We start from the raw sequence: 57,671 nt of genomic DNA, 5'->3' as shown, positions 1-57,671 counted from the left end.
GCGATAATACCGACGGTGCCGTCAACACTTGAGCTACGCTCCATCTTAGCTGCAAGCATTTTTCCTAAATCATAGGCTCCTTGGAGATTGTTTGATTTTATGTAGGACAAGTAGTCGCCACTCTCTGCTCCAATATCGGCAATGACAACAGGGATCTGGGCTTGTTTTGCCAAATTAAGCAAGGTCACCGCAGCAGAAGAATTCGTAGGAGACATGATAATGGCATCAGCCTTCATATCGATGGCCACTACAAGGTTTTCTAATTCTTGTTTAGCATCATTGTTGGCAGAGAGGACAAGCACGTCGTAATCATAGACGTTTGCTTTCGAAGTAACTCCTCTACTCATAATTTCCCAAAAGGGTATTCTCAAATCTGAAACAAGATAAACCAGTTGCTTTTCAGACGTTTCTCCATCCATAGAGAGAAAGAGCAAGCATAACACGATCATCTTTTTCATAATGGTCTCCTACTAAACTCTAGTTAGCAACACATGTAACGCTGGACTTAGCAACATAGAACTAACATTATTATATTAGTATAAATCAATGTAATGTCTTTACTGCCTCCTTATCACGCAGAACATTTACAAAGAAGTACTATCTCCACTTTTCTAGCAAAAAGTCAGCCCACTCTTTCGAAATGAACTTAAAGTCTACTGCTTGTTCATCCCGAACTAGAAACACATAGTACTCAACTTCACGCTTCTATCTGGGAGTCATGAGCCAATAGGTGATGCTCTCTGCTCTTGAGGTGTTGCTGGAGGTTAAGATAAATCCACCTCTACTTGTTTTAATACATAGATGTAACTCCACACACTCTGGTTTGTCCATACATCAACGACTCCTACAGAACATACACTTTAATGGCCGATTGGTATTCAGAACCATCATCTATTTCCATCTGACACTCAACATTCGTCTCCATGTATATCCCAAAGCTCACCGTCCTCTACGATGCTAAACCATTCTTCATTAGAAAAAATAGTCATCCCCGTATAATAACCTTATGAATAATATTGAGTGTTTTATAGGTTAGATAATCAATCGCTTTTTACAATATGATTTTTCCTAAAAATTAGTCTTGATTGATATTCAGAATGACCTTTACTTAAACTAAGAATGGCAGTCAATGTGTGAGGGGCAGCATGCGACACATTATCGCAATACAAACGGTTCATTTGTCGTCATGCGCACTCGTTTACGCTTTTTGGGCAGATGGCATAGTCGAGAAAGCCATAACCAAAAACAAGCGCGTGGTTTTTTATGCCGCTAGAGGAAATCATTGGAGCGACTATGGAAAAAATGAAGGTGCCTTATATACAAGAGACAATTGAAATTGATGGGTGTTTTTATGTTTCAACAGAGGTGGAGTTCGAATGTTATAAGGGGGACGTGTTGTCACACTGCAATAAAACACCTTATGACATAGCTGACAACCCCTACGGGAGACCCGACTCAAACATCGACATATTTGTTTGATATGAAATTTAAGAACACTGCTCATATAATCAGAGTAATACGGATTGATTCTACTATAATGTCGCATTCATTAATCGTGTCGAAGCAACAAACTTTCGCCAAGGCTTGCAGCTACGTTCAGTCATTAAATGCCGCCGAAAAAGCTAACTATCTTTGTGGTAATCAATCGATGTTAGAATTTGCGGTAAATGCTGAGATATCAGCCTCAATAGTTGAACAGCACAAAGATATCATTGAAGCAATTTTGCTGGGTAGAGTCTTTTACTTTGATACTCCTTCAGAATGAAGTTGCCATTTATCTGTTAGCCATGGCAAGTCTGGTTATGTATTTAGTTGAATTGATTTCACCCTACTATAACATTCGGAAATAGTCAGTGTAAATAACTTGAAAATCAAAGTTCCCATACTAGTCTGTTGGACGTAACTTTAAGTTCCTTGTTGTCGTGTATCAAGCACCAAATCTATACTTATGGTGCTTTTTTTTGCCTATCGTACACTACATGTCGGCTTACAACACACAACGTTGCTCCATTTATGTCCGCATTGGTCTGGTGATACCATTTACCTTTACCATAAGTTTTTTTTCGGGGAAATTTCATTTATGGAATGACGCTCCCTACAACGGTAAGACTGATAATGGGACAGATGTGAGTTGTTGCAGAATCTGCAATCACTGAGCTTTCTCGTTACTCGGGCAACTATTGCAAAAATTGCAACAGTTCAACTACCGAGGGATCTTCGATAGTTGCTTGATAAGCAATGTGGGTATTTTGCACATTAGTTAGTTCTATTGCCGAAGCGACGAGATCAGAGCAGGGTTGGAGCAGAGGTGATTTACGAAACAACCTGTTTCGCAATTGTGCAAGACCCTCTTGCATAATTGGTTACTAGAGTTTGTCCAATAACCTGTTGGACAATTGGGAAACAGCTTGTTTCACAAATAAATCTCATGATGGTTTCTTGCGCTCTAAACACATCTTGGGGCAAACCTGAGCGAGCCACATCAACTAGCTCTAAGGTGGACAAGAACTTTGTTAGTGAGTCTCTTAAATTAGCATATGACGGATAGTTTTAGGTATTGCAATCCCTTTATCTAGTGATCTACTTCGCTTAGCAACTACAACTTCTGTCGGTGGACAACAAAGTTTGAAACTCGAACAATAAAGATTAGAACTATGACAATAAAGTGCGAAACTTTTCGGTGCCATTTGTCGTAGTTTGCCTTCTTCTCTGAGAAGATTTTGCCCCAAATCTTGTTAGGTGAAATGCTCTACACATTTTAATGGGCGTGCTTTTCCCCTACCAAATCTTATCCGATGAAAAAGGGTAAGAGCATGCTCATTCTGGGGAGTGAGCAAGTTGAAAATCTTATTGGTCAGAATGCGCCGGAATTATACCTAAACTTTCGGCAATTTCTTAAATTCACATCCTAGTCGCTAGGCAATACGGGCATTAGATTGAGCGTGTATATGATTAGCGTTATGATTGGTCATCTATAAATGCGGGATAAATCCGTCTAATAAGCGTTAATTGGCATGGAATATGATCGAAAATAGAGGTGATATCACTAATTCACTAGTTCATCTTACAAAGGAAAGAATAGGTCGAAGGCAGCAAGATGGAAAAGGGCAGGATAAACAGTATTCTGCTTTAGATGTTCTGTGTGAAATTTTGAATGATGGTGAGATATTGGGAAGTACAAAATCTGGTTTTATTAAAGGCGATAATCCAGCAGTTTGCTTTTCAGAAACTCCATTATCTGCACTTAAACACTTTGCTTCTAATGATCAAGAAAACAAAGAGTTTCGCTACAGGTATTACGGTGTTGCAGTTAGTAAGCATGCCGCTTTTGGTGAGGACGCTAGACCTGTTATCTATCTACCAGATAGCGAGGCTAAATGGATACCAAATTCACAGAAGTGGCGTCATGTTCGTTATGAATACGGTTCAATCGACTGGACATTTGAGCGAGAGTGGCGGAAAAAGGGAAACTTTAACCTTAAAAATTTACCTGGAATTTATGTTATTTGTTGGAACGCAACTGAAGTAGAGCGCTTGCAACATAGCCTACATAAAGATTTAGTTGGTAAAGTTCGTGGGTTTCTACCAATGCTTCACCTAAATCAGATGCTATAAGCCATTTAATAGATAAGTATTAAGCATTGCACAGCCAACGTTAAATCCCAAGTGTTGAACAAGCCCGTCTATACAAGTAAATGGTGTGTTCGACTTTAGAAGGGTACGTGACGGAGTTTTTTCTTCAGGTGAGAGTAATCATCGCCGATAAGGTGTACAGAACGTTCATGATTTCTATGATTCCCTGCAATCTCCGGACACAACTCGTTGTTTAGCTAATCGGCTAACCCTAATATCTGATAGGTGTCACTACCGTAGTGCTCTAAAAGCATTAGAGGAAAGCCACTGATTACTGCTACTTGGTTATGTGGGCGGTGCTTCTCCATTTGTCTCTCAAATAGCGTTACCATACAAATTGGCGATGTTGGCAGATCCAAAACGTCAGTAATCAAGCAGTTTGCTCTTGATAAGTGCTGTTTGGCAATACTACTCCAAGTATCTTGGGTATATAGCCCCCAGTTGAGAAACTGCTTGTCCATTTCGGGTGCCGCATTTACCCATCTCTTGTAATTGGCCAGATCTGTTGTTTCGTGAGTAAGATATTCGACTTGGTTACCTTTTTGGTGGCGAATAGCCTCTACCATAGGGTAGCTTACACAAAGCAAGCCTTTATCTTGAGCATCATTAAATAGTTCAACCATATGACGTATTTTATTGTCGTCAGCGTTAGAGCAATGACAGTCGTAGTCGAAGAATAGATATATTTCACTTATGTTTTCAGGATCTTCTATCTCCATGACCGCTAAGTCATCATCTGTTGGGTTTTCCCTATTTTCTAGCTGTTCGGAAATGAACTCGTAAGTATCAAAATACTCATCCTTTGTTATCTCGCGGAACAACTTATAGATATTCATTCCGTAAGTGGTTTGAACTACGATCTTGTTGTCTCTATCGAGTATCGTATTCCTTAGATTTCGCGCAATGTTAGGCTCAGCTCCTGCACCTTCAAAAACAAATAGGACGTTGCTACTCATCAAATGCCCCTGCACGATACATCTTTTCTAGATTGTGTGCTTTGCGTAACTCCCTATCGGTTAAATTATACAGAGGCTTCAAAGCATTCTGATCTAGGATGTAATAGCAGTCAGGTCGGAGCACATGGTTAGATAGTAGAGTGCTGTTGTGAGTAGTGATGATCGATTGGCACGATGTTTTAGACACTAGTTTTACTATGCGTTTGGATAGAGCAAAATGATAGTAGGCATCGAACTCGTCAATGTAAGCGAAGGTAATTTCTTCATTTAGCATTTTAAGGTACCAGTAGTAGAAATTACCAAGGGATACTGTACCAGTAGAAGCTATCTGTGAAAATTCGATACTTTTATTACCAAAATCGAACTCGATTTGCTCCTTACCTGCATCACCAGTCTGAATTAGCTTACATTCCACTCCTGACTCATTTAGGAAGGCTTCAAAATCTTCTAGTTTATCTTGTTCAATGATGCGCTGTGAAATTCGTTTAGTTTCTAGGGGTTTACCGTGAAACTCTGTCGTTTTAGTTAGAGTGCGGAAAAATACCATTCCTTCTACAAATTTGATGAATTGGAAAAAAGCTGCTGATTCTTTGGTTGGTTCCAGCAGTGCATTCGATTCAAGGTATTTAATAGGAGATATCTTACGACCCGTGAAATCATTCTTTAGGTGTTCAGCGCCAACAAAGTTATATGAAGCAAGCGCAGATTTTCTACGGTCAATACTAATGACTTTTTCTTCGTCGATATAGAGGTTCTCGAAGACTGTTTCAGCGCAGTTCTCTTTACCATAGTGATAGACAACTTCTACACCATCAAACTCAAACGTGTATGTGAACTCTGCTAGTGCACCTTCATCCATGCTAGCGTTTAAGTAGTTGAGATGCAGAGACGGTATGATGTTGGGGCTATCTAATAGATGACATGTAAGGTCAAGAATTGCCAATCCAAGGTTCGATTTACCCACACCGTTACCACCGTACATTACAGCACTGCCTACAATGCCATTTTCTACAGCGTGTGAGTTAAACTCATATGATTTATCGGTACGTAGGTTTATCTCAAACTCTTCACCGAAGTTACGAAAACCTTTAACCTTTAGATTACGTAGCATCTTTATTTGCTCAATATTTGGTTTGTTGACATAGAAATACCACATTATAGACCAACTGCCGTAGAAAAAATACGGCAGAGTCGATTGGCTCACAACACTATTGAGAGATTCCGAGATAAAAGTAATACTAAAAGTGAACTGTACCTGTGACTGCGGGCTCAGAACTAGGCTGTCAATCCATACCTAAAGTTATTAATGAGTTGCTAATGCTAGATTTTTCGAAACTCATTAATTAGATGGTACGCCCCACACCTACACTAAACTCAGCTATGTCGCTGAACTTCGGGAGGTGCCATCATGTCGGCTATTAAAACTATCGGTATTGATCTAGGTAAATCTACTTTCCATGTCGTTGGTCATGACTATGCTGGCCAACAACGTTATAGACACAAATTCTCTAGATCAAAGTTACTTCAGTTTATCTCGGTTCATGAGCCAGTATTAATAGCAATGGAAGCTTGTTGTGGAGCGCACTGGCTTGCTAGAAAATGCCAAGAGTATGGGCATCAAGTTAAACTGATCCCTCCACAATATGTTAAGCCCTATGTTAAGAGTCATAAAAACGACTTCATTGATGCTGATGCGATTGCTGAAGCTGCAACTCGACCTAGGATGAGGTTTGTCTCACCTAAAACTGAGCAAGCGCAGCTAGGAGTAGTAATCCGAAGAATCAGAACAGGCTATATTCGAGAGCGCACCGCAGTCATGAACCGTATAGGCTCAATCCTCACTGAATTTGGGTTCAGCTTTCCACGCGGACATGCAAATATGAAACGGCTTTTTCAGTGGTTGGCTGATACAGGCCAACAGGTTCCACCTTTGCTTATTTTTGAGTTGCGAAATCAGCTTGATCATTACAATGAGCTTAATAACAAAATCAAAGAACAAGACAAAAAGCTAGAGACTCTAAATAGTGGTAATGAGTTATTCACGATTTTACAAACAGTACCTGGAGTCGGGCCTATGACCGCTGTTTGCTGCATATCTTCGGTGTCCGATCCTGAAGATTTTTCTAATGGCCGCAACTTCGCTGCATGGCTGGGTCTCGTTCCATTTCAGTATTCAACAGGTGGGAAGCCGAGAATGCTTGGGATCTCTAAGCGTGGGAATAAAGAATTACGAGAACTCTTTATACACGCAGCCAGAGCAGTACTCTGGAGAGATGGAACGGCTGAAAAATATTTTGGTAAGTGGCTAATAGAGCTAAAGCATCGAAAGCCTTTCAATGTTGCTTTGGTAGCATTAGCGAATAAGCTAGCAAGGATTGCTTGGTCTGTTATGGCAACGAAAAAGCCTTTTGAAATAAGAAGATAAATCAAGTTTGCATATGAAAATGAAAGATGACAAAACGGTTAGACCACCAGATTGAAGACCTTGTGGACAGAACAGCAACTTAGAGTGCTTTCTCATTTTTGAGGACAATCTGGCGCGGATCTCATCGTAGAGCTGGGGCTAAAGTAAATTGGTCTCAATTAGACTCTGAATACATTAGCGCAAACCAACTCCGTTTTTTTGGATTTTCACTTGCAAAACGGGGCGTACCATACATTTTGTCCAATTCCGTGTCAGAGAATTTTGGCCGACAAATCTCGCTAGAATTTGCCCAACTTGTCCTAATATCCGGTCAGAATTAGTAAGAGAGTCCTATAGAATATCGAGTTCGCACATCTGGATATTTGGTTATTGATTTTTGGCGAAACCATTTGATCACATGAAAAGGTGTGATTCTACCTTAACTTTATGATTTTTATCAAAATAATTTTGGGATTCCTCTGCACTATGTGAGTATCAAGAAGTTGTTTGGTTTTAAATAAAAGCCCCTTAGCCAATTCGGTTAGAGGGTTTTTATTTCTGTCAGAAGCGGTACCCGCAACCAAGACAAGTTGGTTGGATATCAGGAGGGAGAGTTATTATCAATGAGCAGGAGGGACATAAGTCGCCTTGTGTGAGTTTCATTATCTGTATACTCTCACCTTCTTCAATCTCGGTTTACCATTTTTGTCATGGTAACGAATTGTTTCGGTATAGTTTTTGCCAGTATCTGCGATGTTGCATGTGTAATCCGCAGATAAAGTAAGGGGCGCAAATAGCACCCCAAGTAATATCAATTTCTTCATTACCCCCCTCTAGATGACTCTTTAATTTAAAAAAACAGTCAGTAGTTATTGCTCGCTCACCACTCAACTCTTTATCATACTTGTGGTATGTAATTCCATTACTCTCTTGGGTGTAATCCGCCCACTGTGTGGTTGGTTCAGGCGTAACCGAGTTATTGAAACTTCCATCACCACAGCCAGCTAGGATTGAAGTTGATAATATTGCTAGGATTAGTTTCTTCATGATTAGAACTCCACCACGTTGAAGCCGATTGTCATTTTACCTTCTGGCGTTACGCGTGAGTCGGTGATGCCATGAGCCTTCACAAATTTGCTGTACTCTAGATCAATTCTCTTACCTGTAGGATTACCGAAAATAACGATCCCTTTCTCACCATCAAAGTCTATTGAGCGAATCTCTGTGATTTCGAAACCATTGTGATCGTACCGTTCACATTGATGACGTAGATTGTGTCACCGATATCAGCGTTAGCTAGTTGTTGATAGTTGTGCTGTGACTCAGAAAGATCGAAAACAGGTCTGTCACCGTTCTTGTTCTTACCATAGATAGAAAAGTGGTTCAGGTTTTGCGTCTTATTGTTAGCTAGAAATGGCATATTTGAATCCTCAAATAAATACAGAACATGGAACGGTATTATTGTAAAAATACAGTGCACTGTTAAGAATAATTCACTTTAGAGAGGTTGGATTTGCGAATGGCTTTGTTGCACAAATCGAGTAAACTAAATCAGAATCTCAAGATCAGGGACGTTCATTCACTGGCTTTGATTTCATGCCGAAGCCTCGTTATAAAACTACCAACTGGCGTAGGTATAATAACTTCTTGAACGACAGAAGTTCACTCACGTTTTGGATTGACGAGGAGGCCATAATTGAGTGGAAAGAACCTAAACAGGACAGACGTGGTAAATCAAGGCTTTTTAATGATCTCGCTGTCACGACGGCTCTCATGGTAAAGCGCATTTTCTGGCCATTGATGCAACGGGGCTCAAAGTATACGGTGAGGGAGAATGGAAAGTGGAAAAGCATGGAACTGATGGTAAGCGTTCGAGTCTGGCGTAAATTCCATCTTGCGGTTGATACAGATACACATGAGCATGAAATAATCGTCGCAGAGCTGAGGTGTGACCGATGCGGAAGTACTCCCCTACCTACTCAAGCAAACAGGTCGAACCATCAAGGCAATCTCGGGAGATGGTGCATATGATACAAGAGAGCGTCATAGGGCGATTAGGGTTAAGAAAGCGATACCTCTAATCCCTCCGCGTGAGGGGGCAGCTTTCTGGGGAAAAGGGCATCCACGTTAACCTAGCAGTTGGCTGCCAAAAGCTCTATGGAGCGAACAAAAAGTGGAAACAGAAGTATGGTTACCATTAGGCGGTCATTGTCGGAGGCCGCTATGTATCGCGTAAAACAACTACTAGGTGCTTCACTTACACTTCGGAATTATAACGCACAAGTTGGTGAGAATTACGCCATGATTAAAGCACTCAACAAGCTAACTGGGATAGGCATGCCTAAAACCTACTATGTTGTTTAAGAACTGATCAACGTAGGGATAACAAGTATTTTCACCGAAATAAGCAACAAAGCTGGTTAGGCTCGTAAATTAATAAGTGAATAAGGCGATTCCGTACCAAACCTAAAGACGGCTTAGTTCGAAATCGCTCAAGTTGTTTATCTCCTATCTAATGCAGTGGTTTGACATGTGTTCTATTGCTTTGATCATGGCTGAATGATCCCAGTTACTTCCTTCTAGTGAAGCACAGGTATTAAAAAGCTCTTGAGCCGTTGCTGTATTTGGTAAATTAACATTAAGCACACGTGCACCTTCAAGGGCTAAGTTCAGGTCTTTTTGATGTAATCCGATTCTAAATCCCGGCTCGAATGTACCTTTAATCATGCGTTCTCCATGAACTTCCAAGATCTTTGAAGACGCGAAACCACCCATTAAAGCTTCACGAATCTTGGTAGGATTCGCGCCTGCTTTAGATGCAAATACAAGAGCTTCTGCTACGGCTTCGATGTTAAGTGCGACGATGATTTGGTTGGCAACCTTACAAGTCTGACCATCGCCATTGGTACCAACCAGAGTGATATTCTGTCCCATTAAGTCAAACAGTGGTTCTGCTCGTTTGAAGATCTCATCTTTACCGCCAACCATGATTGAAAGTGTTCCATTGACTGCACCAACTTCGCCTCCTGAAACTGGAGCATCTAGGTAGTGCGCGTCAAGTGCTTCAACTTTCGAGGCAAATTCTTTGGTGGCGATTGGTGATATCGAGCTCATGTCTATGACTATTTTGTCTTTTGATAGCCCTTTTGAAACCCCAATATCACTAAATAAAACATCTTCCACTTGGGGAGTGTCAGGAACCATAATAATAATAAACTCGCACGCTTCAGCCACGGCAGCAGGCGTTGGAGCAGCAAAACCATATTCACCCAATAATTCTTGGGGAGCAGGCTCAAAATGTTCAGAGAAGTACAGCGTGTGACCTGCATCTTGCAGGTTCTTTGCCATAGGTTTGCCCATAATACCTGTCCCAATAAAACCGATATTTGCCATTTTTAACTCCTTTAGTAATTTCTAGACCTAAACTAGGTTGTATTCTTTAATCCAACTAAGGCTTTCCTCAGTCGTTGTTTTTGGCACATACTCACAGCCGATCCAGCCTTCGTAGCCAATTTCATCGATATGTTTGAGTAGGAACGGGTAGTTAATTTCTCCTGTTCCTGGTTCATTTCGACCAGGGTTGTCTGCCAATTGAATGTGTTTGATAACAGCTTTGTGGTCGGTAAGTGTACGAGCAAGGTTACCTTCCATAATCTGCATGTGATAAATGTCGTATTGATATTGAAGGTTATCTTTGCCGACTTCGGAAATGATACGTATTGCTTTTTGGGTACTGTTTATAAAGAAATTAGGCATATCCTGTGTATTAATCGCTTCAACAATTAGCTGTATGCCTTCGGCACCTAACTTTTCAGAGGCGTATTTCAAATTGTTTACAGTCGTTTTAAAAGCGTCTTCTTCGGTTACGTTCTCTGGCTTAATTCCAACTAAGCAATTTAGTTGGTTGCAGTTCAGTACTTTTGCATATCGAATAGCTTGGCTAACGCCCTCACGAAACTCCTCAATTCGTTCAGGATGGCAGGCAATACCTCGCTCACCTTTATCCCAGTCGCCGGCTGGTAGGTTAAAAAGAACTTGAGTTAGTGAATATTCATTGAGTTTGTCGGCGATTTCTTTGGGTTCAAAATCGTAGGGGAATAGATATTCTACCCCTTGAAACCCTGACCTCGAGGCGGCCTCGAATCGGTCAATAAACTTGTACTCTGTGAAGAGCATAGATAGGTTCGCTGCAAGTTTAGGCATAATTACTCCAATTTGTTCTATTTCATTCTCCGCTTAATTGAAAGCGGAGAACAAATACATATTTCTAAACCAGATCGTTAATTTCTTCGAACTCAACGACTTTATCGATATCAGGTCCCATAGATATATTGGTCACTCGCTCGGTTATAACTTCTACAACAACTGGGACCTTATGTTCCCTAGTCCATTGTTGGGCCTTAAGCAGTGCAGGCTTTATCTCTTCTGGGTCAAACACTCGAATTGCTTTGCAACCCAAACCCTCTACAACTGAAACATGATCTACCCCGTATCCATTGACTTCAGGAGCGTTGATGTTTTCAAAATCTAGTTGAACGCAGTGATCAATTTCGAAAGCACGTTGAGATTGTCGAATCAAACCTAGATAAGCATTGTTAACAAGAACATGGATATATGGCAGTTTGAACTGTGCTCCAACTGCTAGCTCTTCTATAAGAAACTGGAAATCGTAGTCACCGGAAACTCCGACTACTGGGGTTGATGGGTCTGCTTTTACAACCCCTAATGCTGCTGGCATGGTCCATCCAAGTGGTCCAGCTTGGCATGAATTAATCCAGTGACGAGGACGGTGTACATTTAAAAATTGATTAGCTGCGATTTGAGCATTGCCGATAGTTGCAACGTAGCGGGTATTGGGGCCAAATACCGCATTCATCTCTTGATAAATACGTTGTGGCTTGATTGGTTTGTTGTCGAAGTTAGTACGACGAAGCATTGTACTTTTACGCTGAATACACTCACTTTGCCATTCTGTTCGTACTTTTAGTTCTCCCTTTTCCTTCATCTCTGTTGCCACGATAACAAACAGTTTTAACGCTTCTTCAGCATCGGAAACAATACCTAGATCCGGACCAAAAATCCGACCGATCTGTGTTGGTTCAATATCGACATGGACAAATTTTCTACCCTTTGTATAGGTTTCAATGTTGCCTGTGTGACGATTTGCCCAGCGGTTGCCTATGCCAAGTACAAAGTCTGATTCAAGATAGGAAGCGTTGCCATAACGGTGGCCAGCCTGACATCCCATTCTCCCAATCATTAATTCATGATCATCTGAAATCGCTCCCCATCCACGTAGAGTTTGAATGACTGGCACTCCTGTGATTTCTGCGAATCTTTGGAATAGGGGGCTAGCACCAGCATTAATGACACCACCTCCAGCTACCAGAATAGGTCTTTCCGCATCATTAAGCATTTGCAAGGCACGTTCGATTTGGTTGCGGCTGGCTTTAGGCTTGTTGGGTGTCATTGGTTCGTACAAATCGATATCAAACTCGATTTCCGTCATTTGAACATCCATAGGAAGGTCAATATGGACAGGCCCAGGGCGACCGGATCGCATTTTGTAGAAGGCCTTTTGGAAAGTTCCCGGAAGTTGTGCTGCTTCGCGAATCGTTATTGCCATTTTTGTGACTGGCTTAGCTATAGCTTCAATGTCGACACCTTGAAAGTCTTCTTTATGTAGCTTTGCCGTTGGAACCTGCCCAGTAATAGTTAAAATTGGAATGGAATCGGCTGAGGCTGAATAGAGACCTGTGATCATATCTGTTCCAGCGGGTCCAGATGTCCCTATACAAACACCAATATTACCATCTTTGGTACGAGTATAACCCTCAGCCATATGGGAGGCGCCTTCAACATGGCGTGCCAGAATATGTTCGATTCCTCCAATTGTCTTGAATGCTGCGTAAAGAGGATTAATAGCAGCTCCGGGTACACCGAATACTACATTTACCCCTTCCTTTTTCATAATCAGGACCGCAGCCTCAATTGCTTTCATTTGCGCCATAATATGCTCCGATAATGCAAAATAGTTCTTTGAAATTTGTGTAGATAAATTATTCGAAGAAGCGCTAAGTAACAAAAATCTGGAGATGTTTAAAAATGAGACCAAACTAATGGTTAAAATGGTTGCAAAATGAAACCATTTTGCTGACTGAACTACCTCTTTATGACGAACATTCAACTTTGGGACATTACTACTCTCTTCGAGGTTAATTAAATATTGAGATCAAAAAACTGAATGATGGAATATTTTAAGATAATTAGAATAAGACAGTAGATGTTACTTTAAATTGTTAGCAAGAGAAGCATTGTAGTATATGACGTTTGTTGAATAGTATCAGTGTGATATAGATAACGTTGACTACATAGTAAGACAAATATTGCTTACTGTAACAATTTGCTAAGTGTGTCTAGACGTTTAGATTGAACATCCATGAGGGCACTTATGCCGGCAATTGAAGACAAGAAAAAGAGATGGGTATTTTACCAGAAGCATCATTGGGTCTCTCCAGACTTCTCGTTGACGCCAATATTAGATTCATGGGAGCGTTGCAGTAAAAGGTGTAACCCTTATGATTGGTCCAAGCCTCATATAGCTTCTGGTTACACACTCCGTTCGCTTTTGAGTCGGAGCGATACGTTGATTACTTCTGCAATTACTGTTGTTGAGGACACATACGACTCGATGCAAAATATGCAGGTCGTTCTGTTAGTAACAGACGACAATGGTTGTATCCTATTGTCTTTAGGGAATAAGGAACTCAGCGAAGAGTTAGGCCAGTTAAGAATTAAAGATGGTAGTTTCCTCAACGAAGGTGTTATTGGGACCAATGCTGTCAGTGTAGTACTTGAAACACACATAGCGTCTGAGGTAATTGGAGCTGATCATTTTAATCAGCATTTACACAATTACAGTATGTCCGCTGCACCGATATTTGATACTTTCGGCCGTATTCGCGGAACCTTCAGTGTGCTCACCAAAGTAGAAGCGCACTCAGAGTTAATTAATGTTATTGTTAGTTCGTGTTCAAGGGAAATTGCTAGCCAACTTCATATTAATATGGAGCAGGAACAGTCTAACAAAATGAGTTGTACTTATAATGCAACACTAGAGTGTATGGACGATGGATTAGTTGCGTGGAACAAAGACCATCACATTCTAAAAACAAATAGACAGGCTGAAGAAATTCTCAATATCCGAGCAATAAGCGTTCTTGACTGTGACGTGTTCAATATAATTAACTTCCCACCAAGTTTGCGTGAAAGCATTTTAAATCATGAATTTATAAGAAGAAAGCAAACTACTGTTGAGGTTAATGACTCATTCATTGAGGTAATAGTTACAATCCGACCTTTAAGTGATGGAGGGAGCCTTCTCTTTATTCATCCCATTGATAAAATCAGAGAGCTTGCTCAACAGCAAGTTGGAAGCAGTGCTAGATACACTTTCTCGAACCTGATATCTGAGTCCAAAAAGATGAAGAATACAATTAGGTTAGCAAAACGTGCTGTTAATTCGAGATCTCCAATCCTTATTTCTGGTGAAGAAGGTGTTGGTAAAAGTGATCTCGCTATGGCTATGCATAACGAGAGCCCTAATCGCAATGGTCCCTTTATTACTATGAACTGTAGGACCTTAAACTCTGAACACGCTATACAAGAAATACTAGGGCATGATGATGAAGGGAGCGGAGGGCAGCCATCAAAGTTTGAGCTGGCTCATGGTGGCACCTTATTCTTGGAGAAGATAGAACAACTGGACCCTGAATTGCAAGGTAATTTGCTCAAACTGTTAAAGACCGGTCTGGTGAGTAGGTATAATAGCCAGCGGCTAATACCTGTAAAATTCCAGTTGATTTGCAGCACATATTCAGACGTTTTTGAATACGTTACTCAGGGGGCATTTGGTAAACAGTTGTATTACGAAATCTCTGCAAATGAAATCGAAATCTCTCCTCTTCGAAAACGCAAAGAAGATATTGAGTATGCTGTATTATCGCTCATTAATGCTTATAAGAAACGACATAATGTAGGCGTATCTATTAATAGGGCAGCTCTTGATGCTTTGATTAACTTTCGCTGGAATGGGAACAACTCTGAGTTAAAAAACAAAATGGAACGAATTCTGCTCAATCGAAAGGGCGACTTAATATCGATGTCTGATATTCCAGAAGACATCAAGCAAAACAATACAATTGATGATGTAAAGCAAGAAGTAGAGGTTTTATCTCTAGAAGAAATAGAAAAGGATGCGATATTGCATGCTTGGAAAATACATAATGGTAAGGTTATCAAAATTGCCAAAGTACTGAAGGTTAGTAGAGCTACGCTTTGGAGAAAAATGAAGAAGTACGGTCTGGATAGTTCCCTTTCATAAAAGGGAACTATCAATGAAGTATGTTTGTAGTAAAGGTTACAGAGCATTAAATTTAGTATTAAGTAATGCTATTTAAGGTCTGCTTTAAATAAAAATGGGGTTCAAGTAAGTAAGATTGGTCTTTCTTGCGCTTTAGTTATAGCAGGTTGCAATTTGTTCTGTGTTTGCAGAAAAAAGGTAGCAATTTGCAACCAAACTAGCGTTGAATGAAAAAAAACAATTCTTAATCACAGTTTTATCCCCCTTGATAACGTTGATATGAGTTAGTTGTGTATGAGGTCAAATATAGAACTACTAGTGATGTTAGTTTCTGAACTATCTGCAGTCGCGTTATGTACAGTAGTTATCAATTCCTAAACAAGAACGTGAAAGAGACGAAAATATGAGTACTCCTGAATATAAAACTAAGTCAGGGACAATTGATAAAGCTGTCTTTTGGCCCGCAACAATATTAACACTTATTATGGCCATTTTCTTTTTGCTTAATCCAAAAGCATCAAATGAAATGATGGGCAAACTCCATGCTTTTACCACTGGTGAGTTGGGGTGGTTTTTCCTAATCGCAACGGCAGCGGTCGTAATCTTCTGTATCTACCTTGCTGTATCGCGTTATGGTGGCATTGTCATGGGAGACAAGAATACGAAACCAGAATTTTCTACTGCTACCTGGCTTGGAATGATCTTTACGTCTGGCACTGGTGGCAGTGTCTTGTATCTTGGGGCGGTAGAATGGATTTGGATTATGCAAGCTCCGCCGTTTGGCGTTGAGCCTGGAAGTATAGATTCAGCACGTTGGGCTTCCGCTTACGGTATGTTCCACTGGGGGCCGTCGGCCTGGGCTTGGTACATTGCATGTGCAATTCCAATTGCCTATTTCTTTTTTGTGCGAAAGCAACCTACTTTAAAAATGAGTGAGTTTGCTCGGCCTGTAATTGGCAAAAATGCTGATGGTTTTGCTGGTCACTTTATCAATTTCCTATACATGTTTGGTATGGTCGGTGGCGTAATGACTTCTTTAGCGCTTGGCACACCGCTAATTTCTGGTGCGATTGTTTATGTTATGGGTTGGGAGTCTAGTAATGCGTTTCTCGATACATTCGTAATCTTTTTATGGACGTTTATCCCACTAGTTGCACTTGTGCTTGGTCTAAAGAAAGGTGTAGCGGCTCTTAGTGATTGGAATGTGCGTGCAGATGTACTCATGTTGTTAGGCATCCTGATTTGTGGACCGACATCATTCATTCTTAACCAGTCTGTTGATGGCTTAGGATTGATGTTGCAGAACTTTGTTTATATGAGCTTCGCAACAGATATGATTCGAGAAGGTGGGTTTCCTCAGGCATGGACAATTTTCTACTTTTCTTGGTGGGTTGTATATGCACTCCCGTTTGGTCTATTCATCGCAAAAATATCAAAGGGTCGAACCATTCGAGAGATTGTCATGGGTGGCTTAATTGCAGGCTCACTTGGCTGTATGGTTTTTTACATGGTTCTCCCTGGTATCGGCATAAATCTTCAAATGAACGGTACCGTGGATTTAATGACGATCATGAATGAGCAAGGTCGTGGTGGTGTTGTTTATGCGATGCTTGAGCAACTACCTATGAGCACTTTGTTTGTTGCAGCGTTTGGTTTGATAACTTTGATCTCATATATCACAGGCCATTGTGCAGTTGGTTATTCGTTGGCAGCTGCAACACAAAAAGAGATTGGAGAGAATGATGACCCTGCTCAATGGAATGTTGCATTTTGGCTAGTTCTTGCAGGCGTCGTGTCCTTAGCCCTGTACTTTATCAATCCAGAAAGTTTGAAGCCTCTACAAACCGTCTCAATATTAATGGGTTTCCCGCTTTGCTTTGTTATAGCTATCGTCGCACGTGGGTTTATTAAGCAAATCAATCAAGATTTCCCAGAGGGTTTTCCTGCCTCTGATTCTAAAGGCCGAATCTATCTTGATCCACCAGCTAACCCGGTTGGGCCACAAGAAGAAGTATCTACTGAGCCGTCAACAGTCTCATAATCCAAACACTATTCCTCCCCTTTTTAGTTGAAGGGGAGAAGGAGATATAAATGAATATCACTGAACCACAAAGAGAAATCCCTGTTATTGCAGAAACTGATGTTTTAGTTGTTGGTGGTGGTCCGGCAGGCCTCTGTGCAGCAATCGCATCCGGAAGACTTGGTACAAAGACAATGATTGTGGAAAGGTATGGGTGCTTGGGCGGAATGTTAACTCAAGCTGGAGTGGAAAGCTTTGCATGGTATAGACACGAAGGGACTATAGATTGTGAAGGTATCGGGCGTGAGTTTGAAACCCGAGCAAGTGAATTAGGCTTTACGCGTCCGGAGCCTCAATCAACCAGCCAAGCTATTGATACTGAGGGTTTCAAAGTCGTCGCTGACAAGATGATTAAAGAAGCTAGTGTTACTCCTCTTTATCACTCTTGGGTCGTTGAGGTGTTGAAAGAAGGCGATTGTCTTTATGGTGTGATTGTCGAAAGTAAATCTGGGCGTGGCGCCATTCTTTCCAAACGAGTAGTCGACTGCACAGGAGACGCTGACATTGCTTCTTTGAGTGGTGCGCCATTCAACCAGCGAGATAAAGATGAACTTATGGGTGTGACTGTAATGTTCCACTGTGCAGGCGTAGATGTTGAGCGATTCAACAAATTCGTCGACGAGGAGCTTAAGCCAACGTATGCGGACTGGGGCAAAAACTGGACAATAAAGACGACTGGTAAAGAGGATGACATGTTCAGTCCATATATGGAGGAAATCTTTACTAAAGCTCAGGAGGAAGGTGTCATTCCGGGTGATGCTTCTGCCATTGCAGGAACCTGGTCAACGTTCTCGGACGCGGGCGAAGCACATCAACTCAATATGGTTTACTCGTTCGGCTATGATTGCACCAATGCTTGGGATCTAACAAAAGCTGAGATTGAAGGACGTCAACAGGCATTATGGGCTATTGATGCATTGCGTCACTATATTCCGGGTTTTGAGAATGCGAAACTTCGGAATTTCGGCATGACGCTTGGTACTCGTGAATCTCGCTTGATTGATGGTGAAATCCATGTTGATGACCAATATGTTCTTGAACAAGGCCGTTGTAACGACTCTGTTGGTATTTTCCCTGAATTTATCGACGGGAGTGGTTACTTGATTTTGCCAACAACAGGTCGTTATTTTCAAATTCCTTTAGGGTGTTTGTTACCTAAGAAGGTCGAAAACCTAATTGTTGCAGGGCGTTGTATTTCAGCGGGTGTGGTTGCACATACTTCAATGCGAAACATGATGTGTTGTGCTGTCACAGGTGAAGCCGCTGGTACAGCCGCTTCAGAGTCTTTGACCCAAAATGTCAATGTTAGAAACGTAGACATAGATAAATTACAAAGAACTCTCCAAAAGCAAGGCGTAAGAATCGATTAATCACCAGACGTAACTAAATTACTTAATTTGATTATTGATGGGGAGATAAAAATGAAAACGATTAAGCAAACTGCCGATGTAGTTGTAGCTGGCGGAGGAACTGCAGGCCATATAGCAGCTATACAAGTGGCAAGGGCAGGAGTAAGCGTATCTTTAATTGAAGCTAGCTCAATGTTGGGGGGTACGATGACTGATGGTGGTGTCTTTATGCCAAACCATTGGCATTCACCTACGCAGCCTGTGGTACAAGGCATAGGATGGGAGCTCTTTAACCGCTCCAAGCAAATCGAAGGTCTTAGAGTTAAGTCGATGAAAGAGCGCTATGGTGTAGATACGCCAGGATATTATAGCAATATTAATGTCCCCATCTACGCTTCAGTTGCAGAGCAAGCTGCTGTAGAGGCTGGTGTTGAAATTCATTATCACGAGTTCATTGGAGAAATCGTACAAGAGGGCAATTTCTGGATTATTACCTCTTACGCACGTGGAATTAAAAGAATAACAAAATGTCGTGAAGTCGTTGACTGCTCGGGGGACGCGGATGTAACAAGAGCGCTTGGACTGGCAGTTGATAAATCACCAAAGCGACAGCCCGGTACTCTGGAATATCGAATTGAGGGAGTCGATATGCAGCAAGTTTGGGAAGGTGAGGTCCAGAAGATCTATGAAAAAGCGATGGAAGAAGGAGAGTTAGAAAAAGGAGACTGGGCATACTTTGGTATATACCCATTCCAATGGTATTTACAAATGGGCGGACATAACTCAACACATATTTACTCTTGTGATACCTCAGATGCTGATGGTCAAACCAAAGCAAACATTGAAGGTCGAGCTCGAATGCTACGGATGTATCAGTTTGTTCGGACGAAAATCCCCGGTGCGGAAAGAGCTGTTCTTAAGACAATGTATAACAGGGCATTATCAAGAGAAGGCTATCGTGTAGTGGGTGAGCACATTGTAACCGAGAGTGAGTTTATGAGCGCTCAACCCTATGAAGACGCTGTTTGCAATGCCTTCAACTATATTGATATGCACAATGAAGATAACGGTTGCGATGAGATTTTTCATGACTCAATGGAGCTTTTGCCTACTGTGCCATTTAGATCTCTGATTCCAAAGGGTAGCAACCGAATAACGGTAGCTGGTAGGATTTTATCTGCTGACAGAACTTCACTTGCCGGTATCCGAGCACAATGCACGTGTATGGCTATGGGGCAAGCTGTGGGGGCTGCAGCTGCATTGGCTGTTCGAAGAGGAACCTATTCTAGAGACATCAATGTAGAAGATATTATAGCGTTAACTAAAGAACATGGTGCCGTCGAGCCCAATAGAGCGAGAAAGAAGGAGTATGCTTGATGTTTACCAAGCACAAATTGGAGCTCATAATGGGTAACTTGAAGGTTTTCGGTACATTAAATAACAGTGAAACAGCACAGAAAATCATGCAATGCCTACCATTTAGAGCTCGAATGAGAAGATGGGGTGGAGAGTTATATTTTGCACTTCCCGAGGCGATTGATGATCAGGGTGAATCAACATCAAGTTTGGAAGTAGGGACACTCGCCTTTTGGGCGCCCGGGAACGCATTTTGTATTTTCTTTGGTCCAACACCCATGAGTACCGGCTTTGCTCCTGTTCCTTCATCCGAGGTATGTATAATTGGTTCGCTTGATAGTATTCCAAAAGAGCTTTTTTCCATATCTGAGTCGACTCAAGTAGAACTTGTTTTAACAGAGTGAAAATCTTAATAAGGGCCTTCACAGAAGGCCCTTGTAGTGGTCAACAAATAGCCTCATCAATCCTGTGAAAAGTGAAACCTCATATAACGCGCTGTGAACACAATTCATTTGAATTAGTCATTATTTTTTCAGTTATCTACGCGCTTCGGGAGATCTTCACTTTTATGAAGGTGACAGGGACTTTCGGCCGAGAAGGGTATTGCAGCTGTGCGGTTTCTATATAAGGGTGCGTCTACGTGGTCGACGCTAGCTCATTCATTTTATCTCACAGCAAGAATCTACAACCATAGCAATGGAAGCATGCTGTGGTGCGCATTGGTTGGCTCGAAAATGCCAAGAATATGGTCATAAGGTCAGGCTAATACCTGCACATTATGTAAAGCCATACGTTAAAAGCCACAAGAACGATTTCATTGATGCTGACGCCATTGCTGAAGCTGCCACGAGACCTAATATGAGGTTTGTCTCTCCGAAAAGCGAACAAGCTCAAATTAGTACGGTGATTAGGAAAGCCAGAACAGGATATATTCGCGAAAGAACGTCCTGTATGAATAGAATCGGGTCAATCTTGCTTGAGTTTGGCATTAGCTTTCCTCGCGGGCATGCCAATATGAAAATGCTGTTCCAGTGGCTAGCAGATAAAGAGGCTATAGTCCCACCACAGCTCATTCTTGAGCTTCGTGACCAATTGGACTATTACAACCAACTAAATGAAAAGATTGCTGTTCAAGACCAAAAACTAGTCGAACTCAATAAAGAAAACGAGCTATATACTTTGCTTCAAACGATACCAGGCATAGGGCCTATGACAGCTTCGTGTTGTTTGTCTTCTGTCGGAGACCCAAAAGACTTTTCTAACGGGCGAAACTTTGCAGCATGGATAGGGTTAGTACCGTTTCAATATACAACGGGAGGAAAACCTCGATTATTGGGTATATCGAAGCGGGGAAACAAAGAACTGAGAGAATTATTTGTTCATGCGGCTAGAGCTGTCATGTGGAGAGATAGCTCAGCGGAGCATTACTTCGGATCGTGGCTTATTGATTTGAAGTGTCGAAAGCCATTCAACGTTGCTGTGGTTGCATTGGCCAATAAGTTGGCTCGCATAGCATGGTCAGTGATGAACTCTCACAAAGCTTTCGAATTAAAAGTATAACCAAAATTTGCATATGATAAATCAAGATGACAAAACGGTTAGACCACCAGATTGAAGACCTGAGGGGCAAAACAGCATTGACAGTGCTTTCACGTTTATGAGGACAATCTGGCGCGGATCTCATCGTAGAGCTGGGACTAATGAAGTCTCAAATAGACTCTGAATACATTAGCGCAAACCAACTCCGTTATTTTTGACTTTTCACTTGCAAAACGGGGCGTACCATACATTTTGCCCCAAGACGTGTTTAGTGCGCATGAAACCAACATGAGATTTATTTGTGCAACAAGCTGCTGCACAATTAGGAAATTGGCTGCTTCATCGAATGTCCAACAGGTTGTTGGACAAACTCTAGTAACCAATTATGCAAGAGGGTCTTGCACAATTGCGAAACAGGTTGTTTCGTAAATCACCTCTGCTCCAACCCGGTTCTGATCTCGTCGCTTCGGCAATAGAACTAACTAATGTGCAAAATATGCACATTACTTATCAAGCAACTATCGAGGATTCCTCGGTAGTTGAACTGTTGCAATTTTTGCAATAGTTGCCCGAGCAACGAGAAAGCTCAGTGATTGCAGATTCTGCAACAACTCATATCTGCCCCTTTTCGTGTTCACAGCATCCCCAAAAATTACAGTCATCCCCTTGAAAAAGGGGATCTCATTCAGCGCGTCCCGCAGCCGAATTACGTGACTTAGTCGCCAATTTTCAGTCACCTACACGCGGTAGGAGGTTCTCACTTTCGTGAGGATGACGGCTATAGGGGCATGTTAGAAATGAAGGGATGTAGAGCATTTATGTCCAAAAGCGAGTTTCAAACTTTGTTGTCACACTTTCGTTGGATAGCCACGTTGATTGAGTCTAAGTGTCGATCTTTATTGTCAGTATTGGGTTCTTGTAGCCACGATAGTAACGCACTTCGGAAATAGAAAAGTTTCAAACTTTAATGTCCTCCGACAACTTCACCTAGCTCAATTCCAGATAACAAAGAGAAAATAGCTGTATTTAAAAGCCCAACAAATCGACTATTCATAGGCCAAAGTAACGTTAACTCATCATTATTGATGATAAAAACAGAGCTACAGTCTGTGGCTCTATTCATTTCTAACCCTAAACCACCCTTTAGGAAGGTGGTGATCGTCCATTAGGGCTTTGCCCGAAGGACGCTCATGTTCAAGATATCCAAGTTTGTAAACAGCAAATCAAGGAGAAAAAACATGAGCAGATATGAATCCGCTTCGCACGTATATTACAGGTGCCATTACCACATAGTTTGGACGACGAAGTACCGACTCAAAATACTCAAGGGTCACTTGGGCAAAGAGTTATACTGAAGTATTTATATATAAAGCAACATGAAAAACTGCTAGGTTGTAGAGTTGAACGTTCAAGTAGATCACGTCCACTTGGTTGTGAGAATGCCACCAAGTTTGAGTATTTCAAAGTATATGGGATTTGTAAAAGGACGGACAGCGATAAGGCTGTTCAACAAATTTCCGTATTTAAGAAAGCAATAGTTATGGGGCAATAATTTTTGGCAGTGTGGCTACTTTGTTGATTCGGTAGGAGTGAACGAGGAAATAATCCGAAGATATGTCAGGCATCAAGATCGTGTGGGAAAGGAAGAAGAAGAGTGTCAGATGCATCTAGGGTTGAGTAACTAAAAGTTAGCCCCTTATGGGGGGCCATTTAAATCCACCTGCTCAGCAGGTGGATTTTTACAATTCCCGAGTCTAATCGAACATAAGCTCAATGAGTGAGAATGCTTTCGGCTACCGCGAGACCTCGTCATATGTTATTTTTCATTCAGACCCTGATTAATCGCAATAATGTCACCCTCATTCAGGTTCCCTAGAAGTTGGCTCAAATATAAACGTTCAAGAATGTAGTTGTACCGTGCGTCTGAGAGTTGTAGCTTCGCGTCAAACAAAAACCGAGTCGCTTCAAGTACATCAACAATTGTTCTAGTTCCAACTTCTAAACCTAACTGTTGTGTTGATAGCGCAAGCTCAGCCGATTTCATTGATTGTTCTTGAGCCTTTATGTTTTCTAAAGAAGCAATAATATCATTGTACTTGCCCCGAACATTGCTAGAGATGTCCCGGAAGTTGCGCTCTAACTCCTGAGACGCAGCTACGTACCTATGCTGAGCTTGCTTAACTTCGGAAGAAGTGCCACCACCACTGTATAATGGCACGACGAGGTTAAGCCCTCCGTATGTATCGTTACTTCCACCCTTCGAGTAGAATGAATCGTCTCTTTTCTCATTTGAATACTGATACCCAGCATTCAATGATAAGTGAGGCAGGTGTCCCGATTTAGCTAAGTCGATATCCTGCTTTGCGATTTCTTGTTGAATTTTGTTCTCTAGTACTACAAGGTTTTCCTGAAGTGCAAGCTCAACCAATGCCTCTACATCATCTGCAGGAAGAGAGGGGCTGAATGCATCAATATTCAGCTTGTCCAAGCGATCAAACTTAACATTGGTAATCTTTCTTAGCTCCTCATAAGAGTTCCTCACTAGATTACGTGCACTAACAAGGCTCGCATTAACTCTATCTAATTGTGCTTTGGCGTCCTGTAGGTCGGTTAAATCGGAAGTACCTACACGATAAGCCTCTTGTATTGTTGCAGTGTACTTTTCTATTAGTGCCTGTTCCGACTTTGCTAAAGAGAGCGTATCTTCTGCTCTTAGGGCATTGAAGTAGGCTTCAGCGGTTCGCAAAATGACAAACTGCTGAGTTTGAGCATACAAAACGTTGCCTTTTACCGCAGCTTTTTCAGATTGTTCTAGCACAATCCAACTTGCCGGATTGTATATCTCCTGCGATAGGCCAATCCCCGCTCTCCATTGCTCACTACTTAGAAGAGGTCGGTCGCTGTTGTAGTAATCATAGCCGGCACTAAGGTCAATTTGAGGAAGTAGCACACTTCTCGCACTGTTTATACTTTCCTGTGCTTCATCTGCAAAAGCCTTAGCTTGCAATAACTCTGGATCACTGTCTTTCGCCAAGTTATAAACGTCCAAGATACTCTCAGAGGCAGCCTTGAACGGCATGCTTAGCGTCAGTAATACTAAAAGAATGCTGTTTTTCATTTTACACCTCACAGTAGCTTTTCAAGCCTACCGATTGTTTTAGCGTTGTATACTCTTGTATATCCGTGGTTCAAGAGAAAATTGGAAGCTACTTTCGAACGCATTCCCGATGCACAGTAAACAATAATAGGTTTATTTCTATCTAGGTATTGCTTATGGCACGCCTCAATAGTATCTAATGGTATATTTATCGCATTATTTAAATGACTGCGGTTAAATTCCGGCTGTGTTCTCACATCAACAATATATGCGCCTTCTTGTAGGGCATTCTTTATTTCTAGAGATTCATCTTTGAACCCGAATATATTTTTTAATAATTGAAATATATCTACCTCAACTCCTGCTCTTATTACTCTTTAAAGCCGAGTTTTAATAATATCTTTCGTGGCGGGCAAAACCCTGTGAAGCCACTTTGTATTAGGTTTGCACCAATAAAAACAGTAAACCAAACAAAGTGCTTACTGACATAAATAGTCAATATTAGTGATATTAATACCATTACCCCTGCGAGGATTCGGATTCCATTTTCGACTTTCATGATAGGCTCCTGTTACATTCGAGTATATTTTTTGCCCACTCGCTAAGAGTGGGCGTTAATGATTATGCGTTATGTGAAACGATACCTTTCTTTAGTGCCACGTAGTACAAGATCGGAATAACAAGTAACGTCAGTACAGTTGATACGAAAATACCAAAAATAAGGCTGATAGCTAGCCCGCTAAATATTGGGTCATCAAGAATAAAGACTGCACCAATCATTGCTGCTAATGCCGTTAGCATTATAGGCTTAGCTCGAACTATAGCGGCGTCGATTACAGCTTGTGATAGCTCCATACCTTCTGAGATCTGATGGTTTATAAAATCGACCAGCAGTATTGAGTTCCTAACAATAATCCCTGCTAACGCAATCATTCCTATCATTGACGTCGCAGTAAACTGCGCCCCGAGTAGAGCGTGTCCAGGCATAACGCCAATAATTGTCAAAGGTATTGGTGCCATAATAATAAGTGGAACCAAATAGGACTTAAACTGAGCTACAACAAGCAGATAAATCAGAACCATTCCTACCGCGTACGCAATTCCCATATCTCGGAAAGTCTCATACGTGATTGTCCACTCTCCATCCCAGAATATTTCTACATTCTCTAGACCCGAAGGCTGGTTTACATAGTACTGTTCAACATCCATCCCCTGTTCAGCCATATTGGATGAAATGTCATACATACCATAAAGTGGACTATCTAACTCCCCAGTCATATCGCCAACGACCATAATCATTGGAACTAGGTTTTTATGGACAATGTAGTTCTCCATCGGCTCAATATTTACTTTAACTAGGTCGGCCAATAAATAACTTTGACCGCTTAGCGATTGAACCTTCATATTCAATACCTGCTCTAGTCTCACTTTTGATGACTCTTGCGCTTGAACCTGAATAGGTATTGGGTATTTACTCTGTTCACTATGTAAATAACTGATTGGTTTTCCACCGACCGCCGTTGCCATAGTATCTACAATGTTGGAGTATGCTACACCTAGCCTCGCAGCCTTGCTTCGGTCAATGACAACCTGCCACTTTTGATAACTCTCAGGGAGGTAAAAGTCGATATCTACAATATCGTCGGTGCCTCTAAATATCTCTCTAAGTTGAAGAGCAGCGTGCTCTCTAACTTCCTGTGTCGGACCGTAGACTTCAGCTAGTATTGGAGACCATACAGGCGGGCCTGGTGGGACTTCTACAACTTTAACTTTTCCACCATACTGACTAGCAATGTCGTTTAATTTAGATCGAACATCAGAAGCAATTTCATGGCTCGAACGTGTGCGATCACCTTTATCAACAAGATTGACTTGTATATCGCCCTGATGGGCCCCTTGACGTAAAAAGTAATGCCTAACCAAGCCATTAAAGTTAATTGGTGCCGCCGTTCCAGCATAGATCTGGAAGTTATCCACCTCTTCTATCGCTCTCACTTCATCAGCAAGCTCGAATAGTACTCGTTGCGTTCTTTCAAGCGAGTTGCCCTCAGGCATATCAAGGATCACCTGAAACTCAGACTTGTTGTCGAAGGGCAGCATTTTCATTACAACAGCTTGGTGCATCGGCATCCACATTGAAGCAGCAATAGCAACAATGATAGCGACACCCAATAGAAGTCGGTTTCTTTTCTGTGCTCGAGCCGTGACAAATGGAGACATCACACGATGGAAGAAAGCAGCTTGTTTACTGTTCGTCTGCTCTTCTCCATGACCATCATTCTTCAAAAGAAGCCGTGAGAGCCAAGGTGTTAGGACAAACGCAATTATGAGCGAGATGATCATACCCAACGATGCGTTAATTGGAATAGGACTCATATACGGTCCCATCAAACCTGATACAAACGCCATTGGCAGCAGTGCCGCAATCACTGTCAAAGTTGCCAGAATAGTTGGGCCACCGACCTCATCCACGGCGCCAGGTATTAAGTCTACAAGTTTCTGTTTACCCTTCATCATGTGGCGATGTATGTTTTCAACCACAACGATGGCATCGTCGACCAGTATACCAATTGAGAAAATTAGCGCGAAAAGAGAAACTCGATTGAGTGTGAACCCCCATGCCCACGATGCAAACAGTGTCAGCAATAGCGTTATGATGACTGCAATACCAACGACTACAGCTTCACGCCCCCCCATTGTCAGTAGAACAAGAAGGACGACAGCACCCGTGGCAAAGGCGAGCTTCCCGATCAGCGTGTTGGCTTTGTTTGCCGCTGTTTTACCGTAGTCTCTTGTGATCTCCACATCCACGTTACTCGGGATGAGTGTGCTTTTTAACTCTTCAACTCTATTCTCAACATTCTTCGCGACATCTACCGCGTTTTCTCCACTTTTTTTAGCGATAGCGATAGTGACCGCAGGGTTTATTTGTGTTTTATCTCCTGTCCAAACCATTTGCGTAGGCGTGTCTGTGCCAAGCTCTATTTCTGCAATATCTGCCAAGTAAACGGGCTTACCGTCATACACACCCACTACGAGTTGCTTAACTTCGTCAATGCTAGTCAGAAACTCACCAATTTGGAGAGGCAACGTTTGATTGTCATGCGTCAACGTAAGCAATGGAGACGTAGAGTTGGCATCTGGCAACATTTGATTAAGGGCATCGATAGTAACCCCAAAACCCGCCATTTTAGCTGGGTCTAATCTCACATCGACGATAGTTGGATGTCGACCTACTGTGTATATATCTCTCGTGCCTTTTATACGCTTCAACTCGGTCTCTAGGCCGCTGGCGACTTGAGTTAACTCTGCTGTAGTGACGCTCTGCGATTGGGAAGAAAGCGTAATGTTGACAATTGGCACATCTTCAATGCCTTTTGGCTTGATCAATGGCTCGCCTACACCCATGTTTGGTGGCATCCAATCACGATTGGAATATAATTTGTTGTAGATCTTAACAACAGCTTCATTGCGTGGTATGCCCACATCAAATATCGCTACAACAAGTGCCCCACCTGGTTGAGAAAATGAGTAAAGTTTATCTATCCCATTTATTTCCGATATGATTTGCTCCGCTGGGTTAGTCACCAAGCTTTCTACTTCTCGGGGAGTTGCTCCAGGAAAAGGAATAAACACATCTGCAAAGGTAACATCAATCTGAGGCTCTTCTTCTTTTGGGGTAACCACAATTGCCATTAACCCCAAAAGCAATGCGACTAAAGCAAGAAGAGGAGTCATCGCTGAGGCTTGAAACGCTGCAGCTATTTTCCCCGAGATGCCAAGTTTGTTATTCATTTAGGCGCCCTCTAGTTCTTATCACGAAGATATTTGACGACGTCTGATACTATCTCATCGCCATTTTCTAACCCACTGAGTACTTCGACCTCTTTGCCGTTGTCATACCCTGCACGAATAGGATTCATTGATACTTCAGAGCCATTAACTCGATAGACAACACTTAATTCCCCTCGTTTAATAACGGCGGTACTTGGGATCAACATGGCATCTTTTTCACCATACGCAAAAGCAACTTTTACCCACTCTCCTGGGTAGATGCTCTTTGGTTCCTCTAATAACTCTAAACGAAGTTGGAAAGCTCTAGACTGTGGGTGGGCATAATTGAAAAGTTTTGCTTCGTACGGCTCTAACTCAATACCATTAATGGTTCTAATACTAAATTGTTCTGGCCCCTCTACTTTGTCTCTATAGCGTTGAGGTAGTTCAGTAACCACGCGCAAAGGAGACAAAGAAAAGCCAGTAATAAGTTGACTACCAGGTGCTACCGTTTCCCCCAACTCAACATAGCGTTTTGTTACGACTCCAGTGTACGGTGCTTTGATGCTTGTATACCCAAGAGACTCTTTGGCCTGTTTTACAGCGGCTTCTGCAGCTCGAACTGCTGACGTTGCAGATCGAGTCTCAGCTTCGGCGTTATCGAGGCGTTCTTTGGAGATCGCTCCCTTTGGATAGAGCTCTCTATATCTGTTCACTTGAGCTGTGCTACGGAAAAGCTCCGATTTAGCGCTGCTTAACTGTGCAATTGCAGCGTCTAATGAAGCGGACTGTTGCTCAGCACTTATTTCAAGCAACACGTCCCCTTGAGTGACAACATCGTTAACATCAACATTAACAGCGATAACTCTGCCTGATGTTTGCGCCGCCAACGTACCTTGATTCACCGCTTCAACGGTACCGTCCAGCACTACTGTTGAGTTGGTTGGCTTGGTTGCGACTGATACCGTGTTCAGAGACGGAGAGGCTATACCACTACTTGCGTATAAACTAAAAGCGACTACGCTTAACATTCTGACCTTCATTGATGACCTCTTTCTTACTTTAGCATTGCCTAATGTACGTAACTATAATACACAACATTAGCAATGTCTAATTTAAAGTTAGTTCAGCTATAGAACGAAGGTGACTCACAGTAATAGATTGATAGTTATAATTTTTTGAACCAGTGTTTTTATATGACTGCAGGCTTAGAGTGTTAGCTTGATAAATTTTATGTAGGTCTGACAAAGGGAAACGCGTGTTTATCACTAGAGGAATGAATAAGTTCAGGGTATAGCGGGAGCGTTAATCTAGGGTCAAAGTAGACGTTGAGCTGTTGAAGTTAAATCGATGTATAGCGTGATTAGAAGCAATCAAACTAACAAAATGAGCGGACACAGTTTCACCTTATACCAGCGGTGGATATAGTGAATGTTCCCCCCGACACTACACAGTATCGGGGGGAAGATGATTAAAGTCCTTTTACGGCGTTTTGACGTGTGGATTTTCTGCTCAAAGTAAAAGATCCTAGTTGCATACCTGCCAACATTGCTACTACGAAATATACAATGCCGGCACTACCGTTAGCGATAGATGCCACTGCCGGCCCAGGACAAATACCAGCGATGCCCCAACCAATACCGAACAAGATAGCACCTGTGATCAGCTGGCCATCGATTTTTCTGTTATCGGACAGGCAAAATTTATCTGTACAAACTGGCTGCTTACTTTTTCTTGATACAAGGAAATAGGTTGGAGTAAATACTAATAAAGCTCCCCCCATTACGAATGCTAGGTTTGGAGACCAAGCCCCATGAATATCCAAAAATGCAATTACGTTTGCTGGTTCACTCATACCTGAAAGGATCATGCCGACACCAAACAGAAAGCCACTTACAATTGAAATAAAACGATACATAACAGACTCTCTTATAAAACGTGTAGCATTACATATGCAGTGATCATAGCACTACCCATGAACGTCATAGTGGCAACAATCGAGCGCTTTGATAGCCTACCCATACCGCATATACCGTGTCCACTCGTACAACCATTTCCGATTTTAGTGCCGATACCCACTAATAGGCCTGCAATAACGATCAAATAATCCGGAACAACCATTTCAGCGATAGGTGCATTTAAGACTTTTGCGCTCAAAACGCCACCCGCAATCATTCCTATGACAAACAGCAACCTCCAGTTCTTGTCGATGGTTTTTGGTTCAAATAGTCTGCCAACTATCCCACTTATGCCAGCAATCTTGCCATTGAAGTGCAAGAGTAAAATTGCGGACAGTCCAAGCAACATACCACCAAACAATGACGCCCAAGGAATAACAAGTTCCATAGTAACCTCTACTAAAAATTAAACCAAAATCTCTTTAAGCAATAAAACTTCGTAAATTCAATTGATTAAAGGTATTTGTCTTAAAAGAGGTATCGAACAAATCAGGCACTTTACTTAAGGCTTTGCTAATATACACCATTTTTATCACTCGTGTATATCTAATTGACACTAATATTGCGTTAAGTCAATCGAACGTTAACTATGCGACAGTGGCGGAAGCGATGTGATGGGATGGGATGGATAAGCTTTTTGGGGGCTTAAAAGATGCAAGTCCTTCTGAAAATCAGCATATTCACAGTATCTACTCAGAGTAGATACTGTGAATATGCTTTACTAAATCAATAATTCTTTTGTCTTTCAGAGAGTAATAGACGTGTTGCGACTCTTTTCTAATAGTAACAAGGCGAGCTCTTCGTAAAACTGATAAGTGTTGAGAAAAAGCAGATTGACTTAAATTAGAGCTACTCTGCAATTGACCCACACCAACTTCGCCCTCAGATAACTGACACAGTACGAACAATCTCTCCGGATGGGACATCACCTTTAAAACCTCAGACACGTCAGAGGCACGTTCTTTCATCTGTTTAAAATCCATACTACTTACACCTATTTGTACTATGTAGGAAGTATCTACCCAAAACGCTACATTAGTCAATACTTATTTAAGTAATAGTTAATTTAGATCATCTTACATTAGACATCGCTTATTTTGGTGGTATAGTGTAATGAGTACCTTGGTTAAGAGCGTGAAAGCGATCTTAAGCAAATAAAACAAATGAGGACTTATTATGAAGAAGAAGATAGTGATCATCGGTGGTGTTGCCGGTGGTGCATCAGCCGCAGCAAGAGCGCGTCGTTTGAGCGAAGATGCGGAAATAGTGATGTTTGAGAGAGGGCCGTTTGTTTCTTTCGCTAACTGTGGTCTGCCTTATCACATAGGTGGCGATATCCAAGACCGCTCTAAATTGCTTCTTCAAACACCAGAAAGCTTTTTAGCTCGTTTCAACGTTGATGTTCGAGTGATGAACGAGGTTGTTTCAATTGATAGACAAAGCAAGAAGGTTTTAGTAAAAAACCTTCTAGATAACACGGAATACTCAGAGAGTTATGACTCGCTAGTATTGAGTCCAGGCGCAGCGCCTTTCGTTCCTAATATCGAAGGAATCGACAATCCACTCACACATACACTTCGAAACATTCCTGATATGGACAAAATTATTCAGTCCATTCAATTGAACAAACCAAATCACGCTACTGTAGTTGGTGGCGGGTTTATTGGCCTTGAAGTGATGGAAGCCTTTGAGCAGCTTGGTATCAAAACTTCACTTATTGAAATGGCTGATCAAGTAATGACACCTGTTGATCGAGAAATGGCTGGTTTCGTTCATTCGGAAATCAAAGCCAAAGGTATCGACCTACGCTTGAATACCGCATTGGAGTCTATCTCGTTTGAACAAAACTGCACTGTAGCCAGCAAAGATGCTGGTCAATCCACAGAGAATCAGCATCTGCAAGGCAAGCTTACCTTATCACTCAGTAACGGTGACAAGCTTGACACAGACCTCTTGGTAATGGCAATTGGTGTTAGACCAGAAACTAGGTTGGCTGTTGAGGCTGGACTACAGCTAGGTGAGCTTGGCGGCATATACACAAATGAAAAAATGCAGACAAGTGACCCTGATATATACGCTGTGGGGGATGCAATTGAAGACAAGGACTTTGTAACTGGAAAACCTGGTCTTGTTCCACTCGCTGGTCCAGCAAACCGTCAAGGCCGAATGGCTGCTGACAATATCTTTGGACGCAGTGAAAGCTATCAAGGCACTCAAGGAACCGCAATATGTAAAGTATTTGACCTCGCCGTTGCGTCCGTTGGCAAAAATGAGAAAACTCTCATTAGAGAGAACATGGATTTTGAAAAGGTATACGTACACGCTGCCAGTCATGCAAGTTACTACCCTGGCTCAGAAGTTGTTTCTCTTAAACTATTGTTTAATAAAAAGACTGGCAAAATTTTGGGCGCTCAAGCTGTCGGCAAGGATGGTGTTGATAAGCGAATCGACGTACTTGCCGTGGCTCAAAGGGCTGGGATGACTGTAGAGCAATTACAACACCTAGAGCTCACCTATGCTCCACCATATGGGAGTGCCAAGGATGTAATCAACCAGGCAGCATTTGTTGCTAATAACATCGTAGTGGGTGATGTGGTTCCTGCACATTACGCGGACGTTAATAATTTGACTGAAGATCAGGTTTTACTGGATGTCCGTAACCCTGGTGAGCTTGAAAACGTTGGTTATTTAGAGGGCGCAATCAATATACCAGTTGATCAGCTAAGAGGTCGATTGAGTGAGTTACCAAAAGACAAAGAAATCATTGTTTACTGCCAGGTAGGATTGAGAGGCAATGTAGCTTACCGTCAACTAATCAACAATGGCTTTAAAGCTAAAAACTTGATCGGTGGATACCGCACCTATAAGTTTGCTGACGCTTAATCTATACAATAATTCGGGAGTTGCAGTGTGGAAGGCATAGGGGCGCCCATCCGCACTGCTTTTTTAACTAGGCAACCCACAGATAATAGTGTGGGATGATATTCCACTAAATCAACTTCTACAACGTAGTTTTATTTGTTACATCTCAATAACATCTATTCGATTGTACTCTCTCAATTTCAATATATTAATATTAAAGAGTTGTCTTTTGCAAAGCTCTTCAGTACTTGAGCTCCTCACTCCAAATCAACCGTAAGCTCCTATCTGAATCATATTCTTTTAGCTCATGCTTCAGGTAAATTGAGTAGCTTGTTTTTTCGTTTGAACATTAGGTGATACTTAGGAAGAATAAAAGTTATGCTTCCTCAACTTCGACTAGTTTGATCTCGACCATGGAGGGAAGATAGTTTTTTGGATGAGTTGGTTGACTAAGTTATGAAATGCCTAAAAAACCCAGTTACCGCGTTCAATAGATTGTGGTAACTGGTGAGATACTTGGTATTTTAATGGTTTACTCTTCAATTCAACACCAGCTGACTCCGTGTTTGCTCGCTGGCTGAGCTAGCTCACGGATGTTTGCATTGATAACATGGAAACTAACATTGCCGAACAGTACCTGACGCCCGCCATCCAATATGTACGTTGGACTACCTTTAATCTGGTGGTTCTCTCTAAATAATTGGTCAGACCAAAGTGCGGCATAAGCCTCTCCATTCTCAATGAACTTATCCAGCGATGAAACTGAAATACTCTGACTCTCAAGTATGTCATGAAGAACCTTCGTATCGCTAACATCTCGACCACTCGAAAAGAAAGCATCTCTAATTGTACTTGCCAAAGACTGTACATTGCTATCGCTAGCCCCTGACATAGCGAAGGCTTTAAGGTACAAATGTGCAGGCATAGAGGAGGTTGGTCTTGTTGTAGTCCAGACATTTTTATGCAGTTGTAGCTCTGGGAAGTTAGTGACAACATCGACCGTGTGAGCAGCAAAGCCTTCAAACCCCCCTCTATCTTTCCAGCCGTCTGCTATTCTCGAACCAGTATCTCCGAACAAATTAATAAATCGAGGCTTAATTTGAATTTCATCCCCCCAATGGTTCTTCAACTCTTTATTCCGATGCTCAGCAACCCAAGCCCATACACATAAAACGTCAGTTACATAATCTATTTTTACCATTGTGATAATCCTAGTATTGAGGGTGAGTTACTGTAATGTTTCGAGCATTTTGAAGTGTACCTACATTTACAACTTCAGCATAGCCAAAGGATTTTAAGTACTGCTCCGCTTGACTTGCTCTCATCCCTGAAGCGCAGTACACGAGAACTGGCGTGCTCGTGTCCAAGTTACTATTTGCAAGGCGGTGAATTTCCTGTAGAGGCACATTATAAGAACCCTCAATGCTATCCCTAGTAAACTCTTCAATAGAGCGTACATCGATCAAATTGTAGTTTGCTTTTTTCATAAGTACCTCTGAATATCTTTATTTAGCATTTGCTAATGTAGCTTATGCTTTAATATAAGTCAATCCTCCGTGACTGTATAGATCTATTACATATAATGAATGCTTGCTAGATAAGGGTTATCATTGCCATGAGTTATGACTGTGTTAGATAGTTGCTATCTTGAATAACACTAAACCTCAAACTTAGATGTCAACACCAAATCTTTATTTATAAGGGCTGGCTACCATATAGTAGTTCCCGAACTGTTTTTCTAAAGCGTAAACACTACTTGGATTTGAAAGCTCGATATAATCAATTGGCGCAAGTACATGCAGCTTTGTAGCTGTAACACATTATTGAGGGCTTTCTTGTCAGACATCATAGAGCTCTTTCAAAGGTACCACCTTCTTCTCGCCAGATATTAGGAAAAAGTACCTTGAAGGCTTAAATGTTTGTATTACCGTTTTTCCATGAGTAAAAGACCCCAAACCTCACCGTCGAAAGAGTGAGAGCCATTTTCACGCGATGTCACGGTAAAACCCATAGACTCATAGCAGTTTCTCGCAACTAAGTTTTGTTCAAATACGGCCAATGATAGTAAGCTGGCGTTGTATTTTTCTTTTGCCAACTCGACTAACTGACCAAGCATGAGCTTTGAAACAGCGCAATTACATCTAGCCAATCTCTATTCATGTTACACATGTTGCCAGTGAAGGGTTTTAACGATGTAACAAAAGTAAGACTTAAATTCATTATTTCTCCACCCATATAACACCAACAAAGTTATCTTTGTTACTGACTCTCGGCTAACAAACTGCTTCTGTATCTTTGGCTAAAACTAATTTGGCAAAGTATCTTTCGTTTAGTTGCTCCGACTCGCCCTTCTGCGGAAGAGTATAGTGCGCTGCTTGGACTCAAGGCCTGCAACGGCGCCAGTGTTGGCTGGTGATATTATGTAACAGATAAGCTTCAGCTTTCCTTAACCCCTTTTGTCGGCTTAATCCAGACATCACTCCCGAATTCGATACTAAGAACTTGTGGGAGCTCAACGCTCAATTGACAGGAGACTACTATCGCTGGAACTTCACCTATCGGAATACCTTCAAACAATAGTCGGTAGGAAAGGTGTGTGAGTTTGATGCTCTAAAAACGACGTTTGAGTTTCAAAGGTTGGAAGGGATACGCGTGGACTGGTACGGACAAGTTGAGCCTCGCCAAGTTCCGCTCACGCCATACATCGCTCACAGACAATCGTATCAAGAAAATGAATGTTCCAATTCCAAAGCCGCTGTTGATGTGAAATATGATTTGTTAAGTAAACCTGTCCGTCAATGTTGAGTACCAGTAATAGCAAGGGCTCAATAGTGGTTTTGGCTTACTAATAAGCTCTCTAAGCAACATTGATAGTGTTCAGCTTGTTACCGTGATGGCGAGTTTATCTTTTTAGTATTAGTTAGAGAATGCTAAAGGCTCATCTGTAAAGTCGCGCCCTCGAACAAAGCGCATTATTAAAGTGATGCTTTGTACAAGCACAAAATGAAGCGAGTCTTAGCACGCTTTTTCCTTCATTATCTCAATGCCTAAATTCAGCACATTACGCCAGGCGAGTTCGATGCTTTCATCATACAATGGGTCATGTATTTCCACGGTTGCTAAAAGGCTATCGACCCACATGTCGAGCTCATTTTCAGAAATATCCAACCTCATCTCTTTGTGCTTTGTGGCCAATTTTCTGATGGCTTCACGTATGGAAGTGGTTGTGGACGTATTCTGTATCAGAACCAAAGACGCTTTGAGCATACGTGCTTGTTTCTCTACGTCGACCCCATCAAAACGTTCTAAGAAACGTGGGTTTGCATCACAAAAGATAGTCAAAAAGTCGGTCATAAATTCGGTACCGATACGACACCGTTGATAACTGTCAAGAAAGGCCTCATTGTTGTTCATGTACTCCCTGTCAACCGATGAAGATAGATTAGCGATAATTCAAAAGGCATTTTTCTTTGCGACAAGTAACCATGTAGTATACATGATCACCTTGGTGCTCTTTGACTTCAAAGTAGATGGTGGATTTGTTTAGCCCATCTTTGAAGGCAAAGACAAACTCTGCATCATCAATGCTCAATCCCTCTTTCTCAAGATGGTCAGCCATTGAAAGTTTTGCTTGCTCAATTACCCTCTCATCCTTCAAGGGTATAAGTGCTGCCTGTGCGAAGGTGGAGGCAAAGACAAAAATAAGAACAGACAATAATTTCATTCCGACTCCTGTAATTAAGCGATCTCTCGTTTCATAATAGTAGTATTCACTCAACCAAAATTACATCATATAGCGTTCAGTTTAGCCCAAATAATTTAGTTTTCATTGGACTAAACTCGTATGAATTGAACGCCCAACGCTTTTGAAATTGGGACAAAATGATTGACTGGTGATTTACGCGTCAAAGTGAGAGTATGAGGTGCAAACAATGCTCATGGGACTTCAGGCGCCTTTTTCTATCGAGAATGCGTCATGACGAGAAACCCAGATCTCTAGTGCCGAACAATAGAAGCGTAATAACTGTAACTCGACGAATTAGAGGTTCTTTGGTTGCCTCGAGCTAGATGTGATGATGTTTAGTACAGTGATTTAATATTTCGGAAGGCCTCAATAACTCTTTGATTGAACTCATCAAGATGAACATGTTGAGATGAGCCGATGTCCTCACTTGCTAAGTCCATCTCTGCTTTATCCGATGATTCCCATGACAATAATCCACCAACTGTTGTATCTTCGTCTTTAGTCGCAGATTGCAAGGATCTTTCTCTCAGTTTGTTTAGTTCGTGATGGCTAGAAACTGATTTGCTGATGAAAGTGCAGCTTTCAGGGATATCAATTTCAACTTGCTCGGCGAATTGAAGCAGTTTTGCCTCAGCAAAGGTATACAGCCACGCTTCTTGATTCATGTCTTTGGTGGTTCGCAATATCCGCCCAAGTACCTGACGGAAGTATAGCTCTGTCTTGATGTTTGAAAGGTAACAACAAACCTGTAGCCGGGGTATATCGGTTCCTTCACTGATCATGCCTACACTAATGATCCAACTGCACGCACTGTCTCTGAAGCGCTGAATAGTCGACTGTGCGTCTTGTGTTTTATAGGTCACAATGGTTGCAGATTGATTGAAGCGTGTTGATAGTATTTGAGCTATTTGCTTTGCATGTTTTATTGAAGAAGCAACAATTAAGCCACCGGCACACTCGTTTGTTCTTCTGATGCGATTTAGCTGATTTGTCCCTTCTTCAAGAATATAACTGAGGGCATCAATGTTTTTGATTACAGCTGAATAACGAACGTGACCGCTAGATACAAGTTCGTTGATCGAACCAAAGACCTCGCTACCGTTCGAGTCAGAGAATACAGTTTTATTACAATCAATCAATGCAACGTTTGGGCGTCGACATACTCTGTCTTGCACAGCCTGTGAAAGAGGGTACTGGTAATCACATAATATTTTTCCTTCTGGATCAGAATATGTAGCGAGAGTGACGGGAGTCCGATTAGAACGCCAAGGAGTGCCAGTGAGTGCAAGTGTATAGGTGGCCGCCTTTTGGACTATCGCCAGCGTGTGGTAGCCCCAAGAGTTGTAATTGTCGTCGTTGTCGCCACCACAATGATGAATTTCGTCGAAGACACAAAGCACTCTATAGTTTGCTAGTGTATCCCAAAATGCTTGACTCACTGACCTAAGTGATTGATAAGTTATTGATATGCCCTTATCACCAATTTGGCCTTTAAACTTACATGCTAGGTGCCTAGAGAATGTTCCCTCAATACTCGTTGCAACGACTTTTGAAGGCGAAAAACATACTACGAAGTCAATCATTTTCTCATCAAACAGTTTCTTAGTGAGGCTTGCAGCCATAATCGTCTTGCCAGCACCAGGTGTAGCTTGTGCCAGAAAATGAAAAGCACCATTATTGTACTTTTCATAAGCGAGTTGAACACACTCATGTTGCCATACTCTTAACATGACACTAGCTCAATTTGACTTAATCGGTTAAGAGCTTCTGACCACACGTTCAGTTTTGCTACAAGCAATGCCGCCTTATTTGTTGCATTTGAGTGCGGTTCATCTAGCAGTCTACGAAGCTCCCTTGAGCGTTTCATAAGCGTTTTATACTCTTTGATCTCCTCTAGTGTGATTGTGAGCTCTGCCTCTATATCAGACTTTTCTCGTTGTAGGGTTGTGTACATTGGTGTCGATTTTAAGCTAGCGTTGGCTACCCTCGAGCTTCGTGCCCGCTTGTCCTTAAGTTCAAACTTTGTCTCATGAAAAGCACTGGTTTTTGAGTAAACCTTGTTGTGCTTTGAACCTCGACTTACTGCAAGTCCCGCCTTTTCGAGCTTATCTAATTGCCTTGCGACAAATTGACGAGCGTTAGAGACACTGCCATAGGCATCAGAAACACTTTGTATGTGTTTACGTATCTCCGACACGCAAAAGTTACTTATCGTAGGGTGAGTAATGGCTTCATATACATCACGATTAATTTGATAGGTTTTGGTCATAAGAGCACCGTCAAAACAGAAACGATGCGGATTATAGTCCGTGGATATATTTGCATCAAGAGTGGATAGTCTTTGATTTTGAGAGCTACATAAAATGAAAGACTTAGCGAAGCAGTTTGGTGACAATCTACGTAAAAAGCGTTTGAGTAAATCCATTGCACAGGAAAAACTGGCATTGATGGCGCAGATAGATCGAAGTTACATTGGTCGAGTCGAACGTGGTGAAGTCAACATTACTCTCGAGAAAGCTTATACGTTGGCGTCAGTGCTGGAGTGCGATGTTAGAGAACTATTGCCATAAAGTCAGCTAATTACCGTCGCATAGATAAGGCCAAGCCCCCACAGGCTAACGCGCAAACTAACAAAAATGAAGTAGTAGCTTAACCTGTTAATATAAATCCTACTCCGAATACCAAACATGTTTGTTGTACATGTTAGCGATGATTTGGACAGAAACGCGACACATCCTTTCGTTTCTAACATGCTTCATCTAGCGGTTATTCTCATGATCGTGAGGATCTCCTGCCGCGAGTAAATAACTCAAAACATTCGACCAAGTCGCGTAAACCGGCTTTGCAACGCATTGAATGAGATTCTCTTTTTCAATGGAATGACGATAATTTTGTGGAAGACTTGGAGTTCGTAATGGAGCAAAAGCGAGTCTTAAAAAAGGAGGGAGGTAAGTTAGGTTATTCAAAGAACATATCAGCCTGAAACTGAACCTTCTTGTTATGCACTCACCTGGCTTCCGACCAAGAGTAGAATCTACTTCCAGAGATCGAGATACTGCGCTCTTTCAGTTGTATAAGGATTTCTGCCTTGGAGGTGTTTTAATCAATGAGGGTCAATATATAAGCTGTGTGCTCATCGAGTTTGGATTTCACCTTCTGGCCCTTCTGGCGACACAGACGAGTTATATCCGATACAATGACGCTTTGTTGAGAGTTGATGAGGGAAGATAACTTCCGCTCACTAAGTTCTGTCTTGGTGGCAGGCACATGTTCTTAGATCCAATCTGATATTTGTATGCCATGTTTAACGGCGTACGCCGTGATAGTTTCTCTTTGAGATTCGCCATCGGCTCTTTGTGAATCTGATACTCGAATGTAGCCAATCATGCCTGCCCCAAGGTGAAGAGTTAATTGTTCATGGACGGTTATTTGTTGTTTAGGTAGTCCAATACAACTTCATGGTGATCTTTGGTCTTAAACTTGTTAAACACATGCTCAAGTTTGCCAGACTCATCAATCAGGAAGCTTGTTCTTATAACGCCCATATTTTCACGGCCCATGAACTTCTTGAGTTGCCAAACACCGTATTTCTCACAAACTTCGTGTTCTTCATCAGCTAGTAGAGTGAAGTTCAGTTCTTGCTTGTTGATAAAGTTCGTCAGTTTTTTGGGAGTGTCTGGGCTGACACCAAGAACCACAACATTGTGGGCATCTAGTTCAGCTTTTGTATCACGTAGCCCCTGAGCCTGAACCGTGCAGCCTGGCGTTGAGGCTCGTGGATAGAAGTAGAGCAGCACCTTTTTTCCTTGAAGCTCTGATAGTGTCACTGGGTTGCTGTCTTGGTCATTAAGCGTAAAATTTGGTGCAGTTTGTCCGGCTTCAATTGCCATTGTCTTGTCCTTACTTTCTTTATTTGAACTATTTGCGGATAGGTGTGGTGAGCTACATCCGGTCTAGAGCACTTTTATAATGTTAGAGTGTGCATTTTTACCGATAGCTAACCGTCCTGTCTAGTGATTACTCCAGACAGGATAAGGTTGGGTGGCAGTGCTAAATACTACTTTGGTTTTCTAAATGGGTGTGCAACCACATTGTCTAAACGAGCCGAGACGATTTTATCCATAGCTTTTTCTCGCTGGCTCTCATGCAGCATATCCATAAGCTCTTGAACTACTTTTACGTGAATGGCTGCTTGAGCGGCCAAAGCCTCCTTATGGCTTTGAGCCTCAGCGTAATATTCTTTTTTCTTCTTATCGGCTTGAGTTCGTTCGCCTTTGAGCGTTTTTATTTCCTTTTGAAGCACTTCAATAGGGGAGTCTGTAGCCTCATCTTGAGCAACTTGCACTTCCAATGATTTGTTTTTTATCATCAGAACGACATCACTATGCCTTCTGAGTGCGCCAGCGGAAAGCCCTGCTTCTTTTTCAACATTGCTGTTGTTGATTTTGAGCTTGCCTTTTCGTGCCTTATTACGCAGTTCTTTTGATGTTAACTTTGCTACATCGCCGCTCAACAGTCTTTCTAATGCTTCGATTAGATTCTTTTTGGTGGTCTGTGACATTATGAAACAACTCCGAATGGGATGAGTAACTCTCTAACTTCATTTGGAAAAGCAACAGGCTCATAGTCGATACCTAAATCACCCATAATACGTTCAGCCGCTTGAATTTTAATGTAAGATTCAGAGGCCGTTTGAGGGGTGAGTTCATTATTTTCAATATCGTAAAGCATGTGAATTTCAGCTTCTTTACGCTTTGCTTCAGCAAATACGGCATCCACGATGTAGTCATTCTTGCAATCTACACATTCTATTAGGTTAACAAGCGTTCTTAGCCCGCAAGTGGTCGAGGTGCAATATATCCCTGGCGCAACCGCATGAAGGTGTAGGTTTTGATTTCGAATTTGCTTTTTCCAATAATTAAGAGAAAGCATGTCATTATCCACCTTGTCTTTGAATAAGTTACGGTTGGTTTTGGTCATGCTTTTTGCAAACTCTTTGCCTTTACCGCCTGCAACTCTCTCCTTGTTTGCCAATTTCTCATATATGCTTAAGTAGACACGGGCTTTCTGGTCGATCCGTTCTTCATCAATTTCATTCGCAAGTGTCTTTTTCTTTTGTCTGATTTTTTGAAACTTACTGGCATTTTTAGCGTAGTGCCGCGTCATTGCCATAGACACATGACTAAATTGCTGTTTGAGTTGCGGGTAGTTACAAAGCTCATAACCAATTAAGTAGTAAGCAAAAGAGCGGCGAAGTTGGTGTGGCGTAAACTCGTAATTGCTACCCAATTCAAACGACAAATTGGGGTCGGATACTTTCAGGTCAACAATGTCTTCATTGGTTAGCGCAAGCTCTTCACCCATAGCGTCTTTAAACCAAGCTATAGAGTGTTTACTTATTCCTTTTTTGCTTGTTTCACTGAAATCCTCTTTTATCTTATGGAAGAAGGATTTTGAGCCAGAGTGGCGATTTCTAAGTGGCGTGTGCAACGCTTGAAGAACTTCATAAGCTTTCATGCCAATCTCAGTGGTAACAAACTCATCTTGTATTGATTGAGAGCCTTTGTTGGTTTTTGATAAGTCAGCATGGATAACATATATATTCTGGCGTTCGATTCTGTCTTTAGTACAGCCCTGAGCGGTGTTCAGGTTATACATTTCATCGCCTCTCATTCCTGTTCGAGCCATTAATCCCCATAAGCAGCCACCATTGAGCGTTGTAAAAAGCACTTGAGCTTCGATTAGGTTGGTGATTGTCCAGTGCCCAATCGTTAGCTCTCGTTCGGTGTGGAAGTTATCAATGTAGCTGTTATGAATCTCTGGTTTATGGTGGTGAAGAAGCGTCAATACTTCATCTTCATTTGGAGAGTGCAGCGCGGTGAAGGCTTGTTGAAAAGCAAGTGTGCGCTTTTTGGAGTGAGTGTTCTTGGCTAAGTACCATATAATACCACCGTTTTTTTGTCTAGCTTCACCACTGACCAGATACTTGGCATAACCTGCATAGGCTTTTTCACAATAGGTGGCAATGTAATCTGCCAATTGCCCTAGTTCATGACGAAAAGCGTAAGCTGTATTTATCACCTCTTCTGACTTTTGAAGCCCTAGATAGTAGAGTCTTTGTGGAATAACGGTATATTGTTTTGCTTCTTTAAGAACTAAACCAAAATCCGAGGCGTTAAGTTTTTTATTTAGGCCAACCTCAAATGGCAAGCCTTTGGCTTCCACATAAAGGCGATTTAACCCAGCGTAAATTTTATCTCTTTCAAAGTCAATATCGGTAAAGCCTGTTAGTGCCCAAGTTTCGAGACGGTCAAAGTCAAGCGCAGATAGCGTGTTAAGCCCCTCATTTAATAGCGGATTGATGACTTTTTTTAGGTTAGTTAACGCATTATAAAGAGTGCCAAAGGAGTGGTCATGAGGTGAAAGCCACATCATTTTAAGAAGGAGAGCTTTAAGCTCATTTTTTAGATTGCGCTCAATCACTCTACCATCGTTCGTAAAATCTAGTGTTAGGGTTTTCTTTGCTTGCGGGTCAATATAAGGCTGCAAGTTTCTCCATGCCTCATCATCGCCAATTTTACCTAATGATTTACCTGTTACCGTAAAGCCTATCTCAAGGGCTTCGAGCTCTTCCCAATCGCCGCGCTCAATCGCTGGCTTTAATACATCGATTAAGTAATTGGCATGAACGCCAACATTTTGTTGCGCTTTAAGAAGCTTGTTTTGGTGCTCTAGGTCAAAGGGTTTTATCATGTGAGCCTCCGTAACTATAGGGATAGAATCGCATGGTCGATGGACACTCGTGGGTGACGACCTTGGGTATTAAATTTGTTCATGGCTTCATCGAATACATCGTCGCTTGCTCCATCGAGCGTAAACTCAAACTGCTCGATTTTTTCAAGAGCCTCTCCTTTCGAATCAGGGAACATATCCAGCCCTTCCTTTAAAACATCGATGTATGAAATAAGCTTGTAAATGGCGTCAACCTCATCTACCGCTTTGGCGGATTGGCACTTGTGACACATATCAAACTCGGCGCAAGGCAAGTCTATGCCTAGCGCATAGTTCGTTTCACGTTGTGTATTCTTACCATCAACAATGACTTGCTTACCATTGCAGGCGATTCCATTGGGGTTGGTTTTACGTTTTAGCTCACCTTCCTCGTATGTCAGCATAGGAATACCACGCCTTTTAGCTACAGCGTCTTTTGCTTGCTCTAAGTTATTGTCAAAGAGATTTTCGATGACTTCTATACTCTGAGAGATAATGACTTTATTGAGGGATGGAAGCCCGTTGATGTAACTTCTCTCTATGGTTTCTTGTTTGTTTTGGAGCAAGCTTTGAACGGCTTGAATACCTCCCTCGGCATAAGCTTGGTTGCTGTTCATTTCTCGCCAGCGACTTGATTGAAGAGATAAATAGTAATGGTTGGGTTCAACAGACCATCTTCTCATTAGACTTGCTGAAATAGGGCTGATGCCTTCCCAATCTGAAGGAACACTACGGGAAGTCTTTGTTAAAAGCAGCCGTTCGTATTTCTTAGGCTGTTTGTCTGCTTTTTCTGTCGCATATTGTTCAATATCTTTGATTAACGCTAAATCAGAAGCAGGGACTTTGAAGGATCCTGTTTCGCTATGTCTATAGTAAAAAGAAACGGTAACGTTGCCATCACTATCTTTTTCTGAGTAGGTGAGTGGAAGTAAAATTCCTTTGAGCGGTAAGTCTGTGTAACAAGATAAAATGCAGTACGCACTGTTGCTCGCCCCTTGTTCTGCCCTATTTTTGGAAGCTGCCTGCACATCCTTATGAACAACATTGCGACCTAAGTGATTCACGACCTTCTTTAATGAGATGTACTGTTGGTTTCGATAGGCGTAAAACAACTCTTTAAACCAAGGCAGGCTACCAGCCCTATAGGGCGATAACAGGTGCAATTGGTTAACGAGTTGTTTATTTAGCTCTCTCAAATCAAACGAACCATTGACTTCAGAGTGATTATTGAGAGTAAAAAGCAGCTCTGAGCCGTCTTCACCACTGCCGTAGAGTTTGGATAATCGTTCTAGTAGCTTTATAAACTTCACGCCATCGCGCTTATTGACGTCAAAGAGCTCACCCACTAGCAGAGCATCGACTTCACTGTTGGCGCGAGGCTTATGGCTTGAGACTTTGACTACTTGCAGGCTCTTATCTCGCGCTTCTGCATGAACATGAATTGGGTGAGCAATGTTTCGAATGTTGCTGTCGTTCAGTGATGTGAAAAAACACATTAAATGATAGGCAGCGCCCATCGTAAGGTTAAAGGCAGAGCCAGTATTAACAGTGGTGCCACTTTTACCTCGACCTCTAGCTGCCAATGATGTCGGGATGTGAACGGTTTCCTCTTGCAAACCAAGGCTAATGATAAGAGGCAGTGTTTCGGGTAAAGGAATATTGCTTTCTTTAGCCGCAATGAGCTGTGGCGCAAGAGTGAAAAATAAAGTCTCTAATCGTGTGACCAGTAACTCTTCTTCATCTGAGTACCCCTTAAATGGCGTTTTTTCTCCAGTAAACCCTCGGTGGTTTCTCGCCCAATCGGAAATAGGCAAACCGCACCATTCAAGGGCACTACGAAGGAATGAAAGCATTGTTGGAACGGTGGATTCTTTAATCCCTAACTCATCACCGTGATTGTATTCCCATAGCCGTTTTGAAGGGGTAAACATCTTTATACGATGCCTTAATTCGCCATCGTTGCCAGCATACTTCAAATAGCCGTTTTCGGTAAATGGGTTAACATTTATGGCATCACAAAAAGCCAGATAGCTGCGCAAGTTCTCGTAGTTTGAGCTGGCGGTGTGTGCTGAATTGCCATTGTTGACATATTGTTTAGCTTTTTTGCAAAAAGATCGGATAAATACAGCTCGACTGTTTATCTTTTCGTTTTCTTTGCTCCCCCCTAAATGCAATAGGTGAGAAACATCGAACTGCCGTACTTGGTTTGATTTATTATCTTTATAAGGAATCTCAAAACTCAAGGGAACAATATTTTGATTGTTTCGTAGATGCTTGACGGCTTTGGACTGTTTTGCGATTTTGCTTTTTGCCATTACGACCAACCTCCGTTTATTTTGCGGTTTTTGGCTTTAGCCGTGTTGATTTGGTCGTCTAGCTTATTCATGTACTGAATGTACTTTTCGGTGGTCGATGTGCTGGCGTGTCCCATCAATTCCGCTAACTCACCCATAAGATAGTTGTAGCTAACATTACGCTCTTTTGATTCTTCCCAAAGCCAGTGAGTCGCAAAGGTAGAACGTAAATCATGAATTCTGTAGTACCAAGAAGAGTCCACTACCCGAATCTGCTTTCTAAGGTTTGAAAAGTGTGTTTCTAACGTATTAGCCGAGTAAGGCACACCTTTGTTTGAGAGAAATAGGTACGCAACGGTATCTATTTCGTTGCCTGCCTGAATAAGCTCATTGCGCTTATTTAGGTTTTTAAGTTGCGTGTGACTTTCTTTGTGTATCTCTAGCTCTTCGTACAGCTCTATAGGGATTTCTACGGTACGCTCTTTACTACCTTTAGTGTGGGTAATTTTGATTGGCACAGCATCTAAATCTCTGTAGTCAGCGTTTCCGATGTCATGAGCGGGGAAGTGAATGGCTTCATCTATTCTAAGTCCTGCTTCGACACATAGGCGAAAGATGAGTTTTGTCGTCTTTGGGAGTGACGTTATATGCTCATTAAATAAGGCTTTGTGCCCGGGGTGCATGGGCTTGAGTTTTTTATGAGCAGGCGTATTTTGTTTTTTAGGAAACATCTTCATGATATTGGAAGTTTCATAAGTACGCTGTGAGCCAGATTTTGTGTGAGCCAGAATATCGTGTTGGTTTAACTCCTGATGAACTGTTTCTGTGGTGTAGTGCGTAACGATATTTTCATCGTTATTTTTGATGTAGCCGTTTTTTTGCATCCACTTATAGAATCCAATTACCACACCCATATAGGTGCGAGCGGTAGATAAACTAAAAGCCTCGTTGCCATTGGAGCCTTCAATATCATTGCAGTTAGCAAGCAGGAACTCAGCAAATTGCCAGGGAGCACCTTCTTCTTCGTACTTCGATAGGGTTTTATACGTTAGATACTCAGGTGGTATTTCATGACCATCTTCATCAACTTGAGAGCGGTGAGTCGAATCCAAATAACGAGTGAAAGCTAGCAAACCCTTTGCGATTGAACCTGTGTCTTTTACAGCCGCTTCACCACGCAATTTAGATACTAGATAAAGAGACTGTGGATAAACCACTCTACCGTCAGGAGCAACGATGATATCGGTTTTCTTTATGCGTGATTTTAGATTGGAAGGAGAGAGGTAGGGAGAGTATGTCACTTCCCCTGATTCAGTATCGGTATTTGTAGAGATTCTGAGCTTTGCCAATGTATCGACCTCGACAGAAAGAAGTCGGAAGTCATCATAAGCATCAGAACACTTTTCTTCATACGTTTCTATCACAAAACAATCCTCGATATGCTACCCACATATCAAAGATAGGTTTGTCATAAAAATATATCAAGGTTTTTTGTCATGAAAAATTTCCAAGGGTAAACTTCTTCTCGCCCCAAACACCGAATTGGTCTGCAACGGCATGGTCTTCATCTGAGAGAAGCGTAAAGTTAAGTTCATCACGCTCAATAAATTTACCTAGACGTTTTACTGGGTCAATACTGACACCCAATACCACAACGTTGTGAGCGTCAAGCTCGGCTTTAACGTCACGTAGCCCCTGAGCTTGCACGGTGCAACCCGGTGTCATAGCTTTAGGGTAAAAGTAAAACAGGACTTTCTTACCTTTGAAGTCTTGTAGTGTGACGGTGTTGCCGTCTTGGTCGAGCAAAGAAAAGTTTGGAGCTGGTGCGCCCGCAGTCAACGTGTTCATTAAAATTCCTTTGAAGCTGAATGGTGTTATTGTTTTATTTACTACCGCTGATGAAGTTCAGCGAGCCTTTTACTGATAAGCGTTGACACAAAGAGTCGAACTCTTCTTGTAACTGCATCAAGTTGCAATTTTCTTCTACGTTAGCAGTTAGAGCGATCTGGAATTGATCGACTTCTGTGCCCGCACGCTCTTTGACAATAGTTTGCGCGCTTAATGAAGCCAGACCGATCTGTTTATCGGCGAAAAACTGGGTAAATTGTTCAGTGAGTCCAATGCGGTCTTCTGATTCAATAAACACTTCAACAGTATATTGATTCGGTAAGGCGTCGTGTTTGGATGTACGTTTCATCATCGTAATGAGATCATGTTCTTGCCCTAAAAGTGGCAAGGTAGTCTCAACTCTTGTGATGTAACTGGGGGTGCCGGATATCAGCATTATGAGAGTAAATTCATTACCAAACATGGCAATGCGACTATCGATGATGTTACATCCGGCTTGTGCGACCAGATGTACGACTTCATTACAAATCCCTGGGCGGTCAGTACCAACGGCGGTAATCACTAAATACTGATTCATGGTGTCACTCTAAAGTCCTTATTTGATGATATGGTAGCACAGCTAACGGTAAAGCTCTTGTGATAGATGTAACCGAATACCGACAAATTTAAGGGGAATAAGTTTATCAGCCAGAAAATTGACCTGTTGATGACACCTCGAAATAGTAATAGCGCACCTTATACGTGCCTCATATCTGAAATCTGATAATTATTCATTCACTTCTTGCGGGGATCGTTTTTAATCTCTTGTGTTTATCAATAGCATTACAGTACCATGCAAGAAGTATCAATTTAGGGAGATCACCATGTTTTCAGGAAGTATTGTTGCCTTATTAACCCCATTCACTCCAGACGGCGAAGTGGACTTCGTTAGCTTACGAAAGCTAGTTGAGTATCATATTGAAGCTGGTACAGACGGTATTGTTGCTGTCGGTACAACAGGTGAGTCTGCAACACTAACTGTTGAAGAACATGTCAAGGTCGTCGCAAAGACGGTTGAGTTTGCTGAAGGTCGTCTACCAATTATTGCTGGTACAGGTGCAAATGCGACGCACGAAGCGATTACATTTAGTCGCTTATTTAATAATGTTGGTATTGCGGGTTGTCTGAGTGTGACACCGTATTACAACAAGCCAACGCAAGAAGGCATGTATCAGCATTATAAAGCGATTTCCGAAGAGACAGACATTCCACAAATCTTGTACAACGTACCTGGTCGTACAGGTGTGGATCTACTACCAGAGACGGTTGCACGTTTATCTGAGATTTCAAATATTGTTGCACTTAAAGATGCGACAGGTGATTTATCACGAGTTCAAATTCATCGTGAACTTTGTGGCGAAGATTTTATCTTACTAAGTGGTGATGATTCGACAGGGCTTGATTTCATCAAGCAAGGCGGCACTGGTGTGATTTCCGTAACGAACAACATTGCAGCGGCAGACATGGCAAAAATGATGAAGCTGGCTCTAGAAGGTAAATTCGAAGAAGCTGAAATCATCAATCAACGTCTTATGCCTTTGCATAAAAATCTGTTTGTAGAATCTAGCCCGATTCCTGTGAAGTGGGCTGCGCATAAAATGGGTTTGATTGACAACGGAGATTTACGTTTACCTCTTGTTGAACTATCCGAGCAAGCAAAACCTATTGTTGCTCAAGCTCTAACAGAAGCTTGTATTTACTAATAGAACATTAAGAGGAGTGAACTATCGCTCCTCTTATTAAGGGAGTATCAATGAAATTTTCTCGTCAGCTAGCGGTATCGTCGTTAGCTGTTATTGTTTTAGCCGCATGTTCGAGTGACCCTAACACTCGTCGCGAAGCAAAAGATGACTTTAACTACCTAGATGCACCACCGCTAGAAAGTTGGACGCTACCGGAAGATGCCACGCCTCAGTTCTATCCAAATTATGAAATTCCTAAAGGGGATTACTCGGGTGGCATTGGCCGTGAGGTTGATATTCGTCCGCCTCAACAAGTTTTAGAGCTTATCCCTGGTGCTCGAGTAGAAAGACAAGGCTCCGACGTAACACTGTGGCTGCTACAAAAAGATGAGATGGATAAAGTATGGTCAACGGTCAAGACCATGCTAGCTGAAATCAACGTCAAAGCACGAAAAGAAACCGATGACTTTATCGAAACCGACTGGGTGTCTTGGGTTTCTGAAGATGAGGACGTTGAGATTGGTAGCCGTTACGAGATAAGCCGTTTCGAAGCAAACAATCGTTATGGTTTCAAAATGAAGCTGATCGATTGGCGTGAGGGTGGAAAAGATAAACCAGTAACTCGTGTTAACGAAGAGCGTTACAACACATTGATGACCAATTTGGTAACTGCTCGCTATGACAGAGACCTTCGTGAAGAAGCGGCTCGTCGAGCTCAAGAGTTGGTCAAGTCTATCCCGATTAGCATGGGTACGGACAGAAGTGGTCTGCCAGTCATCATTGCACGTACACCGTATAATGTAATGTGGCAAGAGATCCCAGAGCTGCTGCCTAAGATGGGCTTCACCATTGAAGAGCGTAACCAGTCTCAAGGTACTGCAAAAGCCAAATACGCTGCACCGGATGACGCATTCTGGAATGACGTTGGCTTGAAGCCAATTGATCTAGAACCGGGTGAATATACCTTCCTATTCGGTGATTTAGGGAACCGTACTTCGATTAATGTTACGGATAAAGACGGTAAGCCAGTAGCAGAGAACCTGCTCCGCTCCCTAGAACCGTTGATATCGACAGTGATCAAGAAAGACTGAAACAAAAAAGGACCGTTAAGGTCCTTTTTTTATGTCTTCGTCATCATCGCCATATTTTTGTTTATCTAACTCATTGAGGCGGTCAAGTTCATGTTTACGTGAACGGACGTTATCTTCTTGGTTGAACTTCATATTGGCGGTGTGTTTCAGTGCTGCAATGTTGCCAATCACAACGGCTACAACAACAATAATGATAACCCACGGGTTAAATAGCCATTCAATCATACTTCACTCTCAACGTTGTATATTTGTTATATATTGATTGTAGATGTAATCAAGTTGAGAAAGTATGGCACGTTGTCCCAAAATCTCTGATTGCTCTAAAGTTTCTTGAAGCAATGTGATGGAAAGTTGGCTAAGACATTGTTCTGCCGTGGCATGGTGGCTGATATGCCAGGGTTCAAAGGCTACTCCGCCACGATCTTGCTGATAAGGAAAGCGGAAACCACACCGGCTAGCATTGTTTTTTAGCCATTGATAGAAGGGTACTTGATGACCTTGTGTATATTCCCAAGGCTCTAAGGCGAGAGAAGTGTCAACAGGTAACAAGTTACCTGCATAGACATCAAAATCGGTACCCCAGTGATGGCGGCTTGCACCGGGTAAAGCACTCCAACGCAAAATTGCTCGAACCTTTTGCTCATCAGACAGTGAGGCAGTATCCATGGGGTGGCTATCATCGTCTAGAATTGGCTTATCCCCTGACATTTTGTTGTTCCAAATACCAAGTTGACGCTCGAAACTTCGAAATCCACTGGCGATATACAGTTGAAATCCATCGGATGAAGCAGCTTGAATCAGAGCGTGCAAATCTTGCCTAACTTGCTGATGCACAAGAAACGCTTTGTTTCCAACTTGAAGTGGAACTAGCTCACATTCACTTTGACCAACAAGCTGCTTTCTATCCATATCTATTTACCCAAAAGATTAAACAGAGTTTTCTCGTACATATCGGTGAGCTTTTCAAGGTCAGCAATGTTTACACATTCGTTTACCTTGTGAATGGTTGCGTTAACAGGACCAAGCTCTACTACTTGAGTGCCCATGCGTGCAATAAAGCGGCCGTCGGATGTACCACCCGTCGTTAGAAGCTCAGGTTTCTTATGGTTGACCTCTTCCACGGCATCGACTACTGCATCCAGTAATTCACCTCTATCCGTTAAGAACGGATGACCACTTAATGTCCATTTTAACTCGTAATCCAACCCATGAAGGTCAAGTGTCGAATGTACGCGTTGTTTGATGTCTTCGTCGGTCAGTTCAGTACTGAAACGGAAGTTGAACTGCACATCGAATTCACCAGGAATCACATTAGTTGCACCGGTGCCAGAATGTAGATTGGGGATCTGGAAGCTGGTTGGAGGAAAGAAGTCGTTACCTTCATCCCACTTTGTTGCAGCAAGCTCTGCCAATGCAGGAAGCGCTTGATGCACTGGGTTGTTTGCTAGGTGAGGGTAAGCAACATGACCTTGTATGCCTTTTACTTTCAAATCACCAGTGATAGAACCACGACGGCCATTTTTAACCACATCGCCAACCGCTAGTGTACTTGAAGGTTCTCCTACAATACACATGTCGATCAGCTCGTTACGCTCCATCAAGGTATCGACCACTCGGGTAGTCCCGTTAATAAATGGGCCTTCTTCATCAGAGGTGATCAAGAAAGCAATGGAGCCCGTGTGGTTTGGGTTCTGTTCTATAAATCGTTCTACCGCAACAATCATACAGGCTAGCGAGCCTTTCATATCTGCTGCACCACGTCCATGAAGATGACCATCAATGATTGTTGGTTCAAATGGTGGGGTATGCCATTGTTCTTTTGGCCCAGCTGGTACAACATCGGTATGGCCAGCAAAGGCGAATAGCGGCGCTTCACTGCCTTTGCGAGCCCAGAAGTTGGTGGTGTCTTCAAACACCATCACTTCGATCTCAAAACCGAGTTTTTCTAGGCGTTCAATCATTACCTTTTGGCAATCTGCATCTTCCGGTGTTACTGATTCGCGACTAATTAAATCTTTTGCGAGTGCCAATACGGGGCTGTCTGTCATCCTTGATGATCCTTGTACTTATCGTTAATTCGAATTATGCGTTGAAAATCTGTTGGTATTGATCAGCTTTGAAGCCAATGTGTTTGCTGCCGTCAATATCGACAATAGGACGTTTAATCATGGCAGGATGCTCAACAAGTAGTGAGATCGCAGAGTCTTCATTAAGTGTGTCTTTTTGCTCTTGTGAGAGCTGGCGGTATGTCGTGCCGCGTTTGTTTAGTACTTGTTCCCAACCTAGAGCATCACAAAACTCGCGAACCATTTGCTCTGAAATACCATTTTTACGATAGTCGTGAAATGTGTACTCCACGTCATTAGCTTCGAGCCACTTTTTAGCTTTTTTAATTGTGTCGCAGTTAGGGATCCCAAACATGGTGATCGACATATTGACTTCCTTTCTATAATTGACTTGCCGACTAGGCAATTTTGTTTTCAAGCATCCTATCAAGAACTCTCCTTATAAACAAAAACTTGTTCTCTATCACACTTGGTCTGATCTGATTGTTCTGAACAGATGGCGCAAAAACAACAGAAAAGCCAGCTAAATTAACCGATATTGATGAAAAGTTACAAAATCTGAATTGTTGATATCACGCGGATTATCGAGAAATTGATCAAGCGCAACACCATCTTGTTGAAATCCAATATATTGGAAATGCACATAAATAGGAGGTGTCAATGGAACTGAGTCCTGTTTTTGCACGTCGTCTCTATCTCGCATTGCTTGTTGAGAGCATCGAGAGACCGAATGTGCCAAAACTTATCGAAAAAACGGGGTGGCCTCGCCGAACAATTCAAGATGTAATCAAGGCGCTACCTGGTATCGGCATTGAGCTCATGTTTGTTCAAGATGGGCGTAGACACAATGATGGTTATTACCAGTTATCTGACTGGGGACCATTCGACAGCCAATGGGTGATTGAACGCCAAAATGACATCGAGTCAACTCTTGGCGTTTAAGCAGCATATCGTTGTTGAGTGTGAATTAAGTATCAGCCGTGTGCATATGGATGATAAATGAGGCCAGAGTGAAGACTCTGGCTTTATTTTTTACAGCGGTACGCGCTACCTATCAAGGTTACCGATGTTTGAAAGTCGAGAGGGGATAGCAAAAGTACAGTATCTGCTTCCAACTCACTTGCATGATTCTTTATGTCATTCATTGCGCCACGGGCCAGTGCATCATTGCCATAAAAAATAGAGCTATACCAGCGTCCTTCTGAACCAGTGATGTCGCCTTTCCAAGCGCAAGACGAGACATCCATAGTAGCATCCAGTCTTACCTCAACACGTTCAGCTTGCGGTGATGAAAGTTGATTGGCCGGTGTTGAGCAGCCTTGCAACACAACCAGTGCGGTGATAGCACCGAGACTACGTTTAGTTAAGAGCAACATAAGCAATAAAACCTATCCAGCTAAATACCAACAACATCCAAGGTAAACGGGTAGAGCCTACCTCCTGAACTTGAATGTCTTGTGTTTGATTGTCTGCTTCAACGTGGTCACGTTGCTGCTTATCTCTTTTCTGTTTTTTTAGCGCTTTATCTGCCTGACGTTTTTTTTCTTTCTGCTGTTTTTTAAATTGCGCGATGCCTTTTTCAATTCCTTGAGCGATCAATTTAGTCTGTTCTTTTGTTTGACCAGGCTTTTGGGTTGATTTCGCTATGCGCATTGCTTCTTGCTGCGTTTCTACAGAAGGCGCACTTTTGTTGGTTTTCATACTCATCCTAACTCAAAATTTGCTGCATTTTATCATAACCAAGAGTTTGAACTTGAATCATTGCGCCATTAACACCATATAGTTTGATATTAGTTAGAATTTGAGACGTATTATGCGCTATGGCATAGAACAATATGACCAGCACGGAATCCTCAAAGCGCCAATTTGGCTCTGGTTAGGGTGGGCGTTCCTGACACGTGCTTGGGTGGTATTTATTGTTGCTGGTGCGAGTCGCCAAGAAGGAAGTCAAATTCTCGAGTATGTTTACCCAAACCACACTATGCTTTACCTCGGATTGGCCATGGGGCTACCGATTGTTGTAGGAATGTGGCTAATGGGATTGCGTAAAGCGGATACAGACAAAATCAATCGCTCTGTTAGCTATTTAAGAGGCACTTCTATTCTCGTGGTGCTAATGCAGCTAGGACATACTGTCTACTTAGTCAGCTTACAGCACTGGCAGTTTACCTGGACCAACGCGATGACACTGGTATTGCTGTGCTGGTTTGCTATTTATTTGGTAAATAGTCGCTATGTGATAGATTGCTTAGCGATGCCAAGAAAAATCAATACAGTTACTGATCAAGGTCATACTACGAGTAACTAGTTAAAAATACACTGTGCAAAAACAGAGGAAAGATCAATGTCATTACCACAAAGTGCGATAACGCCTGATGCTGAACCATTTGCGTTGTACATGCAGTTAAAAGTGAATCAAAACCCTCAGCAAGTGCTAAGTGCACTGCAAGCATTACCACAGTTAGTAAAAGAGCTTAATGAGTCTCAACCTGGTGCTGAACTGACTTCATCAGTAGCATTCTCTCACTCATTCTGGACACAGTTTGAACAGGCGATGCCGCCAGAACTGAAAGCGTTCCCAGAACTAGGTGAAGGTGATATTCACGCTCCATCGACTGAGGTAGATGTATTAGTGCATTGTCACTCTAAGCGTCATGACCTGCATTTTTATGTGTTGCGTAAACTCATGGGTCAGATTGCTGAGGACGTAACTGTTGTGGATGAGACCTACGGCTATCGCTTTATGGATGCTCGTGATATGACCGACTTTATTGATGGCACTGAAAACCCGAAAGGTGAGCAGCGTGGTGAAGTCGCATTAGTTGCTGATGGTGAGTTTGCTTCTGGAAGTTACGTGATGGTGCAACGTTTTGAACATAATCTGCCAGCGTGGAACCGCCTTAATGTTGCAGCACAAGAAAAAGTAATTGGTCGTACCAAGCCTGATTCTATAGAGCTGGATGATGTCCCTGCCGCATCTCACGTGGGGCGTGTAGACATCAAAGAGGAAGGCAAAGGACTTAAAATTGTTCGTCACAGCTTACCGTATGGTACGGTAAGTGGCGCTCATGGCTTACTGTTCATTGCTTATTGTCATACGGTACATAACTTCGATGCGATGCTTGAAAGCATGTACGGTGCAACCGATGGTAAAACTGACCAGTTGTTACGCTTTACCAAAGCGGTCACAGGGGCGTATTTCTTTGCGCCGTCGCAAGAGATGCTTGCCTCACTAAATATCGCAGCATAATCCATATCTTGGTTCCTAGGCGTTTGTACTAGGAACCTTCTCACTACCTTTTTTCCCTTCAGTTTTTTCTCATTTAGTCGATATCAAACTAACCCTCTTGTTTTCGGAACTTGTATGTCGATTACTGTTAATACCAATGTCAGTGCAATGATGGCGCAGAATCAACTGAATAAAGCGTCTCAGGCGTTGAATCAGTCGTTAGAGCGCCTGTCATCTGGCTATCGTATTAATAGTGCTAAGGATGATGCAGCTGGCCTACAAATTTCTAATCGATTAGAAGCTCAAATAAGTGGTTTAGGCGTAGCGCAGCGTAATGCAAATGATGGTATTTCCATCATGCAAACTGCGGAAGGCGCGATGAATGAAACCACATCAATCCTACAACGAATGCGAGATCTCTCGCTGCAATCTGCCAATGGTTCCAATTCGGCTCAAGATCGAAAGGCGCTGCAAGAAGAGTTTACCGCCCTTAATGATGAACTAAATCGAATCGCAGAAACCACCTCATTCGGTGGTAAAAGATTGCTCAATGGAAGCTTTGGTAAGGCCACGTTCCAAATAGGTGCGCAGGCAGGTGAGGCCATTCAAGTTGAACTAAAAAATATGCGTTCTGACCAACTGGAAATGGGCGGCGTTGCTTATCGTGCCAATAATGGCGTTTCTGAATCGTGGCTGGTGGATTCAAGTAATCGTAGCTTGAGTTTCAGTTATCAAGATGCTCAAGGTAGAACTCAGACTGACACGATAGAGCTTAAAGTTGGCGATGATATTGAACAGGTTGCAACTTACATTAACGGGCAAACAGATACGATTTCAGCCTCAGTAAACGGGCAGGGGCAGTTACAATTGTTTGCAGACTCCCAGCAAGTCACCAGTAGCGTTACATTTTCTGGGAGCTTTGCTCAGGCTTTAGATATTGCGACACAAGGTATTGTGACGGTGGATAATTTGTCTATCGAAGCAGTAGGAGGTGCGCAAATGTCGGTGTCGGTGATCGATCAAGCTTTAAAGTATGTGGATGGTCATAGGGCTGAGTTGGGTGCGTACCAAAATAGGCTAGGTCATACCATTAATAATCTGGCAAATATGGAAGAGAATTTATCGTCTTCGAACAGCCGTATTAAAGATACTGACTATGCGAAAGAAACAACCGAAATGTTAAAGCAACAAATTCTTCAACAGGTTAGCACTACGATTTTGGCTCAAGCAAAACAGACTCCTAACCTAGCACTTACTCTTTTGCAGAGCTAAAAGCAAAATAGGTCGTACGACGGCTTGGCAGATAACTTTAGTTCTTTTTCCTACAAAACTTCACTTTTTATGTTTCTTATCACAATTCATGTCCAACCGCATAAAAAAAGTAACTTTCCATAAATAAACTTCTCAAGTCTTTCTTTTTGAAGACGATAAAGATAGTAACTTTGAGAGAACTACTTGGTTTTCCGAGACGTCGGAAACCGCTACACCGGAAAATCAATTGGAGAAACAACATGGCAGTGAATGTAAATACTAACG

The 57,671-nt window shown here is 42.1% G+C and carries 51 protein-coding genes and 5 pseudogenes (1 of these 56 running past the window's edge); 19 read left to right on the top strand and 37 right to left on the bottom strand.

What is annotated here, in order from left to right; all coding sequences use genetic code 11:
- Nucleotides 1-458, bottom strand: the 5' portion of a protein-coding gene (locus tag L2W36_RS19260) for a substrate-binding domain-containing protein (protein WP_062463939.1). It extends 484 nt beyond the left edge of the window; 458 of the gene's 942 nt are visible here — the first part of the coding sequence; its start codon is at nt 456-458; its stop codon lies off the left edge, out of view.
- 1,079 nt (nt 459-1,537) lie between these two features.
- Between L2W36_RS19260 and L2W36_RS19255 the strand changes: the two genes are divergently transcribed.
- A complete protein-coding gene (locus L2W36_RS19255; RefSeq protein ID WP_006071381.1) occupies nt 1,538-1,765 on the top strand; it encodes a hypothetical protein in 228 nt (75 codons plus the stop codon).
- Between the two features lie 1,256 nt (nt 1,766-3,021).
- Nucleotides 3,022-3,615 carry a hypothetical protein gene (locus L2W36_RS19250; RefSeq protein ID WP_062458257.1) on the top strand — a complete coding sequence of 198 codons (594 nt, stop codon included), beginning with the start codon at nt 3,022-3,024 and terminating at the stop codon, nt 3,613-3,615.
- Nucleotides 3,616-3,830: 215 nt separating this feature from the next.
- Here the strand turns inward: L2W36_RS19250 and L2W36_RS19245 are convergent, their stop codons facing one another.
- Nucleotides 3,831-4,589, bottom strand: coding sequence for a hypothetical protein (locus L2W36_RS19245; protein ID WP_062458254.1), 759 nt, complete (start codon nt 4,587-4,589; stop codon nt 3,831-3,833).
- Nucleotides 4,582-5,700 (bottom strand): AAA family ATPase, encoded by a 1,119-nt coding sequence (locus L2W36_RS19240; protein WP_017101203.1) that lies wholly within the window; start codon nt 5,698-5,700, stop codon nt 4,582-4,584. The genes L2W36_RS19245 and L2W36_RS19240 overlap by 8 nt, the downstream gene beginning before the upstream one ends.
- A 297-nt stretch (nt 5,701-5,997) precedes the next feature.
- Here L2W36_RS19240 and L2W36_RS19235 point away from each other — a divergent pair, with 297 nt between their 5' ends.
- A complete protein-coding gene (locus tag L2W36_RS19235) occupies nt 5,998-7,014 on the top strand; it encodes an IS110 family transposase (RefSeq protein ID WP_062458251.1) in 1,017 nt (338 codons plus the stop codon).
- A gap of 687 nt (nt 7,015-7,701) precedes the next feature.
- Here the strand turns inward: L2W36_RS19235 and L2W36_RS19230 are convergent.
- On the bottom strand, nt 7,702-8,040 hold the full coding sequence (locus L2W36_RS19230; RefSeq protein WP_062458249.1) for a hypothetical protein: 339 nt from the start codon (nt 8,038-8,040) through the stop codon (nt 7,702-7,704).
- A gap of 160 nt (nt 8,041-8,200) precedes the next feature.
- Entirely contained in the window at nt 8,201-8,413 is a 213-nt protein-coding gene (locus L2W36_RS19225; RefSeq protein WP_062458246.1) for a hypothetical protein, read from the bottom strand.
- A 176-nt stretch (nt 8,414-8,589) separates the two neighbouring features.
- On the opposite strand from L2W36_RS19225, the pseudogene L2W36_RS19220 reads away from it, so the two are divergent.
- Nucleotides 8,590-9,357: pseudogene (locus tag L2W36_RS19220) on the top strand (IS5 family transposase).
- Nucleotides 9,358-9,501: 144 nt separating this feature from the next.
- Here the strand turns inward: L2W36_RS19220 and L2W36_RS19215 are convergent.
- The 3 genes from L2W36_RS19215 to gcl form a co-directional block, all read right to left on the bottom strand.
- Complete coding sequence (locus L2W36_RS19215) at nt 9,502-10,386, bottom strand: 2-hydroxy-3-oxopropionate reductase (protein WP_062458243.1); 885 nt, start codon at nt 10,384-10,386, stop codon at nt 9,502-9,504.
- 27 nt (nt 10,387-10,413) lie between these two features.
- Entirely contained in the window at nt 10,414-11,196 is a 783-nt protein-coding gene (hyi, locus tag L2W36_RS19210; protein WP_062458240.1) for a hydroxypyruvate isomerase, read from the bottom strand.
- Nucleotides 11,197-11,260: 64 nt separating this feature from the next.
- Entirely contained in the window at nt 11,261-13,003 is a 1,743-nt protein-coding gene (gene gcl, locus L2W36_RS19205; protein ID WP_062458238.1) for a glyoxylate carboligase, read from the bottom strand.
- 441 nt (nt 13,004-13,444) lie between these two features.
- Here gcl and dhaR point away from each other — a divergent pair, with 441 nt between their 5' ends.
- The 7 genes and pseudogenes from dhaR (at nt 13,445) to tnpA (ending at nt 23,364) form a co-directional block, all read left to right on the top strand.
- A complete protein-coding gene (gene dhaR / locus L2W36_RS19200) occupies nt 13,445-15,376 on the top strand; it encodes a dihydroxyacetone kinase operon transcriptional regulator DhaR (protein WP_062458285.1) in 1,932 nt (643 codons plus the stop codon).
- 382 nt (nt 15,377-15,758) lie between these two features.
- Nucleotides 15,759-17,396, top strand: coding sequence for a BCCT family transporter (locus tag L2W36_RS19195; RefSeq protein WP_065311676.1), 1,638 nt, complete (start codon nt 15,759-15,761; stop codon nt 17,394-17,396).
- A 50-nt stretch (nt 17,397-17,446) separates the two neighbouring features.
- Nucleotides 17,447-18,805 carry an FAD-dependent oxidoreductase gene (locus tag L2W36_RS19190; protein ID WP_062458235.1) on the top strand — a complete coding sequence of 453 codons (1,359 nt, stop codon included), beginning with the start codon at nt 17,447-17,449 and terminating at the stop codon, nt 18,803-18,805.
- 51 nt (nt 18,806-18,856) lie between these two features.
- Nucleotides 18,857-20,161, top strand: a complete 1,305-nt coding sequence (locus L2W36_RS19185; RefSeq protein ID WP_062458233.1) for an FAD-dependent oxidoreductase — start codon at nt 18,857-18,859, stop codon at nt 20,159-20,161.
- Complete coding sequence (locus L2W36_RS19180) at nt 20,161-20,544, top strand: cyclophilin-like fold protein (RefSeq protein ID WP_062458230.1); 384 nt, start codon at nt 20,161-20,163, stop codon at nt 20,542-20,544. The genes L2W36_RS19185 and L2W36_RS19180 overlap by 1 nt, the downstream gene beginning before the upstream one ends.
- Nucleotides 20,545-20,794: 250 nt before the next feature.
- A pseudogene (locus L2W36_RS19175) lies at nt 20,795-21,700 on the top strand (IS110 family transposase); the annotation flags it as partial.
- Nucleotides 21,701-22,917: 1,217 nt separating this feature from the next.
- Nucleotides 22,918-23,364, top strand: a pseudogene (tnpA, locus tag L2W36_RS19170) (IS200/IS605 family transposase).
- A 131-nt stretch (nt 23,365-23,495) separates the two neighbouring features.
- Here tnpA and L2W36_RS19165 read toward each other — a convergent pair.
- The 8 genes from L2W36_RS19165 to L2W36_RS19135 all read right to left on the bottom strand — a co-directional run bounded on the left by L2W36_RS19165 (nt 23,496) and on the right by L2W36_RS19135 (nt 31,491).
- Complete coding sequence (locus tag L2W36_RS19165) at nt 23,496-24,797, bottom strand: TolC family outer membrane protein (protein ID WP_062458227.1); 1,302 nt, start codon at nt 24,795-24,797, stop codon at nt 23,496-23,498.
- An 8-nt stretch (nt 24,798-24,805) separates the two neighbouring features.
- The gene (locus tag L2W36_RS27535) at nt 24,806-25,072 is read right to left on the bottom strand and encodes a rhodanese-like domain-containing protein (RefSeq protein ID WP_370736767.1); all 267 of its coding nucleotides are present in this window, start codon (nt 25,070-25,072) and stop codon (nt 24,806-24,808) included.
- Between the two features lie 74 nt (nt 25,073-25,146).
- A complete protein-coding gene (locus L2W36_RS19160) occupies nt 25,147-25,335 on the bottom strand; it encodes a YgaP family membrane protein (protein WP_062458224.1) in 189 nt (62 codons plus the stop codon).
- A 62-nt stretch (nt 25,336-25,397) separates the two neighbouring features.
- Nucleotides 25,398-28,571, bottom strand: a complete 3,174-nt coding sequence (locus tag L2W36_RS19155; protein WP_062458221.1) for an efflux RND transporter permease subunit — start codon at nt 28,569-28,571, stop codon at nt 25,398-25,400.
- An 11-nt stretch (nt 28,572-28,582) separates the two neighbouring features.
- Nucleotides 28,583-29,593, bottom strand: coding sequence for an efflux RND transporter periplasmic adaptor subunit (locus L2W36_RS19150; RefSeq protein WP_062458218.1), 1,011 nt, complete (start codon nt 29,591-29,593; stop codon nt 28,583-28,585).
- 428 nt (nt 29,594-30,021) lie between these two features.
- Entirely contained in the window at nt 30,022-30,468 is a 447-nt protein-coding gene (locus tag L2W36_RS19145; protein ID WP_062458214.1) for a YeeE/YedE family protein, read from the bottom strand.
- A gap of 11 nt (nt 30,469-30,479) precedes the next feature.
- Nucleotides 30,480-30,896, bottom strand: a complete 417-nt coding sequence (locus L2W36_RS19140) for a YeeE/YedE family protein (RefSeq protein ID WP_062458211.1) — start codon at nt 30,894-30,896, stop codon at nt 30,480-30,482.
- A gap of 301 nt (nt 30,897-31,197) precedes the next feature.
- The gene (locus tag L2W36_RS19135; RefSeq protein WP_062458208.1) at nt 31,198-31,491 is read right to left on the bottom strand and encodes an ArsR/SmtB family transcription factor; all 294 of its coding nucleotides are present in this window, start codon (nt 31,489-31,491) and stop codon (nt 31,198-31,200) included.
- A 193-nt stretch (nt 31,492-31,684) separates the two neighbouring features.
- Between L2W36_RS19135 and L2W36_RS19130 the strand changes: the two genes are divergently transcribed.
- A complete protein-coding gene (locus L2W36_RS19130) occupies nt 31,685-33,391 on the top strand; it encodes an FAD-dependent oxidoreductase (RefSeq protein WP_062458201.1) in 1,707 nt (568 codons plus the stop codon).
- A 523-nt stretch (nt 33,392-33,914) separates the two neighbouring features.
- Here L2W36_RS19130 and L2W36_RS19125 read toward each other — a convergent pair.
- From L2W36_RS19125 to L2W36_RS19095, 7 genes are all read right to left on the bottom strand, one after another.
- Nucleotides 33,915-34,571 (bottom strand): DsbA family oxidoreductase, encoded by a 657-nt coding sequence (locus L2W36_RS19125; RefSeq protein WP_062458198.1) that lies wholly within the window; start codon nt 34,569-34,571, stop codon nt 33,915-33,917.
- A gap of 10 nt (nt 34,572-34,581) precedes the next feature.
- Nucleotides 34,582-34,857 carry a rhodanese-like domain-containing protein gene (locus L2W36_RS19120; protein ID WP_062458195.1) on the bottom strand — a complete coding sequence of 92 codons (276 nt, stop codon included), beginning with the start codon at nt 34,855-34,857 and terminating at the stop codon, nt 34,582-34,584.
- A 437-nt stretch (nt 34,858-35,294) separates the two neighbouring features.
- Nucleotides 35,295-35,519 carry a GNAT family N-acetyltransferase gene (locus L2W36_RS19115; RefSeq protein ID WP_305820486.1) on the bottom strand — a complete coding sequence of 75 codons (225 nt, stop codon included), beginning with the start codon at nt 35,517-35,519 and terminating at the stop codon, nt 35,295-35,297.
- An 866-nt stretch (nt 35,520-36,385) separates the two neighbouring features.
- Nucleotides 36,386-36,784, bottom strand: coding sequence for a globin (locus L2W36_RS19110; protein ID WP_062458191.1), 399 nt, complete (start codon nt 36,782-36,784; stop codon nt 36,386-36,388).
- A 28-nt stretch (nt 36,785-36,812) separates the two neighbouring features.
- Entirely contained in the window at nt 36,813-37,094 is a 282-nt protein-coding gene (locus tag L2W36_RS19105) for a hypothetical protein (RefSeq protein WP_062458188.1), read from the bottom strand.
- A gap of 356 nt (nt 37,095-37,450) precedes the next feature.
- Nucleotides 37,451-38,845, bottom strand: coding sequence for a DEAD/DEAH box helicase (locus L2W36_RS19100; protein ID WP_062458186.1), 1,395 nt, complete (start codon nt 38,843-38,845; stop codon nt 37,451-37,453).
- Complete coding sequence (locus tag L2W36_RS19095; RefSeq protein ID WP_062458183.1) at nt 38,839-39,384, bottom strand: hypothetical protein; 546 nt, start codon at nt 39,382-39,384, stop codon at nt 38,839-38,841. Before L2W36_RS19095 ends, L2W36_RS19100 begins: the two co-directional genes overlap by 7 nt.
- A 94-nt stretch (nt 39,385-39,478) precedes the next feature.
- On the opposite strand from L2W36_RS19095, the gene L2W36_RS19090 reads away from it, so the two are divergent.
- Nucleotides 39,479-39,685, top strand: a complete 207-nt coding sequence (locus L2W36_RS19090; protein WP_062458179.1) for a helix-turn-helix domain-containing protein — start codon at nt 39,479-39,481, stop codon at nt 39,683-39,685.
- 436 nt (nt 39,686-40,121) lie between these two features.
- On the opposite strand, the pseudogene L2W36_RS27450 reads toward L2W36_RS19090, so the two are convergent.
- The 8 genes and pseudogenes from L2W36_RS27450 to L2W36_RS19055 all read right to left on the bottom strand — a co-directional run bounded on the left by L2W36_RS27450 (nt 40,122) and on the right by L2W36_RS19055 (nt 48,605).
- Nucleotides 40,122-40,502 (bottom strand): annotated as a pseudogene (locus L2W36_RS27450) (recombinase family protein).
- 38 nt (nt 40,503-40,540) lie between these two features.
- The gene (gene bcp / locus L2W36_RS19085; RefSeq protein WP_062458177.1) at nt 40,541-41,005 is read right to left on the bottom strand and encodes a thioredoxin-dependent thiol peroxidase; all 465 of its coding nucleotides are present in this window, start codon (nt 41,003-41,005) and stop codon (nt 40,541-40,543) included.
- A 167-nt stretch (nt 41,006-41,172) separates the two neighbouring features.
- Nucleotides 41,173-41,676 carry a hypothetical protein gene (locus L2W36_RS19080; RefSeq protein WP_062458174.1) on the bottom strand — a complete coding sequence of 168 codons (504 nt, stop codon included), beginning with the start codon at nt 41,674-41,676 and terminating at the stop codon, nt 41,173-41,175.
- Complete coding sequence (locus L2W36_RS19075) at nt 41,676-43,868, bottom strand: tyrosine-type recombinase/integrase (protein ID WP_062458170.1); 2,193 nt, start codon at nt 43,866-43,868, stop codon at nt 41,676-41,678. The genes L2W36_RS19080 and L2W36_RS19075 overlap by 1 nt, the downstream gene beginning before the upstream one ends.
- Nucleotides 43,869-43,882: 14 nt before the next feature.
- On the bottom strand, nt 43,883-46,201 hold the full coding sequence (locus L2W36_RS19070; RefSeq protein WP_062458167.1) for a hypothetical protein: 2,319 nt from the start codon (nt 46,199-46,201) through the stop codon (nt 43,883-43,885).
- Nucleotides 46,201-47,604, bottom strand: coding sequence for a tyrosine-type recombinase/integrase (locus L2W36_RS19065; RefSeq protein WP_062458164.1), 1,404 nt, complete (start codon nt 47,602-47,604; stop codon nt 46,201-46,203). The genes L2W36_RS19070 and L2W36_RS19065 overlap by 1 nt, the downstream gene beginning before the upstream one ends.
- Nucleotides 47,605-47,695: 91 nt before the next feature.
- Nucleotides 47,696-48,028, bottom strand: a pseudogene (gene bcp, locus L2W36_RS19060) (thioredoxin-dependent thiol peroxidase); the annotation flags it as partial.
- Nucleotides 48,029-48,062: 34 nt separating this feature from the next.
- Nucleotides 48,063-48,605 (bottom strand): glycine cleavage system protein R, encoded by a 543-nt coding sequence (locus tag L2W36_RS19055; RefSeq protein WP_006071054.1) that lies wholly within the window; start codon nt 48,603-48,605, stop codon nt 48,063-48,065.
- Between the two features lie 286 nt (nt 48,606-48,891).
- Here L2W36_RS19055 and dapA point away from each other — a divergent pair, with 286 nt between their 5' ends.
- Together dapA and bamC are read left to right on the top strand one after the other, a co-directional pair.
- Nucleotides 48,892-49,770, top strand: coding sequence for a 4-hydroxy-tetrahydrodipicolinate synthase (dapA, locus tag L2W36_RS19050; protein WP_038227841.1), 879 nt, complete (start codon nt 48,892-48,894; stop codon nt 49,768-49,770).
- Between the two features lie 50 nt (nt 49,771-49,820).
- Nucleotides 49,821-50,840, top strand: coding sequence for an outer membrane protein assembly factor BamC (gene bamC, locus L2W36_RS19045; RefSeq protein WP_006071057.1), 1,020 nt, complete (start codon nt 49,821-49,823; stop codon nt 50,838-50,840).
- 15 nt (nt 50,841-50,855) lie between these two features.
- On the opposite strand, the gene L2W36_RS19040 is transcribed toward bamC, so the two are convergent.
- Genes L2W36_RS19040 through L2W36_RS19025 form a run of 4 tightly spaced genes read right to left on the bottom strand, consistent with a single transcriptional unit; the run spans nt 50,856 to nt 53,273 of the window.
- Nucleotides 50,856-51,065 (bottom strand): DUF2897 family protein, encoded by a 210-nt coding sequence (locus L2W36_RS19040; RefSeq protein WP_006071058.1) that lies wholly within the window; start codon nt 51,063-51,065, stop codon nt 50,856-50,858.
- A gap of 9 nt (nt 51,066-51,074) precedes the next feature.
- The gene (locus L2W36_RS19035) at nt 51,075-51,749 is read right to left on the bottom strand and encodes a M15 family metallopeptidase (RefSeq protein ID WP_236111204.1); all 675 of its coding nucleotides are present in this window, start codon (nt 51,747-51,749) and stop codon (nt 51,075-51,077) included.
- 2 nt (nt 51,750-51,751) lie between these two features.
- Nucleotides 51,752-52,888 (bottom strand): succinyl-diaminopimelate desuccinylase, encoded by a 1,137-nt coding sequence (gene dapE / locus L2W36_RS19030; protein WP_006071062.1) that lies wholly within the window; start codon nt 52,886-52,888, stop codon nt 51,752-51,754.
- A gap of 34 nt (nt 52,889-52,922) precedes the next feature.
- Nucleotides 52,923-53,273, bottom strand: a complete 351-nt coding sequence (locus tag L2W36_RS19025; RefSeq protein ID WP_006071064.1) for an ArsC family reductase — start codon at nt 53,271-53,273, stop codon at nt 52,923-52,925.
- A gap of 293 nt (nt 53,274-53,566) precedes the next feature.
- Here L2W36_RS19025 and L2W36_RS19020 point away from each other — a divergent pair, with 293 nt between their 5' ends.
- The gene (locus L2W36_RS19020) at nt 53,567-53,848 is read left to right on the top strand and encodes a winged helix-turn-helix domain-containing protein (RefSeq protein ID WP_006071066.1); all 282 of its coding nucleotides are present in this window, start codon (nt 53,567-53,569) and stop codon (nt 53,846-53,848) included.
- A gap of 83 nt (nt 53,849-53,931) precedes the next feature.
- Here the strand turns inward: L2W36_RS19020 and L2W36_RS19015 are convergent, their stop codons facing one another.
- Both L2W36_RS19015 and L2W36_RS19010 read right to left on the bottom strand, forming a co-directional pair.
- On the bottom strand, nt 53,932-54,282 hold the full coding sequence (locus L2W36_RS19015; protein ID WP_124940162.1) for a DUF4156 domain-containing protein: 351 nt from the start codon (nt 54,280-54,282) through the stop codon (nt 53,932-53,934).
- Nucleotides 54,266-54,607 (bottom strand): DUF2956 domain-containing protein, encoded by a 342-nt coding sequence (locus L2W36_RS19010; protein WP_198558186.1) that lies wholly within the window; start codon nt 54,605-54,607, stop codon nt 54,266-54,268. The genes L2W36_RS19015 and L2W36_RS19010 overlap by 17 nt, the downstream gene beginning before the upstream one ends.
- Nucleotides 54,608-54,719: 112 nt before the next feature.
- Here L2W36_RS19010 and L2W36_RS19005 point away from each other — a divergent pair, with 112 nt between their 5' ends.
- The 3 genes from L2W36_RS19005 (at nt 54,720) to L2W36_RS18995 (ending at nt 57,407) form a co-directional block, all read left to right on the top strand.
- A complete protein-coding gene (locus L2W36_RS19005; protein ID WP_198558185.1) occupies nt 54,720-55,214 on the top strand; it encodes a DUF2919 domain-containing protein in 495 nt (164 codons plus the stop codon).
- Nucleotides 55,215-55,250: 36 nt separating this feature from the next.
- The gene (locus tag L2W36_RS19000; RefSeq protein WP_006071073.1) at nt 55,251-56,156 is read left to right on the top strand and encodes a Dyp-type peroxidase; all 906 of its coding nucleotides are present in this window, start codon (nt 55,251-55,253) and stop codon (nt 56,154-56,156) included.
- A gap of 114 nt (nt 56,157-56,270) precedes the next feature.
- A complete protein-coding gene (locus L2W36_RS18995) occupies nt 56,271-57,407 on the top strand; it encodes a flagellin (RefSeq protein WP_124940160.1) in 1,137 nt (378 codons plus the stop codon).
- Nucleotides 57,408-57,671: the final 264 nt, after the last annotated feature.

The organism is Vibrio sp. McD22-P3 (assembly GCF_021568915.1).
Lineage (GTDB): Bacteria > Pseudomonadota > Gammaproteobacteria > Enterobacterales > Vibrionaceae > Vibrio > Vibrio mediterranei.
The sequence above is the reverse complement of the archived record's forward strand: the minus strand, read 5'-3'. Positions and strand labels throughout refer to the sequence as shown.

Bases quoted from the DNA above. Each gene is read 5' to 3' on its own strand.
- hyi (WP_062458240.1), bottom strand. From the start codon at position 11,196: ATGCCTAAACTTGCAGCGAACCTATCTATGCTCTTCACAGAGTACAAG.
- L2W36_RS19195 (WP_065311676.1), top strand. From the start codon at position 15,759: ATGAGTACTCCTGAATATAAAACTAAGTCAGGGACAATTGATAAAGCT.
- L2W36_RS19180 (WP_062458230.1), top strand. From the start codon at position 20,161: ATGTTTACCAAGCACAAATTGGAGCTCATAATGGGTAACTTGAAGGTT.
- L2W36_RS19020 (WP_006071066.1), top strand. From the start codon at position 53,567: ATGGAACTGAGTCCTGTTTTTGCACGTCGTCTCTATCTCGCATTGCTT.
- L2W36_RS19055 (WP_006071054.1), bottom strand. From the start codon at position 48,605: ATGAATCAGTATTTAGTGATTACCGCCGTTGGTACTGACCGCCCAGGG.
- L2W36_RS19230 (WP_062458249.1), bottom strand. From the start codon at position 8,040: ATGAAGAAACTAATCCTAGCAATATTATCAACTTCAATCCTAGCTGGC.
- L2W36_RS19110 (WP_062458191.1), bottom strand. From the start codon at position 36,784: ATGAACAACAATGAGGCCTTTCTTGACAGTTATCAACGGTGTCGTATC.
- L2W36_RS19120 (WP_062458195.1), bottom strand. From the start codon at position 34,857: ATGAAAAAAGCAAACTACAATTTGATCGATGTACGCTCTATTGAAGAG.
- L2W36_RS19150 (WP_062458218.1), bottom strand. From the start codon at position 29,593: ATGAAGGTCAGAATGTTAAGCGTAGTCGCTTTTAGTTTATACGCAAGT.
- dhaR (WP_062458285.1), top strand. From the start codon at position 13,445: ATGCCGGCAATTGAAGACAAGAAAAAGAGATGGGTATTTTACCAGAAG.
- L2W36_RS18995 (WP_124940160.1), top strand. From the start codon at position 56,271: ATGTCGATTACTGTTAATACCAATGTCAGTGCAATGATGGCGCAGAAT.
- dapA (WP_038227841.1), top strand. From the start codon at position 48,892: ATGTTTTCAGGAAGTATTGTTGCCTTATTAACCCCATTCACTCCAGAC.
- L2W36_RS19095 (WP_062458183.1), bottom strand. From the start codon at position 39,384: ATGACCAAAACCTATCAAATTAATCGTGATGTATATGAAGCCATTACT.
- L2W36_RS19145 (WP_062458214.1), bottom strand. From the start codon at position 30,468: ATGTATCGTTTTATTTCAATTGTAAGTGGCTTTCTGTTTGGTGTCGGC.
- bamC (WP_006071057.1), top strand. From the start codon at position 49,821: ATGAAATTTTCTCGTCAGCTAGCGGTATCGTCGTTAGCTGTTATTGTT.
- L2W36_RS19155 (WP_062458221.1), bottom strand. From the start codon at position 28,571: ATGAATAACAAACTTGGCATCTCGGGGAAAATAGCTGCAGCGTTTCAA.
- L2W36_RS19080 (WP_062458174.1), bottom strand. From the start codon at position 41,676: ATGTCACAGACCACCAAAAAGAATCTAATCGAAGCATTAGAAAGACTG.
- L2W36_RS19010 (WP_198558186.1), bottom strand. From the start codon at position 54,607: ATGAAAACCAACAAAAGTGCGCCTTCTGTAGAAACGCAGCAAGAAGCA.
- L2W36_RS19005 (WP_198558185.1), top strand. From the start codon at position 54,720: ATGCGCTATGGCATAGAACAATATGACCAGCACGGAATCCTCAAAGCG.
- L2W36_RS19125 (WP_062458198.1), bottom strand. From the start codon at position 34,571: ATGGTAAAAATAGATTATGTAACTGACGTTTTATGTGTATGGGCTTGG.
- L2W36_RS19140 (WP_062458211.1), bottom strand. From the start codon at position 30,896: ATGGAACTTGTTATTCCTTGGGCGTCATTGTTTGGTGGTATGTTGCTT.
- L2W36_RS19190 (WP_062458235.1), top strand. From the start codon at position 17,447: ATGAATATCACTGAACCACAAAGAGAAATCCCTGTTATTGCAGAAACT.
- L2W36_RS19160 (WP_062458224.1), bottom strand. From the start codon at position 25,335: ATGAAAGTCGAAAATGGAATCCGAATCCTCGCAGGGGTAATGGTATTA.
- L2W36_RS19250 (WP_062458257.1), top strand. From the start codon at position 3,022: ATGATCGAAAATAGAGGTGATATCACTAATTCACTAGTTCATCTTACA.
- L2W36_RS19015 (WP_124940162.1), bottom strand. From the start codon at position 54,282: ATGTTGCTCTTAACTAAACGTAGTCTCGGTGCTATCACCGCACTGGTT.
- L2W36_RS19130 (WP_062458201.1), top strand. From the start codon at position 31,685: ATGAAGAAGAAGATAGTGATCATCGGTGGTGTTGCCGGTGGTGCATCA.
- gcl (WP_062458238.1), bottom strand. From the start codon at position 13,003: ATGGCGCAAATGAAAGCAATTGAGGCTGCGGTCCTGATTATGAAAAAG.
- L2W36_RS19040 (WP_006071058.1), bottom strand. From the start codon at position 51,065: ATGATTGAATGGCTATTTAACCCGTGGGTTATCATTATTGTTGTTGTA.
- L2W36_RS19100 (WP_062458186.1), bottom strand. From the start codon at position 38,845: ATGTTAAGAGTATGGCAACATGAGTGTGTTCAACTCGCTTATGAAAAG.
- L2W36_RS19225 (WP_062458246.1), bottom strand. From the start codon at position 8,413: ATGCCATTTCTAGCTAACAATAAGACGCAAAACCTGAACCACTTTTCT.
- L2W36_RS19035 (WP_236111204.1), bottom strand. From the start codon at position 51,749: ATGGATAGAAAGCAGCTTGTTGGTCAAAGTGAATGTGAGCTAGTTCCA.
- L2W36_RS19000 (WP_006071073.1), top strand. From the start codon at position 55,251: ATGTCATTACCACAAAGTGCGATAACGCCTGATGCTGAACCATTTGCG.
- L2W36_RS19235 (WP_062458251.1), top strand. From the start codon at position 5,998: ATGTCGGCTATTAAAACTATCGGTATTGATCTAGGTAAATCTACTTTC.
- L2W36_RS19090 (WP_062458179.1), top strand. From the start codon at position 39,479: ATGAAAGACTTAGCGAAGCAGTTTGGTGACAATCTACGTAAAAAGCGT.
- L2W36_RS19240 (WP_017101203.1), bottom strand. From the start codon at position 5,700: ATGCTACGTAATCTAAAGGTTAAAGGTTTTCGTAACTTCGGTGAAGAG.
- L2W36_RS19070 (WP_062458167.1), bottom strand. From the start codon at position 46,201: ATGGCAAAAAGCAAAATCGCAAAACAGTCCAAAGCCGTCAAGCATCTA.
- L2W36_RS19245 (WP_062458254.1), bottom strand. From the start codon at position 4,589: ATGAGTAGCAACGTCCTATTTGTTTTTGAAGGTGCAGGAGCTGAGCCT.
- dapE (WP_006071062.1), bottom strand. From the start codon at position 52,888: ATGACAGACAGCCCCGTATTGGCACTCGCAAAAGATTTAATTAGTCGC.
- L2W36_RS19105 (WP_062458188.1), bottom strand. From the start codon at position 37,094: ATGAAATTATTGTCTGTTCTTATTTTTGTCTTTGCCTCCACCTTCGCA.
- L2W36_RS19255 (WP_006071381.1), top strand. From the start codon at position 1,538: ATGTCGCATTCATTAATCGTGTCGAAGCAACAAACTTTCGCCAAGGCT.
- L2W36_RS19165 (WP_062458227.1), bottom strand. From the start codon at position 24,797: ATGAAAAACAGCATTCTTTTAGTATTACTGACGCTAAGCATGCCGTTC.
- L2W36_RS19075 (WP_062458170.1), bottom strand. From the start codon at position 43,868: ATGATAAAACCCTTTGACCTAGAGCACCAAAACAAGCTTCTTAAAGCG.
- bcp (WP_062458177.1), bottom strand. From the start codon at position 41,005: ATGGCAATTGAAGCCGGACAAACTGCACCAAATTTTACGCTTAATGAC.
- L2W36_RS19215 (WP_062458243.1), bottom strand. From the start codon at position 10,386: ATGGCAAATATCGGTTTTATTGGGACAGGTATTATGGGCAAACCTATG.
- L2W36_RS19025 (WP_006071064.1), bottom strand. From the start codon at position 53,273: ATGTCGATCACCATGTTTGGGATCCCTAACTGCGACACAATTAAAAAA.
- L2W36_RS19185 (WP_062458233.1), top strand. From the start codon at position 18,857: ATGAAAACGATTAAGCAAACTGCCGATGTAGTTGTAGCTGGCGGAGGA.
- L2W36_RS19135 (WP_062458208.1), bottom strand. From the start codon at position 31,491: ATGGATTTTAAACAGATGAAAGAACGTGCCTCTGACGTGTCTGAGGTT.